Below are 57,490 nucleotides of genomic sequence, written 5' to 3' on the forward strand. Positions count from 1 at the left end.
CGTACGGGGGTTCATGGCCAAGGACGCGCCGCCGGAGCGGCTGGCCGACGCCATCCGCCGGGTCGCCGACGGCGAGCGGGTCATCGACTCGGAGCTGGCCATCGCGGCCATGCGCCCGCCGGAGCCGCCGCTCACCCCCCGCGAGCTGGACGTGATCGGCGCGGCGGCCGACGGCGCCTCCATCGGCGAGATCGCCGCGTCGCTGTTCCTGGCCGAGGGAACGGTCCGGAACTACCTGTGCCGGACGACGGCCAAGCTCGGCGCGCGCAGCCGCATCGACGCCATCCGCATCGCCCGCGAGTCCGGCTGGATCTGACCTCCCTCCGTTGTCACCGCCCGCCCGCTCAGGGACGGGTGTGGGCGGCCAGGAAGGCCAGGACGTCGGCGGCGAGCGCGATGGACCGGCTGACGGCGCGGGCACCGTGGCCGACGTCGCGCTCGTGACGCAGCAGGACGGGACGGGAACCGGCCCGCTGGGCTCCCTGAGCCCCCTGGCCCCGCTGGGCCCACTGCATGGCCGCGCACATCTTGCGGGCGTGCATCGGGTCCACCCGGGTGTCGGCGGCCGAGACGGTGAACAGCGTCGCCGGGTAGCCGGCGCCCGGCCGGACGTGGTGGTAGGGCGAGTACGCCATCAGCCAGGCCAGGTGGTCGGGGTCGGCGGGGTCGCCGTACTCGCCGGTCCAGGACGGGCCGAGGCCGCTGAGGTGGTAGCGGGCCATGTCCAGCAGCCCGGCCGAGCAGACGGCGGCGGCGAACAGGTCGGGGCGCTGGGTGAGGGCCGCGCCGACGAGCAGGCCGCCGTTCGACTCGCCCCAGATGCCGAGCTGCTGCGGGGTCGTCCAGCCGTCGGCGATCAGTTTCTCGGCCGCGGCGACGAAGTCGTCGAAGACGTTCTGCTTGCGTTCCAGCATGCCGTCGCGGTGCCAGGACTCGCCCTCCTCGCCGCCGCCGCGCAGGTTCGCGATGGCCAGCACGCCGCCCGACTCCACCCAGGCCAGCGAGTCGGCCGCGTAGCCGGGCATGAGGGGGATGCCGAAGCCGCCGTAGCCGTTGAGTATCGCCGGGCGGGGGCCGGAGCCGGAGGAGAGCGCGACCACGACCATGCGCACGGGGGTGCCGTCGGCCGAGGTGTACTCGACGTGGTGGCTCTGCACGTCGGGCAGCGCGACGCGGCCGGGCGGGGCGGCCCACAGGGTGGCGGCGCCGGTGCGGGCGTCGTAGCGCCAGATCTCGGCGGGGGTGACGGCGTCGGTGTAGGTGAACCAGGCCTCGTGGCCGCCCTCGGGGCGGGAGCTGAGCGAGGCGATCGAGCCGCTGCCGGGCAGGGGCACCTCGCCCAGCCGCTCCCCCGTCCTGGCGTCGTGCACGGCGATCTCGCCGACCGCGTGGCGGGTCCTGGAGACCAGCAGGCGGTCGCCGTCCAGCAGGGTGAACGCGCCGAGCACCGCCCGGGGGTCCTCGGGGACCAGCTCGCGCCACACCTCGGGCTCGGCCGGGTCGGCCACGCACAGCCGGCGCCGGGGGGCGTTGCGGTCGGTGAGCAGGTACAGGCGGCCGTCGGAGGCCACCGCGCCCGCCGTGCGGACGTGCGCCCCCTCCTGGACGACCCGCAGCTGCGGCCGGGCCGGGTCGCCGCCGGCCAGGTCCGCCAGCCAGAGCGAGTTGCCGGCCGTGCCGCCCGCGGAGATCGTCAGCCAGCGGCCGTCCGCGCTGAGCTGCACGCCGTAGGAGACCGGCCCGCCGGTCAGGACGGGGACGTCGTCGGGGACGCCGAGCCGGTGCAGGTGCACGCCCTCGTGGAAGCGCACGTAGTAGAAGCCCTCGCCGCCGGGCAGCCAGGCGACCGGGGAGTAGCGGCAGCCGCCGATGGGGCCGTCCACGAGCTTGCCGGTGTCGACGTCCTCGACGTACAGGTCGGCCTTCTCGTCGCCGCTGCGCGAGAGCTGGTAGGCGACCAGGCGGCCCTGCGGGTCGGGCTGCCAGTCGTCCAGGGTGGTCAGGCCGGTGGGGTCGCGGTCGGCCGGGTTCAGGAAGGGCCGGTCGTCGCAGTACAGGACCGGGTGCTCCTGGCAGCCGGTCTGCCGCAGGTGGAAGCGCCGGCCGCCGCGCCACACGGGCGGGGTGACCAGGCCCGTGACGCTCAGCTCGGTGAGCCGGGTCAGGAAGCGCTCGCGGTCGGGCAGGCGCGCGGCGGCCTCCCGCCACAGCCGGTCCTGCGCGGCCAGCCATTCCCCGGTCCGCGGGTCGAGGGGGTCCTCCAGCCAGCGGTACGGGTCGGGGATGTCGCGCCCGTGGAGGCGGTCGGTGACCGGTTGACGTTCGGCGGGCGGGTATTCGTCTGCAAATGTCATGACACGGGCTCCGGTTGCCAGTGGCCGGCCAGGTCGGCGTACAGGGGCGAGACCCGGATCAGCTCGTCGTGCGTGCCGATCGTGATCCGGGGTCCGTCCATGAGCAGGACGCGGCGGGCGCGCAGCGCGGAGGTGAGGCGGTGCGCGACCACGACGAGCGTGCCGCCTCTGGCCGCGAAGGCGTTCTCGGCCAGGGCTTCGGCGGCGGGATCGAGGTGACAGGTGGCCTCGTCCAGGATGATCAGCGGGGCCTGGGTCAGGTGGGCGCGGACGAGGGCGAGGAGCTGGCGCTGCCCGGCCGACAGCGCCGCCGGGTCCAGCGTGGCGTCGTACCCGCCCAGGCTCTCGACCAGCTCGGTGGCGCCCAGGGCGGCCACGGCCTCGTCCAGGCGGCCGGACCCGGGCGCGAGGTAGGCGAGGTTGTCGCGCAGCGTGCCGCGGAAGACGTACGCCTCCTGGGGGATGAGCACGCGGGCGGCGGGGTCGGCGCGGTCGGCGGGCACGCCGCCGATCAGCACCTCCCCCTCGCCGGGCCGCAGGATGCCGCTGAGCAGGGCGGCGAGCGTCGACTTGCCCGCGCCGCTCGGGCCGACGACGGCCAGGTGGTCGCCCTCGGGGACGGTGAGGTCGAGGCGGTCCAGGACCGGCGCCGAGTGCGGGCCGTAGGCGAAGGTGACCGACCGCAGCGTGACGCCGCCGCCGGACGGACGGACCTTGGGCGGGGACGGCGGCTGCGGCGGCGCGGCGGCGGCGATGCGGCGCAGCGTGGCCACGAGCCGCACGCCGCTCACCCCGAGCCCCTGGACGAGCCCGCCGAGCGCGGGGGCCAGCGACTGGGTGACGTAGGCCAGCGCGCCGACGATCACGCCGGGCCGGGCGCCGCCGTCGAGCAGCCAGGGCGTGCCGGCGAGCAGCAGGACGACGGGCAGCCAGCCGCCGACGGCCAGCGCGGCGGTGCGCACCGCGGTCACCCTGGCCAGGGCGCGCGCGGCGTCGCGCTGCTCGCCGACCTGGCGGGCCAGCCGCGCGTCCTCGCGGTCCTGCAGGCCGCACGCCTCGATGTCGCGCAGCCCGGCGGCCGTCGCGGTCATCGACCGGGCCAGCTCCTCGTCGGCCAGCAGGAACGCGCGCTGCCGCCGGGCCAGCGCGGGCAGCGAGGCCAGGAAGAACGCCAGCCCGGCCGCGAACGGCGGCAGCACCAGCACGAGCGTGCCCGGCGCCAGCGTCAGCAGCCCCAGCACCACGCTGACCAGCGTGAACGCGAACCCCCTGACCGTCGTGACCACGGCGGCGAAGGCGTCCCTGGCCAGCTCGACCTGGAGCCCGGCCCGCGCGGTGGCCGCGCTGTCGGGCCGCTCGTCGAGCGGGCGGCGCAGCGCTCCCTGCACCACCCGCGTCAGGAGGTCGTCGCGGAACGGCTCGGCCACGGCGGCCACGGCCAGCACCACCTGGCGGGCGCCGACGGCCGAGACCAGCCACGCCACGCCGAGCGCCGCCAGCCAGGCCAGCCCGGTCAGCGGCCGGGCGCGGGCGAAGCCGTCCTCGATGGCGCGGGCGACGGCGTGCCCGACCAGGAAGGCGGGCGCGGCCTCCAGCACCGACCAGAGCAGGATGGCGACCAGCCGCCGCGGGTCGCGGACGAGCGCCCGCCGGAACCCGGCCGCCGCGCCGGGGACCGCGGGGACGCCGGAGCCGGGGGTCATGGGCGGGCCTCCTGGAAGACGGCCCGGTAGGCGGGGTCGCGCCACAGCACCTCGTGCGGGCCGGCGGCGCGCACCCGGCCCTCCTCCAGCCAGACGACCTGGTCGGCGCGGGCGGCGGTGGCCAGGCGGTGGGCGGTGATCAGGCGGGTGCGGCCCCGGGGGTCGCCGGTGAGCGCCCGGCTGACCTCGCGTTCGGTGACGGTGTCCAGGCTGGAGGTGGCGTCGTCGAGCACCAGCAGCCGATCCCCGCGGGCGAACGCCCTGGCCAGGCCGAGCCGCTGCCGTTCGCCGCCGGACATGGGCGTCTCGGCCAGCGGCGTGTCGTAACCGGCGGGCAGCCGGCGGACGAACCCGTCGGCGCGCGCCGCCAGGGTGGCCTCACGTCCCTCCTGGGAGCCGGGGACGGCGCCGATCGCCTCGCCGACGGTGTCGCCGACCAGCACCGGCCGCTCGAAGGCGTAGCCGATGGCCGAGCGCAGGCCGTCGCGGGTCAGCTCCCGCAGCGGGACGCCGTCGAGCAGCACGTCCCCGCGCGCGGGGTCGGCCAGGCGGCCGGCGAGCGCGGCCAGCAGGGACTTGCCGGAGCCCGACCGTCCCACGACGGCGGTGACCGTGCCGCCGGGGATCGTCAGGTCGCCCACGGTGAGCCCGTCCGCGGCGACGTCGCGGAACTCGACCGTGCCGGGGCCGGGCGGCAGCGCGCGCGATCCGTGGCGGACCGGGGGCAGGGTGAGGACGTCGGCGACGCGGGCGGCGGCGGCCCGCGCCCTGGCCAGGCCGCCGACGTAACCGAGCGAGGTGCTGAGCGCGGCCCCGAGGGCGGCGTAGCGGGCGGCGGCGTACAGGTCGCCGACGGTGAGCCGCCCGGCGGCCAGCATGAACCCCCCGGCGGCCAGCACGGCGACCTCCAGCAGCGGGATCATCAGCCCCGACCGGACCCCGGCGGAGGCGTTCGCACGCCACAGGGCCATGCCGTGCTCGCGCAGCCGGGGCAGGGGCGCCAGCACGCGCCGGGCCTCCTGGCCGGCGGTCCCGGCGGCGGCGATGGTGCGGGCGCCGTCGAGGGCGTCCACGAGGCGGGCCGCGATCTCGCCCTGGACCTCCTGGTAGCCGCCGGAGATGACGGTCGTGGCGCGCAGGAAGGCGCGCAGGACGAACACGATGAGGACGATGCCGGCGGCGAGGGTGAGGGTCAGCAGCGGATCGATGAGGGTGAGCGCGACCAGGGCGCCGACGGTCGGCACCAGCAGGGCCAGGGCGCCGGTGACCGTCTCGGGGGCGCGTCCGGCCTCCTCGGCGTTCAGCCCGGCCCGGGTGACGAGGTCGCCCTCGGGGAAGCGGCGGGTGGCGGCCCGGCCGACGCCGAGCACGTGCCGCAGCACGCCGAGCCGCAGCCGGGCGGCCGCGTACGCGCTGCTCGCCCCTCTGGCCCAGCCGCCGAGGCTCTCGCAGAGCACCACCACGGCGACCACGCCCGCGCACAGCGCCAGGGCGGTGACGGCCGCCGGCGAGCGGGCGAGGAGCAGGTCGAGCGTGCGGCCGACGAGGAACGGGACGGCCAGCTCACCGGCCGCGCCGGCGACGGCGGTGAGCGCCAGCACGGCGGGCCACGGGCCGCAGCGCCGTACGGCGTCCGTCACCAGGCGGTCTCCCGGTCCCACCTGCCGGCCTCCTTCGGACTCGAGAGGTCCCCGCGCCACCACGAAACGGCGCGGGGACCCTGTCAGCTATCAGTGGCAGAGAGCGACACTGAGGTTGCTCGGGTGACCCGAGTGACACGTGAGAGCAGTGAGCGAGCTGCCGCCGCTGGCCACGTCGCTGGCCGCGGGAGCCTCCAGACCCTGCAGGTCGAGAAGAACCATGTTCTACACCTCCTTCCGCGGTTGATCATGCGCAGGCCGCTCTGGTGCGGCCTCCAGGAACGGCAGGCGTGCCGGCTGGTCTCCCAGCACCGCCCCGAGGGCGAACAGCACGCCGGCCGTACCGGTCGCGAAATCCATGGACAGGCGCAACAGCCCGTCGCCGGGGAAGGCCAGGCCGCCGCCGTACGGGATGGCGTGCCAGGTCAACCCCTTGATCAGCTCGCGGGCCACCGGATCTCCGGCGAGCGCCGCGATGATGCCCGCGCGGCCGGTGAACAGCCCCGGCTGGACGAAGAACCCGGAGCGGGCGACCAGCTTGAGCCGGTCCAGCTCGGCGGCGAGTTCGTCGTCGTCGCGGTGCGCGAGATAGCGTCGGAGCACCATGGCGATGCCCACGGAGCCCTCGTCCAGGTAGGGCAGCATCCGCCAGCCCTGGTTCACCTGGAGCGAGCCGTCCTCCGAGGCCCGGCAGCGCCGCAGGTCCTGCCTGAGCGCGATCTCGGCCAGGTCGAGCAGCGCCCGGTCGCCGGTGTGCTCGTAGGCGTGCAGGAAGAGCAGGGCGGAGCCGGACGAGCCGTACATGAGGCCGGCTCTGGGGTTGTCGCCGCCGCTGATCTCGGGCACGTCCTCGGGGCCGCCGAGGCGGTCGGCGCAGATGTCCACCGCGCGCATGGCGTGCCCGGTCAGGGCGGGCTCGGTCCGGCCGAGGCGCAGGAGGTTCAGGCCGATGCCGGACAATCCGGAGTGCAGGGCCGTCTCCATGCGTTCCCACTGCTCGCGCAGGGCGATGTCGACGACGTCGAGCGCGTCCTGGCGGTGCCCGAGCCGGTCGAGGACGTGGGCGATGCCGTGCAGGCCGTCGTACAGGCCGATGCCGGAGCCGGGGGCGGGGCGCAGGGCGCGCTCGCGCAGCCAGGTCTCGTACTCCGGGAAGGGCCCGAGGCCGGTGGCCGACAGGGCGAGCAGCACGCCGGCCGCGCCGGTCGCCACGTTGAGGCCGCCGCCGGGCTTGAACTGGGCGACGTCGCCGGGGAAGAGGCGGTCGTCGCGCTCGGGGGTCGCGGCGGCCTGGATGGCCCGGCACATCGCCTCCCGCAGCTCGGCCCAGGTGGCCGTCCCCGGCATCGGCACGGGGGTCTCCACGGCCTGGTCACCCGCGATGGTCGCGGCGGCGGCGTCCATGAAGGCACCGGGGACGGGGAAGGTCTCCTTGACGATCCGCGCGAGATGGACGATCTTCGGCCGGTGGATCGGCAGCATGATCGTGCACTGCGGGGCGAACAGGGCGAAGCGCAGGCAGGCCAGCGCGTACCGGTCGACCTCGACGCCGTGGCGGTCGCGCGGGGCGGCGAAGGCGGGATGGGCCAGCGCGGCCCTGGCCCGGTCCGCGGCCAGGGTGGCGACCTCGTAGTCGATGAGCACGACCCGGCCGTCCTGGGTGAGCAGGATGTTGTCGGGGTGCAGGTCGCCGAAGACGACACCGCGTCCGTGCAGCGACTCGACGGCCTCCTCGACGCTGTGCAGGGTCGTGGTGGCCCAGGCGGTGTAGTCGGCGAGATCCTGCTCGTCGCAGGTGGCGCGGGTCAGCGGGAAGCGGCGCACCAGCCGCCGCTGGAGCGGGGTGCCGTCCACGAACTCCTGGACGAGGAAGTGGTGGCCGCCGATGCTGAAGTAGTCGCGCAGCTCGGGGGCGGCGGGCAGGCCGGCCAGGCGGCGCAGCATGTCGCGCTCGTGTTCGAGCCTGGCGACCGCGTCCCGGCCGGCCACGTCGAGGCCGGCGTGCGGCCTGGCCTCCTTGAGCACCACCCGTTCGTCGGTGCGGGTGTCGCGGGCCAGGTAGACGCCGCCGCCGTTGGAGAAGTGCAGCACGCTCTCGATCCGGTACGGCAGCCCCTCCATGGTCACCGCGTTGCGCGCGGCCAGGTGGGGTTCGAGGAACTCGGGCAGCGTCGTCCAGGGCGGCACCGAGAAGGTCGCGCCGCGCACGTCGGGGATCAGCTTGCCGTCGCCGTCCTCGACGGCCAGCACCCGCTCCCCGGACGGGGACAGGCAGTGCCGCTCGGCGAACCCGCCGTACCGGACGAACATCGGCCCGTCGCCGTAGCGCAGGTCGCTCAGGATGTACGGCCCCTCGACGCCGCGCAGCAGCTCGTCGAGCTCCTTGAGCACGAGTTCGAGCTGCCCCTCGTCCCGGGGGTAGATGGTGACCAGCTTGCCGCTGGAGGCCCGGGAGGCGGCCTTGGAGTTGACCATGACCAGCACCGCCGGGCCGCGCAGGAACTTGAAGGCGACCCCGCGGGGCACGCAGTAGTCCCACACGGTGTCGACGACCTTCTCGGCGTCCTCGACGCGGGCCGACACGTGGATCTTCCAGCCCTGGGTCGGCAGGGGCGCCTCGCCGGTGGGCATGTAGTACGCCCAGGTGTCGCTGAGGTCGTGGGCCCAGCCGTCGGGGACGGGCCGGCGCAGCTGGGCGAAGTCGACGTCCGCCGCCGTGCTGTGGTCGGGAGTGTCGTAGAAACACTGGTCCACAAGGCAGTAGAGCTCGTACTTGTCCATTTGGCGCGGCCCTCCGAGGCGGTGTGGTTAGAGCCTGCCGCACCCGCGCCGGGCCGGACTAGTAACACGCAACATGCGCCATATATGGCTATGGAATGTGCTTTGATGCGTTTTTCACAAAAGGTAATTATCTGCGCGGGGCATAAACGCTGAACGAGAATTCCCCGCTGCGCGAGGTGGACGCCTCCAGCCAGCCGCCCAGCGCCGAGACGCGTTCGGCCAGGTTGAGCAGGCCCTGACCGGCGTCTCCCGGCCGGCGCGGCGGGCGTACGCCGTCGTTCCTGATGGACAGGCGGACCACATTGTCGCGTTCCATGAGCTGGATCCAGCACTGCCCGGCCTCGGCGTGCCGCAGCACGTTCGTCACCCCCTCGCGCAGCGCGTGCGTGAGCGCCTCCTCCACGTCGGGGTGCAGGTCACGGCAGGCCACCCTGATCTGGCAGCGCACCCGCGCCGACTCCAGCAGCGCCCGCGCCGAGCCCAGCTCGGCCGCCAGCGAGGAGCTGCGCAGGCGGCCGTGCGCGACGGCCCGGACGTCGGCCGACAGGTCGCGCAGCAGCTCGAGCGTCTCGCCCACCTCCTGCCGGGCCTTCTCGTCGCCCTCGGCCACCAGGCGCTGGATGAGCTGCGCCTTCAGCGTCAGGACGGTCAGCCGGTGCCCGACCAGGTCGTGCAGGTCGCGGGTGAAGCGGCGGCGCTCCAGCGTCACGGCCTGGCGCATGACGTCGGTACGGGCCCCCGACAGCCGGCGCACCCGGGCCAGCAGGCTCAGCAGCGCGAACTCCACGACGCCGATCAGCGGGGTGACCAGCGCCCACACCGGCTCCACCTGCCAGGAGCCCGGCGCGGCCAGCAGCACCGGCCCGCACGACAGCGCCAGCGCCACCAGCACCACCGACCTGATCCGGGACGCGACCACGAGCAGCGCGCCGGCCAGCAGCCCGCACACCGGCGTCCAGGCCGGCCCGAGCACCGCGAGCGGCACGTACGTGAGCCACGCCTGGACGGCCACCAGCCACCACGATCCGGCGCGGCGCGCGGGCTCCTCCAGCACGAACCTGACGTGCAGCGTGAGCAGGACGGCCAGCGCCACCGACCCCTCGACCACCAGCCCCGCACCGGCCAGCCCGGCCTGCACCGGGATCACCAGCCCGACGCCCCCGGCCACCAGGCCGAGCCCGCCGGCCCAGCCGGGCGAGGCCAGGACGCGCGCCTTGGAACGTAATCGAGGCGCCGGGCCACGGTGTGTGGCGTCCACCTCACCCCCGGTGTGCGGTTGACGTGACGGGACAGTACGCGTGGCGAGTGCGCTCACCGCTCCCTCGTTCCTCTAATCGACCTGACACCGCGACCTTATGTAAAGACCGAGGCCGCTTCCGGACACGCTGACTTCCCACCCCACAAGGGGTTAGGCAGTTCATATCAGTCATAGGGTGTCGGTATGGATTACATGCGACTTGGCACCACGGGTATGAAAGTTTCTCGCATCTGTTTGGGGATGATGAGCTACGGCGATCCGGCCCGTCAGGAATGGGCGTTGCCGGAGGAGCAGGCCGAGCCGATCATCCGGCGGGCCGCCGACGCGGGCGTGACGTTCTTCGACACCGCCGACATCTACAGCCGCGGCCAGAGCGAGGTCGTCACCGGCGCCGTGCTGCGCCGGATCTTCCCCCGCCGCGAGGACTACGTGCTGGCCACCAAGGTCTATTTCCCGATGGGCAGGGGCGCCAACGACGGCGGCCTGTCGCGCAAGCACATCCTCGCGGCCGTCGACGCCTCGCTCGCCCGGCTCGGCACCGATTACGTGGACCTGTACCAGATCCACCGGTGGGACGACGAGACGCCCATCGAGGAGACCATGGAGGCGCTGCACGAGGTGGTCAGGTCGGGCCGGGCCCGCTACATCGGCGCGTCCACGATGTGGGCCTGGCAGTTCGCCAAGGCCCAGCACGTCGCCGAGGCCAACGGCTGGACGCGGTTCGTCTCGATGCAGAACCACTACAACCTGCTCTACCGCGAGGAGGAGCGCGAGATGCTGCCCCTCTGCGCCGACCAGGGCGTGGGCGTGATCCCGTGGAGCCCGCTCGCGCGCGGCGTGCTGGCCAGGGCGGGCGCGGCCGGCCCGGCGGCCTCGGCGACCGCCAGGACCGGCTCCGACGCGCGCATCGACTTCCTGTACGACCCCGACAACGACCGGCGCATCCTCGACCGGGTCGCCCAGCTCGCCGCCGAGCGGGAGCTGCCGCCGGCCCAGATCGCCCTGGCCTGGCTGCTGCACCAGCCCGGCGTCACCGCGCCGATCGTCGGGGCCACCAAGGACGGGCACGTGGACGACGCCGTGGCGGCCGTCGGGGTGGAGCTGTCGGACAAGGAGCTGGCCTTCCTGGCCGAGCCGTACCGGCCGCGGGAGGTCAAGTTCTGAGCCCCGGGATCGCCGGCCGGAGATCCTGTCGGTCGGAGATCCTAAGGTAGGGGCATGCGGGCAAATGAGGAGGCGGCGGCGGCGCTGCAGGAATACGCGGAGCTGTTCGCGCTGAGCGGTGGCGACGCCTTCCGGGTGCGGAGCTACCAGAAGGCGGCCAAGGCGATCGCCGGGTTCCCCGAGGACATCTCGGAGGTCGACGTGCGCGGCGTCCCCGGCGTCGGGGAGGCCATCGCCAAGAAGATGGAGGAGTTCCTCCAGCGCGGCAGCTTCCGGCAGCTCGACGACCTGCGGGGCCGCGTGCCCGAGGGCGTGCGGCGGCTCACCCGGGTGCCCACGCTCGGCCCCAAGACGGCCATCATGCTGTTCGAGGACTACGGCATCGACTCCACGGTGGCGCTGGGCGAGGCCATCACCTCCGGCCGGCTCGACGGCGTCAAGGGCCTCGGCCCCAAGACCCTGGCCAACCTGCTCAAGGGCATCGAGCAGCTTGAGCAGTCGGGCCGCCGGGTGCACATCGGCGTCGCCATGGCGCTGGCCGAGCAGGTCATCGGCTCGCTCAAGGCCGAGCGGGTCGCGTACGCGGGGTCGCTGCGGCGGATGAAGGACACGATCGGCGACATCGACATCCTGGCGGTGGCGCCCGAGTCGATCATGGCCGACTTCCGCGCGCAGCCCTACGTCGCCGACGTGATCGCCGCGGGCGAGAAGAAGACCTCGATCCGCACCACCTCCGGCGTCCAGGTCGACCTGCGCCTGATCCCGGCCGGGTCGTGGGGCGCGGCGATGCAGTACTTCACCGGCTCCAAGGAGCACAACGTGGCCATCAGGGAGATGGCGGTGAAGAAGGGCTGGAAGCTGTCCGAGTACGGGCTGTTCGAGGGCGAGCGGGTGATCGCCGCCGAGTCCGAGGAGGACATCTACGAGGCGCTCGGCATGCAGTTCGTGCCGCCGCCCATGCGCGAGGACGGCGGCGAGGTCAAGGCGGCGCTGCGCGGCGAGCTGCCGGTGCCGGTGGAGCTGGCCGACCTCAAGGGCGACCTGCACACCCACACCGACCTCACCGACGGCATCGCCTCCCTGGAGGACATGGTGGCCGCCGGCGCCGCGCGCGGCTACTCCTACTACGCGGTCACCGACCACGCGCCCGACCTGGCCATGCAGCGCATGACCCTGGACAAGGCGCTGGAGCAGCGCGGGCGGGTGGCCGAGCTGCAGAAGAAGTATCCGCACATGCGCATCCTGCACGGGTCGGAGCTCAACATCGCGCCCGACGGGTCGGTCGACTGGCCGGGCGAGGTGCTGCGCGAGTTCGACGTGTGCGTGGCCTCGGTCCACTCGCACTTCGGCATGTCCCGGGAGGAGATGACCCGCCGGTTCATCGCCGCCTGCGAGAACCCGTACGTGGACATCATCGGCCATCCGACCACCCGGAAGATCGGCAAGCGCCCGCCGGTCGACGCCGACTGGGACGCCGTCTTCCGCGCGGCCGCCCGTACGGGCACCGCGATGGAGATCGACTCCTATCCCGACCGCTCCGACCTGCCGTCCGACCTGGTGCGGCTGGCCAAGCACCACGGGGTGAAGTTCTCCATCGACAGCGACTCGCACGCGATCCCCCACCTGGCCCACCAGCGGTTCGGGGTCGGGATAGCGCAGCGCGCCTGGCTGACGACCGACGACGTCATCAACACCTGGCCCCTCCCCCGCCTCCTCGCCTTCCTCGGCCGCTGACCGCCACCCGTCCCCGGCGGGGGGCCGGGCGCTGTCCGCGCTGGGGTGTGGGTCGCGTTAGGGGATGGGCGGCCCGCCTTGGGCACGCCCAGCGCGGACGGCAACCGTCCCGGCGCGGGGCCGCACGGGGTGGGTGTGGGCCCGCGATCCAGGGGCGAGCGTGCTCCAAGGTTGCGGCAAATGTACCGATTTATGGTGTTAAGTCCGGATGCTGAGAGCAGAATTCTGGTGGATGCCCGTTCCTGAAGAAGGGGCGCGACCATCTGCGGCGGATGCCCCCGTCGAGGCTCGGGTGCGGCCTGCGCTGGGTGCGGGCCGCGCCCGACCGGCGCCCCGACGCAGGGCGCGCCGATCCGCATGCCGACGTGGGCGCCACCCACCTCGACGCGGGCCGCGTCCGCCCGCGCAACGCCCGGCGAGCAGCACGCAAAGCCCCCTTTACGGACGGCGCACACAGTGGCTCTGACGGATGACGAAGCCACGGCCCCTGCGGGGCACGCACGCAGCCCCGTCCGGCACGCCGGACACATACACCCGCACACCTCCCCATGGGCAGCGCTCGCACGGCCCCTCCGGCATCCGGCGCACGCACGCCCTTCCAGCGACGTACGCACGACGTCACCCGAAAACGGCACACGCACAGCCCCACTTCCGGGACAGCGTCCGTCCCCCGGGCGGCGTCCGCGCGGCTTACCTCACGGGCGGCATGCGCCGGGACTCCTGGCATGCGGCGTACGCATAGCCCTCCGTCGGCGTGGCCATCGGCCCCTCCTGCGGACGACACACGGAAGACCTCTCTGCGTGTCAGGGGCTGCCCAATGGCGTGCACAGCACTCGGCCCGGCGAACAGGCGCCAGCGCCCGTCCTGTGAGGGCGGGCGTCAGCACCCGTCCGATGCCCGCCGACGCCAGGGCGGGTCCGATGACGGGAGCGCCAGGGGCCGCCCAATGGCCGCCGGCGCCAGGGCCCATTCGATGGCGGCGGGCACCAGGTCCCGCCCCGATGCCCACCGACGCCACGGCGGGTCCCGTGGCCGGGCAGGTCCGATGGCCGCTGACCAGGGCCCGTCCGGTGGCGGCGGGTGGCAGGGCGGGTTCGGTGGTGGTGGGGTGCGCGGGGATTCTGTTGCTTCGCTAGCTTGGACGGCGATGGAGGACAACCAGCCCCCACCCCCCGCAGCCCCGGACCCGGCCTCTGCGCCTCGGCCCGCCGACTCCGCCGGGCCACCGCGCGATCCGGCTGGCCCTACCGCCACCGCCGGTTGTTTCAGCAACGATCCCGCCACTAAGTTGCCTGCCGATCCCACTCCCACCGAGACGCCGGTCGGCCCTAACGCTGCCGGGGCGTCCGTCGATCCCACCACTGCCGGGTCGCCTGCCACTCTCACCGCCGCCGGGGCGCCGGTCGGCCCCACCGGCGCCACGTCGCCTGCCGATCCCACCACCGCCGGGTCGCCGGTCGGTCCCACCGAGGCCACGTCGCCGGTCGGTCCCACCGAGGCCGCGTCGCCGGTGGGTCCCGTCGGGGCGCCCGCTTCGCGCTCAACGACGGGGCGTCGGGCGCGGCGCGTGTGGAAGGTCGTCGTGGTCGCGCTGGCCGGGCTGGTGATCGCCGCCGTCGGCGGGGTGGCGCTGGCCTACCCTTCGCTGGCCGCCACCACCTGCCCCGGCTGCTACGGCCTGACCGAGCTGAGCCCGGGAGTGTACGTCGAGGACGGCCTGACCCCCGCCCAGCGTGAGCGCGTTCGCGAGGTGGCCGACCAGGCCGCCCGCCGGGTCACCGCTTTCTACGGCGGCCGCCTGAGCTCCCCCGGCCTGCTGGTCTGCCTCACCGAGGCGTGCTACCGGCGCATCGGCGGCGGCCAGGAGCGCGGCGTCGCGGTGCTCAACCGGTCGGTCATGCTCTCGCCGCGCGGCCTCGACCCGGTGATCGCCTCCCATGAGATGTCCCACGTCGAGCTGCACGCCAGGCTGGCCTCCTCCGCCGAGGTGCCGCAGTGGTTCGACGAGGGGCTCGCGGTGGTGGTCTCCGGCGACCCGCGCTACCTGGCCCCCGAGCCCGCGCCCAACCACCACCCGGCCCCGGCGTCCACGCCTGACCGCCACCCGACCCCCGAGCCCACACAACAGGACCGCCACCCGACCCCCGACTCCACGCAGGACCGCCCTCCGCCCCCCGGCTCAGTGCAGGACCGTTGTCTGGTGGCGCCGTCCGGGCCGTTGCCGGTGACGTTGGAGGAGTGGCTGCGCACGGCGAGCGCCGACCCCGCCACGTACGCCAAATCGGCCTGCCAGGTGAGCCGCTGGCTGGACGGGAACGGCGGCCGTGCCGGCCTGCTCGCCCTGGTGGCCAGGTTGAACGCCGGCGAGCCCTTCTCCGCACTCGTCCGGACGCGCTGACGAACCACCCCGAAAGGCACGGTTGCCGCACCCGTGCCGCTGGGTAGGTCTTCGTACGGCTGGAACGGTCCCAGGATCGGGACAGCATTCGGCAAGCACGCGCACGCGGAGACAGCGCGAGGAGATTAAATGGTTTCCAGGTAGGAAATACGTCTTGCGAGAGGTGGCTCCCATGAAGCAAGTCGCGGCGACGATCGTCAAACCGCTGCCCGACCACCTGTTCCGGGTCCACGACGGGAACGCGGAGATGCGGTGGGAGGCGATGTCCGGGGTCGGCTACCACACGCCGAACGACCGCTTCTTCGTCAGGAACCACACCTCCACCCCGCTGATCGACGCCGCCGGCTGGCAGCTCCACCTGCACGGCGCCGGGCTGCGCGGGCCGCGCGCCTTCACCTACGACGAGCTGCTGTCGATGCCCTCGCGCACCCACGACGTGGCCATCGAGTGCGCCGGCAACGGCCGCGCGTTCTACGGCACCCAGCAGGGCGACCCCGCGCCCGGCACCCAGTGGGGCCTGGGGGCCGTCGGCGTGGCGCGGTGGCGCGGCGTGCCGCTGCGCCACCTGCTCGCCGAGGCGGGCCTGCGTCCCGAGGCCGTGGACGTGCTGCCCACCGGCCTCGACGCGCCCTTCGAGGACCACGGCCACGTCCGCCGCCCGCTGCCCGTCGCCAAGGCGGTGCGCGACGTGCTCGTGGCGTACGAGATGAACGGCCGGCCGCTGCCGCCCGACCACGGGTTCCCGGCCCGGCTGGTGGTGCCGGGGTGGGTGGGGATCGCCTCCATCAAGTGGCTGGGGGACATCGAGGTGTCGACCGCCAAGCTGTTCACGCCGTGGAACACCGTCTTCTACCGGGACGTCGCGGCGCAGCCCGTGAAGAGCGCCTTCGAGCTGCCCTGGGACGCCCGGCTGCCGATCCGCGGCCCGCACGCCTGGCGCGGCCGTCCGGGGCCGCACGTGCTGCGCGGCCGGTCGTGGTCGGGGCGCGGGCGGATCGTCGCGGTCGAGGTCAGCTTCGACGGCGGGCAGTCCTGGCACCCGGCCGAGCACCACGGCCCGCACCTGGTCGGGGCGTGGTTGCCGTGGCATGTCCAGTGGGCGCCGAAGCACACCGGGCCCGCCGTGCTGATGGCCAGGGCCACCGACGAGACGGGCGCCACCCAGCCGCTGCGCACGCCCAAGCACCCCTTCGGCTACTCCTTCGACGCGGTCGTGCGGCATCCGGTGCAGGTGGTCAACGGATAGGTAAGTGTCACGAACACGGCTGAGCTGGCCGTTCATCAGAAGGTGGTTCGGAGGTGTGCATTTCATCTGAAAGACTCTCGCGGAAACGTTACGGAAATGACACCGTGCGAGGCTTTCGCACAAGACGAAGCAGTCATCGAAGCTTTCGTCGAAGAACGCAACGGAGAAGGGAGAGCAGATGCGCCAGCTGACCCCGTTGGACGCCCAGTTCCTCCATGTCGAGTCCGAGACCACCGCGGCGCACGTCGCCGGGCTGGCGGTCCTCGACCCGGCCGGCGGCGCGGTGGACCGGGACGCGCTGGCCGAGCTGCTGCTGGACCGCGTCCACCTCTCCCCCGCGCTCAGCCTGCGCCTGGTCGAGGTGCCGTTCGGGCTCGACCGTCCCTACTGGTGCGCCGACCCGGACTTCGACCTGGCCAACCACCTGTTCGAGACGACGCTGCCGGCGCCCGGCGACGACGCCGCGCTGGCCGGGGCGGTGGCCGCGATCCACGAGCGCCGGCTCGACCGGTCGCGTCCGCTGTGGGAGATGCACCTGATCAAGGGGCTGGCGGGCGGCCGGGTCGCGGTCTACACGAAGGTGCACCACGCGGCCATCGACGGCGTGTCGGGCGCGGAGACCCTGGCGACCCTGCTCGACCTGACGCCGGAGGGCGTCCGGGACCGCGGGCCGCGCCCGGCGCCGCCGCGGCAGGACCCGCCGGGCCTGATGGAGATGCTGGCCGGGGCCGCCGTGCGCTCGCTCACCCATCCGGTGCGCGCCGCCCGCTCGGTGGTCAGGGCCGCGGGCGACCTCGACGCGATCCCGCTGGCCGGCGCGCTGCCCGGCGCGCAGGCGATCGCCAGGGCCGCCCGGCTGGTGACCGGCGACCAGAAACAGCGCCCCGAGCTGCCGGGGCTGACCGCGCCGCGCACGCCGTTCAACGGGCCGATCAGCGCGCGGCGCGAGCTGTCGTTCGGGTCGGTGCCGCTGAAGGAGGTCAAGAAGGTCGCCAAGGCCAACGGCATCAGCGTCAACGACGTGGTGATGGCACTGTGCACCTCGGCGCTGCGGTCATGGCTGGACGAACGGGACGCGCTGCCCGCCGAGCCGCTGGTGGTGGCCGTGCCGGTGTCGGTGCGTACGGGCGGGGCCACGGACGTGGTCGGGAACCAGATCTCGGCCATGGTGGCGCCGATGCCGACGAACGTCCCCGACGCCGGGGAACGGCTGCGGGCGGTCGGCGAGACCATGAGCAGGGCCAAGCGGCGCTTCGCCCTGGCGCCGGCGAGCTGGCTCGGCGAGCTGTGCTCGCTGCTGCCCGCGCCGGTCACCAGCCTGGCCACCCCGGCGATCTTCCGGCTGGCCGGGACGGCGTTCCCGCCGATCAACCTGATCATCAGCAACGTGCCTGGCCCGCAGTTCCCGCTCTACATGTGCGGCGGCCGGGTGCTGGCCTACTATCCGCTGTCGGTGCTGACCGACCTGTCCGGCGGCGTGAACATCACCTGCTTCTCCTACGACGGCATGCTCGACTTCGGCATCGTGGCCTGCCCCGAGCGCGTGGACGACGTGTGGGGCCTGCTCGCCCACCTGCGCGACGCCCTCGACGAGTTGCTAGCCGAGGGCGTGGGCGATGAGTTCGGCGACGGCGTCGGGGTCGATCTGGTGACCGGTTAGCTGGCAGAGGTTCTCCTGGTAGAGCAGCACGGCGGCGAACGTCGCCGCGGCCACCTCCAGGCGGGCCGCGTCGCCGCGTGTGCCGGGCAGGGCCAGCTCCAGGGCGAACCTGGCCCTGCTGATCAGCTCGCCGTTGAGCCTGCCGAGCCGCTCCTTGACCGAGCCGTGCGTGTCGGCCTCGCGGAACAGGATGCGCCGCATCGCCGGTGAGGCCCGCAGCGGCAGCCCGCGCGCCAGCCGGGCCAGCGTGCCGGCCGGGTCGCCGGGCACGGCGTCGACCTCGCGGCCCTCCTCGACCAGGGTGCGCTCGTCGACGAGCGCGACGAGCACGTCGATCTTCCGCGGGAAGTAGTGGAAGATCAGGCCCTTGGGGACTCTCGCGAGCCGGGCGATCACCGCGGTCGGCGTGGCCTCGTAGCCGCTGCCCGCGAACAGTTCCTCGGCCGCGTCCAGGATGCGCGTGCGCGCGTCACCGATCGACACAGCTCGCACCCTAGCGTCACCTGCGACTTCATCGCCATCCCGCCGGGGCGAGAGCCTGCTGCCCTTCCGCCGGGATGTAGACTTGAGACGTAAATGTCTCATATTTGACGGAGTTGTCTCATGGTGGTGAGCCGGGAGCAGATCATGACCGCGGCGATCCAGCACCTCAACGAGCATCCGGCCGCCTCGATGGCCCAGCTCGCCGAGGCGGTGGGGATCAGCAGGGCCACGCTCCACCGGCAGTTCAGCAGCCGCGAGGAGCTGATGACGGCGCTCGGTCACCGCGCGCACGACCGGTGGCACGACCTCCAGGCGCGCGCGGACGTGGTGGCCGCCGCCGCCTCCGACGACCCCGGCGAGCTCCGCCGGGCCCTGGAGATCCTGCTGGAGGGGTGGATCGAGATGGCCGACGAGTACGGCTTCGGCCTCACCGACTACGCGATGGCCGTGCACCCGGAGCTGCTGCGCCGCGCGGACGAGCTGGAGGAGCGCGAGATCGCGCTCTTCGCCGCCGCCCAGCGGGCCGGCCTGCTGCGCGCCGACCTGCCCGCCCGCTGGATCAGCAACACGGTCTACGGCCTGCTCGTGGCCGTCCGGGAGAGCCTGCGCCGCGGCGACGTCGCCCGCCGGGACGTCGCCAGGCTGCTGCGGGAGACGTTCCTGACCGGCGCGGGCGCCGGGGGGTGGTCGTGATGACGGTCACCGGCATCTCGGCGCGCCGCCGGTGGGCGGGCCTGGCCGTGCTGTCGGCCAGCGTGCTGCTCGTGGTCATGGACATGACCGTGCTCAACGTCGCCCTGCCCGCGATCACCGAGGACCTGCGGCCGACCTCGGTCGAGCTGCTGTGGATGGTGGACGCCTACTCGCTGGTGCTGTCCGGGCTGCTGGTCACGGCCAGCGCGCTCGGCGACCGGTGGGGGCGCAAGCGCATGCTGCTGGCCGGGTTCGCGGTGTTCGGGGTGGCCTCGACGGCGGTGCTGCTGGCCGACTCGGCCGCCGAGGTGATCGCCGTACGGGCGCTGCTCGGCGTGGGCGGCGCGATGATCATGCCGTCCACGTTGTCGATGATCCGGAACCTGTTCACCGATCCGGGCGAGCGGGCCAGGGCGCTCGGCGTCTGGTCGGCGATGGCGGCGATGGGCGCGGCGCTCGGCCCGATCCTGGGCGGGTTCCTGCTGGAGCACTTCTCCTGGCAGTCGGCGTTCCTGGTGAACGTGCCCGTCATGGCGGCGGCCGTCGTCGCCGGGCTGCTCCTGCTGCCCGAGACGCGCAACCCCAGGCCGGGCCGGTGGGACGCGCTGGGGACCGTCCTGTCGATGGCGGGCATGGCCGCGCTGCTGTACGCGGTCAAGACGTTCGGCAAGGACGGCCTGACCTCGCCCGCCGCCCTGGCCGCCACCGTCGTCGCGGCGGTGGCGCTGGGCTGGTTCGTGGTGCGGTGCGCGCGCCGGCCCGATCCGCTGCTGGAGATCAGGCTGTTCCGCAGCGCGCCGTTCTCGGCGGGCGTGGTGACGGCGCTGACCACGTCGATCGCGATGGCCGCCGTGCTGCTGCTGCTCGCGCAGTGGATGCAGCTCGTCCAGGGGTACGCGCCGCTGGAGACGGGCGTGCGGCTGCTGCCGGCCGCGCTGGCCGCGCTGATCGCCTCGCCGCTCGCGCCGGTCCTGGCCGAACGCGTCGGCGCCCGGGTGGTGCTGACGGGCGGGCTCGCGGTGACGGGGCTGGGGTTCCTGCTGGTGTGCCTGGCGCCGCAGCCGCTGGGCTACTGGCCGGTCGCCGCCGCGCTGGCGCTGATCGGCGCGGGCAACGGCGCGCTGGCCATCGCCTCCGCGGTGATCATGGCCGGTTCGCCGCCGGAGAAGTCGGGCAGCGCGGCGGCCATCGAGGAGACCAGCTACGAGGTGGGCGCGGCGCTCGGCGTGGCCGTGCTGGGCAGCGTGGCGGCCGCGGTCTATCGCAACGCGCTGGACTACGCGGGCCCCGGCGCGGAGGCGGCGCGCGAGTCGCTGGGCGGCGCGCTCGACGTGGCCGCCGAGGCCGGGGCGCAGGCCGCGCGGCTGGTGGAGACGGCCAGGGCGGCCTTCACCGACTCGCTGGCGCTGACGTCGGGGGCGGGGGCGGCGCTGATGCTGGCCGGGGCGCTGGTGGTGTGGCTGCTCACCCCGCGCGACCTCGACCTGGCCTCCGTGGAGCACTGACCGCACGTCTCCCACCAGGCACGGACGTGACCGGGGCGCCGTCCGTGCCTGTTCGCGGGGGGCACGGATAATGGCCGCATGAGATCAATAGGCACGACGGACCTGTCCGTTTTCCCGATATCGCTCGGCACCAACGTCTTCGGCTGGACCGCGGACAAGGAGACCTCGTTCGCGGTGCTCGACGCCTATGTCGAGGGCGGCGGCAACTTCATCGACACGGCCGACGTCTACCCCCACTGGGTGACCGGCGAGTCCACGTCCGAGCTGATCATCGGCGAGTGGATGGCCGACCGCGGGAACCGGGACTCGGTGGTAGTGGCCACCAAGGTCGGCATGCTGGAGGGGCTCGAAGGGCTGGCCCCCGCCACGATCCGGACGGCCGTCGAGGACTCGCTGCGCCGCCTGCGCACCGACTACATCGACCTGTACTGGGCGCACGTGGACGACCGCGACACGCCCCTGGTGGAGTCGCTGGCCGCCTTCGACGCCCTGGTCAAGGAGGGCAAGGTGCGCCAGATCGGCGCGTCCAACTACGGGCCGGCCCGGCTGGCCGAGGCCCTGCGGATCTCCCGGGACGAGGGGCTGGCCGCCTACGTCGCGCTCCAGCAGCCCTACAACCTGGTCGACCGGGGCTACGAGGGCGAGCTGCGGGACGTGGTGGCCGCGGCCGGCCTGTCGAGCACGCCGTACTTCGGGCTGGCCCGCGGTTTCCTGACCGGCAAGTACCAGCCGGGCGTCACGGTCGACAGCCCGCGGGCCGGGAAGGCGGCCGAGTACCTGGACACCGAGCACGGGCGCAGGACGCTCGAAGGGCTGCTGAAGGTGGCGGCAGAGCGCGGCGCCGAGCCCGCCTCCGTGGCGCTGGCCTGGCTGGCCGCCCAGCCCACGGTCACCGCGCCGATCGCCAGCGCGCGCGACCCCCGCCAGCTCAAGCCGCTGCTGGCGGCGGCGGAGCTGGAGCTGAGCGAGGAGGAGCTGGCCCTCCTCGACGAGGCCTCCCGCCCCTGACGCCACGGACCAGCGTGGCGGGCGGCCCCGGGCCGGCAGGTCAGTGCATGCGGCCGGCCAGGGAGAGGCAGAGCTCCTTGAGCTCGGCGGCGGCCGGCAGGCATTCGTCCAGCACGTCCAGCGCCGCGGTCAGGTGCCGGGCGGCCAGCCGGTCGGCGGCGTCCCGGCCGCCCGCCTCCTCGATCAGGCAGGCGGTCAGGGTCAGGGCCGCGTCGTCGGTCTCGCCGGCGAGCGCGTCGGCCAGGCGGCCGGCGGCGGGCTCCCCCGAGGCCAGCGCGGCCAGGATCGGGACGGTCTTCTTGCGCGATCGCAGGTCACTGTGCACCGGCTTGCCGGTGACCTGCGGATCCCCCCAGATCCCCAGCACGTCGTCGGTGATCTGGAAGGCCACGCCGAGCTCCACCCCCATGGCCCACATGCGCTCGGACAGCTCGGGCCGGCCCCCCAGCGCGACCCCCGTCGCGGCGGCCGCCCCCAGCAGCGCGCCGGTCTTGCCCGCCGCCATCTCGGTGTACTCGGCCATGCTCACCTCGCCGGGCCCGCGCCAGGGACGGCTCTCGAACGCCATGTCGGCCGTCTGGCCGTGGACCAGCTCGACGAGGGCTCGCGACAGGTAGCCCATCGCCTCCGGACGGTCGGCGAGCCGGGCCACGGCCAGGGCCAGCAGCGCGTCCCCTGCCAGGAGGGCCGGCCCCACCCCGTACGCCTTCCACAGGGCGTCCCGGTGCCTGCGTCTTTCGTCCTGGTCGATGATGTCGTCGTGCACGAGGGAGAAGGCGTGCACCAGCTCGACCGCGACGGCCCCCGGCAGCGCGGACTCGGCGGTGCCGCCGGCGGCCTCGGCGCTGAGGAGGGCGATGGCCGGTCGCACGCTCTTGCCGCCCGCACCCTCGTACGGGCGCCCCGCGGCGTCCGACCAGCCCAGGGTGTAGGAGACCATGTCGGCTCCGCGCGGGTGGAGGCGGGAGACGGCGGCGCGCATGGCGGGCTCCACCAGGCGGCGGCAGCGCGCGATCACGTCGGTGTCCGGCAGGGACGGTCCGGTGCGGCTGAGGTTCACAAGAGGTTCCTGTCCGACTTCGATCTTGAATGTCTATGTACGGCCATGTGATACTCCAGCCTGAGTTTAACTTTCGTCATTAAATGTCCGTTATGTAAGACGGGCGCAGAGGAGACACGCCCGTGGCGGACAATGCCACTGCCCCCAGGACTGTCCCTTTCCTCGGCAGGCTCAGCAGACACCACCGTGTCCCGGTGCACGCGCTGGAAGAGGCCGGCGCCGAGGCCGACGGCCGGGTCGTGCGGCTCGACATGGGGCCCTTCCGTCCCTACCTCGTTACCCACCCCGACCACGTCGAGCACGTGCTCACGGTCCGCCAGCCCAACTACGTGCGCGCGGGCATGTTCTGGGACCCGCTCGCGCCCCTGCTCGGCGAGAGCATCCTGTCCGACGGCGAGACCTGGGCCGACAGCCGCCGGATCCTCCAGCCGCTGTTCACCGCCCGGCACGTCAACGCCATGGCGGAGAACATGGCCCGGATCATGGACGAGCTGATCGAGACGACCGTCGTCCCCGGGCGGCCGTTCGACGTGACCGAAGGCATGGGGGCCCTGGTGCACCCGGTGATCGTGCGGCTGTTCTTCGGGGCGAAGATCTCCATGGCGGACATCGACCGGCTGGCGCCGGCCTATGACGTCGCCGTCACCGCCAAGGCGCTGCGCCTGGTGCTGCCGTTCGTGCCGCACCGGGTGCCGCTGCCGGGCGACCGGGCGTTCAGGCGAGCGATCAGGACCATCGACGAGGTCGTCTACCCCTGCATCGCGCGGGCCCGCCACGAGGAGGGCGACGACGTGATCTCGCGCCTGGTCAGAGCGAGGGCGGACGACGGCGACCGGCGCATCAGGGACGACCTCGTCGCCATGCACGGCGCCTCCACCGAGACCACGTCCACCGCGATGTCCTGGGTCTGGCCGACGCTCCAGGCGCATCCGGAGATCGCTGCGAAGGTGTACGAAGAGGTGGACCGCGTGGTGGGCGACGAGCCGGTCGGCATCGCCCACCTGCCGCACCTGCGGTACCTGAAGATGTTCGTCAGCGAGCTGCTGCGGGTCTACCCGCCCGGCTGGCTCCTGCCCCGCAGGACCGTCGAGGCCGACGTGGTGGGCGGGGTCGGCGTCGAGGCCGGCTCCACTGTGATCCTCAGCCCCTACCTGACGCACCGGCTGCCGGAGTTCTGGGACCGCCCCGCCGCGTTCGACCCCGGACGCTTCGCCCCCGGCGGGGACGCGCGGCGGCACCGCTACGCCTACTGGCCCTTCGCCGCCGGGCCGCACGTGTGCCTGGGACAGCACCTGTTCGCGTTGAAGGCGCCGCTGCTCATCGCCGGCATCCTGCGCAGGTACCGCCCCCACGTGCACCTGGACCGGCCGATCGTGCCGCGCCTGGCCTCCACGCTGCGCCCGCCGCACGGATTGACCATGACATTGGAGAAGCGACGGTGAACCCCTTCGACATCGGCCGCACCTGCGCGCTGGCCGTGGCCGGCGGCCGGGAACTGGCCGCGCACGCCGCGCGCTTCGGCGACCTGTTCCCCGCCGGCGCCTTCGACGCCGGGCTGCACCTGTCCCTGGGCCTCGCCGGCGCCTTCGGCTCGCCCTCGGCGACCGCCGCCGAGCTGCGGGCCGTCAACCGGGCCTCGCTGCTGGTGTTCGCGGTGGACCGGCTGATCGACCACGAGGCCGGCACGCGCGAGGAGGTCGCGGCGCTGGTCGGCGACTGCCTGTCGGAGTTCCCCGCCGGGCCGGCCGGCGCGTTCGCCGCCGACCTGCGGGCGGAGCTGGGCACCACGCCGGAGCTCGCGTCGGCCTGGCGTGACCGGCTCGCGCGCATGCTCACGGCCATGGCCCGCGAATGGGAGTGGAGCCGCGCGGACGAGCCGCCCGCCGTCGAGGAGTACCTGGCCAACGCCGACAGCTGCGGCGCCTCCTTCGTGGCCGTCTCGCACTGGATCGCCACCGGCCAGGTGGGCGCGCCGGGTGACCTGGAGGTCCTGCGCCCGGCGGGCGAGGCGGTGCAGCGCTACCTGCGGCTGCTCAACGACCTGGCCACGCACCACCGGGAACGGGCGTACGGCGACCTCAACGCGTTCGCCCTCGGCCTGACCCACGACGAGGTGACCGAGCGGATGGCCGTGCTGGCCCGCGAGGCGCACGCGCTGATCGAACCGCTGCGCGGCGACCATCCGCGCCCGGCCGGCTACCTGGCATGGCAGATCGACTACAGCGCGGGCTTCTACGGCCTGTCCGACTTCTGGGCGACGACGTGAACCTCTCCGAACAGGCCTGTCTCCTGGTCAACGAGCTGATGGCCAAGCCGTGGGGCCAGGTGTCGCCGTCGGTCTACGAGACCGGCCGCCTGGTCACGCTCGCCCCCGGCCTGGCCGGGCACCGGGAGCGGGTGGCATACCTGCTGGCCGAGCAGCACGGCGACGGCGCCTGGGGCGCCCCGGACGGCTACGGGCTGGTGCCCACGCTGAGCGCCACGGAGGCCCTGCTCACGGCGATCGCGCGCGGCGACGGCGACGACGGCGTCCTGCTCCCGGCCGCCGAGGCCGGGCTGGAGGCGTTGCGTCCCATGCTGGCCGCGGCGTCGGAGCCGCCGGACACGCCGGCCATCGACCTGATCGTCCCCGCCCTCGTCGAGCTGGTGAACCGCCACCGCCCGGAGGGCTCCCCGCTGCCGCTGCCTCCCACCATGGACACCACCCGGCTCACCAAGGTCAGGCGGCTGCTGGCGTCCGGCGCCGAGCCGCCGCAGAAGGTCCAGCACGTGCTGGAGGTCGTCGGGGTGACGGGGGCGATACGGCCGGCGCCGATCGGCACCGTCGGCGCCTCGCCCGCGGCCACCGCCGCCTGGCTGTCGGCCCGGCCCGATGCCGAGGCCGCGGGCCCGGCCCGCCACCACCTGCGGGCCGTCGCCGGACGGTACGGCGGCCCGGTGCCGGTGGGGCTGCCGATCACCGTCTTCGAGCGGGCCTGGGTGCTGAGCTGGCTGCTCAGGGCGGGCGTCCCCGTGGACGTGCCGCCGGAGATGACGGCCGACCTGTGGGCCACGATCGGGCCCGCGGGCACCCCCGCCGGGGCCGGTCTGCCCGCCGACGCCGACACCACCAGCGTGGCGCTCTACGCCCTGGCCCTGCTCGGGGTCCCGTACGAGCCCGCGTCGCTGGCGGCGTTCGACACCGGCGCGCACTTCTGCACCTGGCAGGGGGAGGACGGCACGTCCGTCAGCGTCAACGCCCACGTGCTGGACGCGCTGGGCCAGTACGCGCGGGTCAGGCCGGCGGCCGGGGAGGCGTACCGGCCACGAATCGAGCGGGTGGCGAGGTGGCTGGCCGAGCGGCAGCGGCCCGACGGGAGCTGGAGCGACAGGTGGCACGCCTCCCCGTACTACGCCACGTTGAGCTGCATGCTGGCGCTCGGCGAGTTCGGCGGCGCCCGGTACGCCGGGGCCGTGCGCAAGGGCCGGGAGTGGATTCTGTCCACGCAGCGGGCCGACGGATCCTGGGGCCGGTGGGCGGGCCGGCCGGAGGAGACGGCGTACGGGATGCAGGCCCTCCTGCTGGCCGGCCCCGAGCCGGACGAACGGTGCCGAGGGGCGGCGCGGCGCGGTTATGAGTACCTGAATCGGACAGCCAATTTAACCGACTATCCACCGTTGTGGCATGACAAGGAGCTTTACTCGCCGACAGCCATCGTGCGAGCAGCGGTCATCGCCGCTCAGCATGTCACGATATGTAGCACCGAAGGAAATTCCAGGTACGAAAATAGGACATAATACCCTTTACGGTGCTCTAGCGTGTTGAGGCAGTATTCTCGCGTTGCTAAGGTGATCCGAGTGCCGGATTACTGGAGTGCCCCATTCTCCGCCTTGACATGGCCTGCTGACCCCGCGGTCTTTTCTTCCGGAGGGCTTCATGCGCTTCCGTAATGCCAGTGTCCGGGCCAAAGTCACGGCGCTTATCGTGTCGCTCACACTGTTGTGGGTGTTCGCGGCCTGGGTCACGGTGCGCGAAGGCGTCAACCTGCTCGGGGCCGCGACGGTCGACAGCAGGATCGTCGAGCCGAGCGAGCCGCTGCTGGTGGAGCTCCAGCGCGAGCGCCGGCTGACCGTCGCCCACCTCGGCACCGGATCCCGCGTCGTGGACAAGGGCATGCGCGACCAGCGAGCCAGGACCGACTCCCTGCGCGCCGAGTTCACCTCCATGGCCCAGGGCGACGTCGTCGACCTCGCCGCCGAGGACTCGCTCGTCGAGCGCATCGCCGCGGTCAACGCCGAGCTGGACAAGCTCGTGGCCGCGCGCAAGGCGATCGACGCCGGCGAGACGGAGCCGTCCCGGGCGACGCAGCAGTACAACGACACGATCGACGCGATGTACCGCATGTACGACTCCGTGGCCGCCTTCGACGACAAGGACATCGCCGCGGACGGCCGCGCGCTGTCGGACCTGCACCGCTCCCGGGAGTACCTGGCCCGCGAGGACTCGCTGCTGTCCGGGGTGTTCGCCAGGCGCGGGTTCACCGCCGACGACCACGCCGAGTTCCTCAGGATGTCGGCCGTCTTCCACTACACGCTGACCGACGCGCTGAACCGGCTGCCCGACGAGGACCGGGCCACCTTCGACGCCTGGCTGAAGAGCGAGCCCGCCGTCCGGCTGCAGACCATGGAGGCGCAGCTCGTCCGGTACGAACCGGGGACGGGCCCGCTTCCGGTGAGCGGCGAGAGCTGGCGCGTGGCGGCCGACGCGACGCTCTCCGGCATGCACGCGCAGGTGGTCGCGGGCGGTGACCGGCTGTTCGACCGGATCGTCCCCGTCGCCATCGGCGTCGTCATCCGGCTCCTCCTGGCCGGCGGCCTCGGCCTGATCGCCGTCGTCGCCTCGATCATCCTGTCCATCACCACCACCAGGCAGCTGCTCGCCCAGCTGCAGAAGCTGCGCGACGCCGCGCACGAGCTGTCCGACGAGCGCCTGCCCGGCATCGTCGAGCGCATCGGCCACGGCGAGGAGGTGGACGTCGCCAAGGAGGCGCCCGCGCTGGAGTTCGGCGACGACGAGATCGGCCAGGTGGGCCAGGCGTTCAACACCATGCAGCGCACCGCCGTCAGCGTCGCGGCCGAGCAGGCCGAGCTGCGCCGCAGCATCCGCGACATCCTGCTCAGCCTCGCCCGCCGCACCCAGGGCCTGGTGCACCGGCAGCTCACCGTCCTCGACGTGATGGAGCGCCGGGAGACCGACCCCGAGGAGCTGAAGGAGCTCTTCCGCCTGGACCACCTGGCCATCCGGATGCGGCGCAACGCCGAGAACCTGATCGTCCTGTCCGGTTCGTCGCCCGCCCGTACGTGGCGGCGGGCCGTCCCCATGGTGGACGTGGTGCGCGGCGCGCTGGCCGAGGTCGAGGACTACACCAGGGTCACGCTCATGCCGATGGGCGAGGTCGTGCTCGTCGGCCGGGCCGTCGGTGACGTCATCCACCTGCTGGCCGAGCTGATCGAGAACGCCGTGTCGTTCTCGCCGCCGTACACGAACGTCCAGGTCAGCGGCCAGCTCGTGGCCAACGGGTACGTCATCGAGATCGAGGACCGCGGGCTCGGCATGAAGCCCGAGGACCTCGACGCGGCCAACGAGCGCATCGCCGACCCGCCCGAGTTCCGCATCTCCGGCACCGCCCGGCTGGGGCTCTACGTGGTCAGCCAGCTCGCCCGGCGGCACGACATCCAGGTCGTGCTGAAGCCCTCCCCGTACGGGGGGACCACGGTCGTGGTGCTGCTGCCGCAGGAGCTCGTCGAGCTCGACCCGGCGCCGCGGCACCCGGAGGGCGACACCCGGCCGAGCCTGCCGCGCCGGACGAGCACCGGGACCACGCTGGCGACGGTCGCGCGGCCCGCCGAGAACGTCCGCACCCTGACCCCGCCGCGTCCCGCCCCCATGTCCACCCCCGCCCCCGCCCAGCTCCACGCGGTGGCCACGCCCTTCCCGGCACCAGCACCCTCGCCTTCACCTGAACCAGAACCGCCCGCCGAACCGGAGCAGCAGCCTGTGGCCGAGTTCACGCCGTCCGGCCTGCCGTTCCGAGTCCCCCAGGCCAACCTGGCGCCAGCGCTGCGGGACGACACGCCGACGCAGCCCGACTTCGAGGAGGACGATGACGAGCGCTCGCCCGAGGAGATCCGCGCCATGATGGGATCCCTGCAGTCAGGCACCCGTCTTGGCCGCACCGAGGCGGCCAGGCTGATGGAAGAGCAGCCGGGAGGCGAGGCATGACCGCCGCGGCCCGGCTCCCGACGGGAGGCCCGACATGACGCCCACCGCGGGCACCGACCTCAACTGGCTGCTCGACGACCTGATCGGCCGGATCAAGGAAGCCGAGCACGCCATCGTGCTGTCCTCCGACGGCCTGCTCATGGCCTCCTCCGCCGGTCTGCAGCGCACCGACGGGGAGCACCTGTCGGCCGTCGCCTCCGGCCTGCAGAGCCTGGCCAAGGGCGTCGCTGACCACATCGCCGCCGGCGCGGTGCGGCAGACGGTAGTGGAGTGGAAGTCGCAGTTCCTGATCGTCACGACCGCGGGCGAGCGCGCCTGCCTGGCCGTGCTGTGCGCCCAGAACGCCGACATCGGGCTGGTCGCGTACGAGATGGCGATGCTGGTGGCGAGGGTGGGCCAGTACCTCACCTCCGGCGCGCGCAACGCCGAGGCCGCCGCCAGGAGCGACCGGTGAGCACCACGGAGGAGTCCACGGACGAACACTGGATCGATCCGGAGATCATCCGGCCCTACGTCGTCACGCGCGGGCGGACCCAGCCCGCGCACGGCAAGTTCGACCTCATCTCCATGGCGCTGGCGGTGGGTCCGCCGCCGGGGCCCGACGCCGGGCTGGACCCAGAACACCTGCGCATTCTCCAGCTCTGCCGCGAACCAAAATCCGTCGCCGAGATAGCCGCGCACCTCAACCTGCCGGCCGGCACGATCCGCGTGCTGCTCGGCGACCTGTTCGACCGCGAACTCGTCTCTGCCCAGGAACCGCAATCCGAGGTGGACATGCATGACATGAAGATGTACAGGGCGGTGCTCGATGGTCTTCGCTCGCTCTGAGCGCCCGCGCCTCCCGACGGCGATCAAGATCCTGATCGCCGGCGGGTTCGGGGCGGGCAAGACGACGATGGTCGGAGCCGTGTCCGAGACCCGGCCGTTGCGCACCGAGGAGGTGCTGACCGACCGCAGCGTGGGCGTCGACGACCTGACCTCCGTGGAGGCCAAGCGCACCACCACGGTGGCCATGGACTTCGGGCGCATCACCCTGGGCACCGACTACGTCCTGTACCTGTTCGGCACCCCCGGGCAGGAACGCTTCTGGTTCGTGTGGGACGAGCTGGCCGAGGGCTCCCTGGGGGCCGTCATCCTGGCCGACACCCGCCGCCTGGCCGACTGCTTCCCCTCGGTCGACTACTTCGAGCGGCGCGGGACGCCGTTCGTGGTGGCGGTGAACTGCTTCGAGGGGTCGCCGACGTTCGAGCTGGACGAGGTGCGGCTGGCGCTGCAGCTCAACCCGTCGATCCCGATCGTGATGTGCGACGCGCGGAAGCGGGACTCCAGCCGGGAGGTGCTGATCACCCTGGTCAAGCACTCGGCCCGGCTGCGCGCGGAGCCGGTCGGCAGCTGACCCGCCCGGCGTCCGGGCCGCGCTCGCACTGAGCCGGCCCGGACGCCGGACCCCCTCATCTGCCGCCGGAGGTGGCGATGCCCCTGACGAAGTGCTTCTGGCCGAGGAAGAACAGCACGATCATCGGGATCGTGGTGAGCACGCCGGCGGCCATGACGATCTCCCAGTGCCACTCGCCGCCGAACCCGTACTGGTCGAGCAGGGCCTTCAGGCCGCGCGGGACGGTGAACGTGCCGGAGTCGCGCAGGTAGATCAGCGGCCGCATCAGGTCCGTCCAGGCCGTCTGGAACTCGAACAGCAGCGTCACCACGACGGCGGGCCGGCACAGCGGCAGCGCGATCCTGGAGAAGATCTTCCAGTTGTCCGCCCCGTCGATCCTGGCCGCCTCGAACGGCTCGCGCGGCAGCGTGAGGAAGAACTGCCGCAGCAGGAAGATGTAGAAGGCGCTGCCGAACAGGTTCTGGGCCCACAGGGGCGTGAGGCTGCCCACCATGCCCAGGGAGTTCCAGATCAGGAACACCGGGATCATGGTGACCGCTCCGGGCAGCATCATCGTGGCCAGCACGAGCCCGAACAGCGGCCCCCTGCCGGGGAAGCGGAAGTAGGCGAACCCCCAGGCCACCATGGCGCTGCTGAGCGTGACCGCGACCGCCGCGAGCACGGTGACCAGGAGCGTGTTGGCCATCCAGAGCGCGAGCGGCGCCTCCTGCCAGACCTTGATGTAGTTGTCGAAGGTGAACGTCTCGGGCAGCAGCCGGTTGTCGAACACCTCGCCGCGCGGCTTGAACGAGGCGCTCAGCAGCCACACGAACGGGTAGATGAACAGGCCGGCGAACGCGGTCAGCGCCGTGAACGCGGCGACGCGCCGCAGGCGTCTCACGGCTGTCCCCCTTCGTAGTGGACGTACCGTCTGGTCACCAGGATCTGCACGGCGGTGATCAGCATGATCACGATGAACAGCAGCCAGGCCAGCGCCGAGGCGTACCCCATGTGCAGGAACTCGAAGGCCTGCTGGAACAGGTAGATCACGTAGAACAGGGCGGCGTCGTTGCTGTAGGTCGTGTTGCCCGAGCCGAAGAAGGCCGTGTACGCCTCGGTGAAGGACTGCAGGGCGTTGATGGTGTTCACGACGAACAGGAAGAACAGCGTCGGGCTGATCAGCGGCACGGTGATGCGCAGCGTGCGGCGCCACCAGCCGGCGCCGTCCACCCGTGCGGAGTCGTGCAGCTCCTGCGGGACGCCGCGCAGGGCGGCGAGCAGGATGATCACCGACGAGCCGACGGTCCACAGGTGCATCAGCACCAGGCCCGGCTTGACCCAGTCGGGATCGGTGGTCCAGGCCGGGCCGTCGATCCCGAACAGGCCGAGCACGCCGTTGATCAGCCCGTTCTGGCCGTTGAACAGCATCAGCAGCAGGATGCCGACCGCCACCGGCGGCGTCATCTTGGGCAGGAAGTAGGCGGTCCGGAAGAGGCCGGTGGCCCGCGCCGCCGTGTTGAGCAGCAGGGCGAGCCCGAGCGAGACGACGATGTGGGCGGGCACGGACAGCGCGGTGTAGACGAAGGTGTTCCACAGCGCGAGGCCGACCTTCGGGTCGGCGAAGAGCTGCCGGTAGTTGTCGAGGCCGACGAAGTCCGGGTCGTTGATGACGTCGTAGTCGGTCAGCGACAGGTAGGCGCTGTTGACGATCGGCCAGGCGGTGAAGATCAGGAAACCGGCCAGCCAGGGGCTGATGAACAGCAGCGCCGCCCGGGTCTCGACGAAGCGCGCGGTGCGGAAGCGGGTGCGGGCCATGTCAGCCGGTGCGCTTCGTCCACCCAGCCCACGCCTTGTCGAGCGCGGCCTGGGCGTCCCGCTGGGCCCTGTCGAGCGCCTGCCGGGGCTGGTCCTGGCCGTTGAGTACCCGGTTCACCGCGCCCTGCCAGGCGTCCTTGAACTCCTTGTCGGCCGGGTTCGCCGGAAGGCTGAAGGTGTGCTCGTTGGCCTCGTAGAACGCCTTGACGCCCGAGTCCCACGGTTCGCCGCCCGAGGTGACCATCTTCCGGATCTCCTTGTCGGCCCGCACGTTGCCGGTCAGCACGCCGGTGAACGGCTTGCCCTCGCCCTTGCGCTTGTCCAGCCGGGCCTGGGCGGCGGCCGTCCAGGTGTCCACGAGGGTCATCGTCTTGGCGAAGCGGCAGGCGGCCGCGGCGTTCCCGGCCCCCTTGGGGATGGCCCAGGCGGAGCCGGACGAGTAGGCCAGCGGCTCGCCGCGCGGGGTGCGGAAGGCGTCGAAGGCCAGCGGCGCCTCGGGCGAGACGTCGTTGAGCACGTTGACGTACCACTGCTCCATGGGCATCGCCCCGAGCTCGTGCTCGGCGAACTGGTTGCCCTTGCCGAAGAAGTCGGCCGCGTCGCGCACCGCCTTGACCTTGGCGAAGCCGCCCTGGGCGGCGTAGATCCCGACGGCGAACTCCAGCGCCTCGACCACCTGCGGGCTGTTGAGCCGCGCGGTGCGGCCGTCGGGTGACAGCAGGTCGGCGCCGTTGGCCTTGGCCCACAGGGGCAGGAACTCGGGCAGCTTGCTGTCGAAGCCGATCACCCGGAGTTTGCCGCCCGGCGCCTTGACCAGCTTCTTCGCCGCCTCGGTGATCTTCGCCCAGTCGGAGCCGTTGACGTCGGCGACGGTCAGCCCGGCCTGCCTGAGCAGGCCGGCGTCGGCCATGACGATCTGGACCTGGTTGAACTCGGGGACGGCCCAGACCTCGCCGCCGAACGTCACCTGCGCCAGGGCGTTCTCGTCGTACATCGAGGTGTCGATCCCCTCGCCCTTGACGCAGGCGGTGAGCGGGACGATCGCGCCGCGGGAGGCGAAGGTGCCGATCTGGTCGCGGTTGGCGTAGACGAGGTCGGGCGGGTCGCCGGCCGCCACCGAGGACAGGAACTGCTGGATGTCGAGGTCGCCCTCGACGAGCTTGACGTCCGCCCCGCCGAGCGCGGCCTTGGCCTTGGCCAGGCGGGTGGCGCCGATCTCGTCGTCGCCGCCGAACCCCATGACCGTCAGGGTGCCCGTGAACGTGGCGGCCGGGTCGTACCGGCTCGCCTGCTGGGCGGCCGGCGGCCCCCCGCCGGTCGCCTTGGCGCACCCGGCGAGGGCCAGAGCCAGGGAGAGGGTGAGCGCCGGCCAGCGGACGATGGGGGATCTCATGGGGTTTCGCCCTCCACACTCTCAAGGCGGCGCGGGGCAGTGTGTTCGTCTGTCGGAGAACGTACCGGTGTCGCCGAAATCGTGCCGACCGCTCGCGTCACTGGGTTCTCTCCGCCGGTCAGAGGTGACGGCAGAGCCCGGGACCGCTTCCCCCGCCGGGCACGCGTAAACGGGGCCCGGCCTGTGGCAGGCCGGGCCCCGTCCGTCCGGGAGAGCGGGGGTCAGTGCTCGGTGGCCTTCTCGGCGCCGACGCCGGTCAGCGAGCGCACCTCGATCTCGGCGTACTTGGCGGCGTTGTACTCCTTGCTGAGGATCGTGCCCAGCCAGCCGAACAGGAAGCCGAGCGGGATCGAGACGATGCCCGGGTTGCTCAGCGGGAACCAGTGGAAGTCCACGCCGTGGATCAGCGCGGTCACCGCGCCGCCCGCGGGCGGCGGCGGGGCCGAGACCACCGGCGAGAAGATCACCAGGATCAGCGCCGAGCCGAGGCCGCCGTAGATGGCCGCGACCGCGCCCGCCGTGTTGAACCTCTTCCAGAACAGGCTGTAGAGGATCGCCGGCAGGTTGCCCGAGGCCGCGATGGCGAAGGCCAGGGCGACCAGGAACGCCACGTTCTGGCCCTGGGCGAGGATGCCGAGGCCGATCGCGATGGCGCCGATGACCAGCGCCGAGACGCGGGCCACCACGACCTCCTGCCGTTCGCTGGCGCCGCCGCGCTTGAAGACGTGCGCGTACAGGTCGTGGGCGAAGCTGGAGGAGGAGGCCAGGGTCAGGCCCGCGACGACGGCCAGGATCGTGGCGAAGGCCACGGCGCCGATGAGCGCGAGCAGGATCGTGCCGCCGACCTCGCCGAAGATCTGCGCGCCGATGCGCTCGGCGAGCAGCGGGGCGGCGGTGTTGGCCGCCTTGTCGGCCTTGAGGATGTCGGTCTTGCCGACGATGGCCGCCGCGCCGAAGCCGAGCACCAGGGTCAGCAGGTAGAACACGCCGATGATGCCGATGCCCCACAGGACCGACTTGCGGGCGTCCTTGGCGGTGGGGACGGTGTAGAAGCGGATGAGGATGTGCGGCAGGCCCGCCGTGCCGAGCACCAGCGCCAGGCCGAGGCTGATCAGGTCGATCTTGCCCGCGAGGCCCTGGGCGTCGGTGCCGTACTTCAGGCCCGGGATGAGGAAGTTGCCGGGGTTGGCCTTCGGGCCGCTGGTGGCGGCGGCCTGGCCGAGCAGGGACGAGAGGTTGAAGCCGAACTTGCCCAGCACCAGCAGCGTCACCAGCGCCGCGCCGGTCATCAGCAGCACGGCCTTGACGATCTGGACCCAGGTGGTGCCCTTCATGCCGCCGAACACCACGTAGACGATCATCAGAGCGCCGACGCCGATGATCGTCCAGACCTTGCCGGCCTCGCTGGTGATGCCGAGCAGCAGGCCGACCAGCGCGCCCGCGCCGACCATCTGGGCGAGCAGGTAGAAGATGCTGACCACGATCGTGGACACGCCCGCCGCCGTGCGCACCGGGCGCGGGCTCATCCGGAACGCCAGCACGTCGGCCATGGTGAACTTGCCGGAGTTCCGCATCAGCTCGGCCACCAGCAGCAACGCCACCAGCCAGGCGACCAGGAACCCGATGGAGTACAGGAACCCGTCGTAGCCGGAGACGGCGATGATGCCGGCGATGCCGAGGAAGGAGGCGGCCGACATGTAGTCGCCGCCGATCGCCAGGCCGTTCTGGACGCCGCTGAAGGACCGGCCGCCCGCGTAGTAGTCGGCGGCCGTCTTGGTCTGGCGGCTGGCCCAGAACGTGATGGCCAGGGTGCCGGCGACGAAGGTGAGGAAGAGGATCATCCCCAGCGTCGTGGAACTCACTGCGTCTTCTCCTCGACCTCGTGACGGAGCTTGTCGGCGATCGGGTCGAGCTTCTTCTCGGCGTGCCGCGCGTACGCCCACGCGATGAGGAACGTCGAGACGAACTGCAGCAACCCGAAGATCAGCCCGACGTTGATGTCGCCGAACAACTTGATGCCCATGAAGCCGCGGGCCCAGCCGGACAGCACCACGTACAGCAGGTACCACACCAGGAAGGCCACCGTCATGGGGAAGGTCCAGCGGCGGAAACGCCGCTTCAACTCCTGGAACTCACTGCTCTCCTGCACCTGTTCATAGACGGACGCGTCATGTTCTCTGGTCGTCACGAGACCTCCACTGTGATGCGGATCACGCTCAACGTAAGAGCGCAACCTACCCGTCGTGGAGAGGCGTGGGGGTGCTGTTCGGCGAGCCGCTCGCGTACCGCGATCAGTTGGGGATGGCCTGCGGTGAAAGGTCTGTTCAGCGCGATGAGCGGTCGGGTATTCGGTTCACCCCGATATCGGACGCGGCGGGCCCGGCAGGGCGCTCAGCGCCTGATCCAGGTCCTCGACGAGGGTCGCGGCGGGCTCCAGGCCGACCGACAGGCGGGCCAGGCCGACGGGGATGCCCATGGTGGCCCGTACGCTCTCCTCGACGGTCAGGGCGGGGGCGTTGACCAGGCTCTCGAAGCCACCCCAGGACACCCCGATCCTGAAATGTCGCAATTTATCGAGGAAAAGTGCGGCCTGTTGGCGATCGTCCGTGGCGAGTTCGATGCTGAACAGGCTGGAGAAGCCGGACATCTGCCGCAACGCGATCGCATGCCCCGGATGCGAGGGCAACCCCGGATGGTTCACCGCCCGTACGGCGGGATGCCCCTCCAGGAACGCCGCCACCGCGAGCCCCCGCTCCTGGTGGGCGGCCATGCGCACGGGCAGCGTGCGCAGCCCCTTGATCACCTTGGCCGCGTCGTGCGGCGACATGGCCGCGCCGTAAAGCTGGTACTCCGTCAGCGCCAGCGGCCGGATCAGCCGGGCCGGCCCGACCACCACGCCGCCGACCAGGTCGCTGTGCCCGCCGACGTACTTCGACAGCGAGTGCACGACCAGGTCCACGCCCAGCGTCAGCGGTTTCTGGAACAGCGGCGTGGACCAGGTGTTGTCCATGACCGTGACGAGCCCGCGCCCGCGCGCCCAGGCCGCGACCTCGGCGATGTCCACGATCGCGTACGCCATGTAGGAGGGCGACTCGAAGTAGAGTAGGCGGGTACTCGCCCTGATAGCGCTGTCACATCCCGCGAGGTCGTCGACGTGCGTATGCGTGACGCCGTACTTCTCCAGGTAGCGCAGGAACTGCGTGGTCGGCCCGTACACCGCGCCGAGCACCAGCACGTGGTCACCGGCGGAGACGAGCGAGGAGATCGTCGCCGAGATGGCGCCCATCCCCGAGCCGAAGCACTTGGCCCGCTCACCGCGCTCCAGCGCGGCCAGCTTGCGCTGCGCCACGTCGACGGTCGGGTTGGTGCCGCGGCCGTAGACGTACCGCTCGTCCTCGTCCCGGATCGCGGCGCCCAGCTCGGCCGCCGTCCCGAAGGTGAACAACGAGTTCTCGAACACCGGCGGGTTCACCGCGCCCAGCGTCCACGGCTCGTCCTCGCCCAACCGGCCGCAGATCCACTCATCCTCCATGGGGGCAGACTATGACAACGCGTAAGCCCACCATGGCGGACGTCGCCCGGCACGCGGGCGTCAGCCTGAAGACGGTGTCCCGCGTGGTCAACCAGGAGCCGCACGTCCGGGCCTCGCTGCAGCAGCGGGTGCACGACTCGATCAGCGCGCTCGGCTTCCGCCGCAACGAGGCCGCCGCCCGGCTGGCCCGCGGCGCGAGCATGCTCACGCTCGGCCTGGTGATGGAGAACATCTCCAACGAGTTCTACGCCCGTCTCGCCGCCGCGGTGGAGGCGGCGGCGGCCGAGCACGAGGCGCTGGTGGTGTTCGGTTCGTACGAGGAGCGTCCGGACAAGGAGCGCATGCTGATCGAGTCGATGCACGCGCGGGGCGTGGACGCGCTGATCGTCGTGCCCTCGCCGGCCGACCACTCCTGGCTGGCCGAGCACGGCGGACCGCGCACGGTCTTCGTCGACCGCGTGCCGCGCGGGCTCGACCGGGCCGACGTGGTCATGCTTGACGACGAGCGCGGCGGCCGGACGGCGACCGCGCACCTGCTCGCCCACGGGCACCGCCGCATCGCGCTGATCTCCGACGACGACGGGCTGAGCTCGGTGCACGACCGGGCCCGCGGCTACCGGGCGGCGCTGCGCGAGGCGGGGGCGGCGGCCGACGAGGCGCTGGTGGTGCGAGGGGTGTTCGATCCGGGGCGGGTGGCGTACGAGGTGGGGCGGCTGCTCGGCCTGCCCGACCCGCCGACGGCGTTCTTCGCGACGAACAACCGGGCGGCGATCGGCGTGCTCCAGGCGTTGCGGGGGCGTCCCGAGCGGCCGGCGTACGTGGGGTTCGACGACTTCGCGCTGGCCGGCCTGTTCAGCCCGGGGGTGACGGTGGTGCGGTACGACATCGGCAGGCTGGCGCGCGGCGCGGTGGAGCTGCTGCTGGATCCCGTCCGCGAGCCGCGGCGGATCACGGTTCCCGTGGAGCTGGTCGTCCGGGGGTCCGGGGAGTTGCCGCCCGCCTGACCTTCCGGTCAAGCCTCCTCCAAGTCCCCATATGTCGGGGTCTGATGGGATACGTGAGGGGTAATCGCAGGTCATGGCCGAGAGCAGCCCGTACCGCGATGACCGTACGCCCGAGGAGCAGGCGCTCGGCTCCGATGCCTCGGCGTCCGCCCGTCCGAACGCTGAGGTCTGCCTGGAGATCTCCGAGATGCGGGTGGAGGAGGCCGGACCGGAGGGCCGGACCCCGGGCGCCCGTGGCGGTGGCGCGCAGGCGCGGGCGACGCTGCGGGTGCGGCTGGACGACGTGGCGCACCTCATCGACCACCTCCTGACCGCCGCCCCCCACCTCCTGGACCACCTGCCCTCGACCACCGCCACTCCCCCACCCCGCACCCCCCGCCACGCCTTCCCCACCACCCCGAACTCCATGAACACCCCCACCTCGGGGACGCCCGCTCCCGGGACGCCCGCTTCGGCGGCGCGGGGAGGCGGGGGCGGGGGTGGCCGACCGGAGGAGGACGGCGGGATGCGGCGGGGGTGGCCGAGGGGCGGCGCCCCCTCCTGGCGACCGGAGCGCAAGCACGCGGGCGACCTGGGAGCCGCCACCGGACGCACCATCCACCACGCGGCCCCACGCGAGGAGGCCCCGCACACGGTCCCGGGACACGAGGTGCTCGACGTCGAGACCCACGCCGGCACGGCCGCCAGACCCATGACCGAACAGGCCACCCGGCACAGCGACGCCCCCCACCCCACGCCCCCCACCAGACCGTACTTCGCCCCCGACGAAGGAACCCTCCCCGACGAACCACCCACCGCGAGCACCACGCCGGACGAACCACTCACCCCGGACGAGCCACGCACCGCGAGCGCCACTCCGCACGAGCCTCCCACCGCGAGCGCCGCTCCGCACGAGCCCTCCCGGCAGGCTCGGGACGTCATGCCGTCGCCCGCGGACAGTCGTTCCCGCGGGGGCCGACCCGACGACCGGGATCCGGGGCCTGGTCGTTCCAAGACCCCGCACGCCGGCGTCGGCCCTCGCCCTGGTCTGGACCCTCCGCCGCAGGAGCCGTCCCACTCCGGCCTCGCCCACCGGATACCGTCCCAACCCGGGCCTCGGTCACAGGCGTCGGCCCAGCCTGTCCAGACGCCGCAAGGGTCAGCGCAGCGGCAGCCGTCCGGCCGTCCCGCGATCCATCCCGGCAGCACGCCACAGGAGTGGACGCGTCCGCACGTCCCCCCTCAGGGGACCGCCCAGCCACGCCCAGGGCGGACCGCAGCCCCAGCCGACGCCGAGCCCGAGGGGGCGGCCCGGCCGGACGTCCCGCGGGAACGGGCGAGTCAGCCGTGGCCCGGCCGCGGCATGTCCCCACGCGCAACCGGCCCGTACCGCCCCGGCCTGGACCCATCGCCCCAGAGCGAACCCCCCGGCGACCAGCACGGCATCCCGCGCCCCACGCGAAGCGACCGCACGTCCCGAGCCGCGAGCGACCGCAGAAGCCCAGCCTCATCCAGGGCAGCAGGAGCCCGGGGAGCCGAGAGCGGTGCCGGTGTCACAACCAGTGCCCGCCCCCTGGGAGGCACAGGCACCGAAGGCGGCCCCGGGAGAGGAAGGGGTGCCGGAGCCAGGGCGGGGGCCGGGGATGTGGCGCGGAACGAGGGGGCCAGTGGGGACGGGGTGGCGTCGGAGCGGTTGGGGGGCGTCGCGGCGGGCTGGTCGTGAGCTGGGAGGTCTCCGGCGCCTGAGGACGACGGGAGGGCGGGCAGACGTCCGTCGGCATGCTGGCGCGCGTCGGCCGGGCGCGGGACCGGCGGGCGAGCGCGCGTCGGCCGGATGCGGGACCGCTGGGCAGGTGCGGGTCGGCAGAGTGCGGGCCGGGGGCGGGGGTCAGGGGGAGCGGGGGTGCCAGTCGCCGCGGTCCAGGTCGAGGTTCTCCGGGGTGTGGAGGCGGACCATCGTGCGGGCCACCCCGGGCGGTACGCGGTGCGGCGTCAGGAACGACACCGACACCATCACCGTGAACGCGATCGGCACCGTCCAGGCCGCCGGCTGGGCCAGCAGCGCCCCCGTGAGCCCCTCGTACGGCCCCCCGGTGATCGTGGCGAGCACGGCCGAGCACGCGAGCCCGCCCCCCACGAACAGCCCCGCCAGCGCCCCGGTGGTGGTGAGCCGCCGCCACCAGATGCCCAGCACCAGCAGCGGGCAGAAGGACGAGGCGGCCACCGCGAACGCCAGCCCCACCACGTCCGCGACGGGCAGCGCCCGCGCCCACAGCGCCAGCGCCAGTGGCACGGCGACGGCCATGAGCGTGGCGATCCGGAACGAGCGCACCCCGCCCTTCAGCAGGTCCTGCGCGATCACCCCGGCGACGGACACGGTCAGCCCCGAGGAGGTGGACAGGAAGGCCGCGAACGCCCCGGCCGTCACGAGGGCGGTGAGCAGGTCGCCGAGCGTGCCGCCGATCATGCGGCTGGGCAGGGTGAGCACGACCGCGTCGGTGCGCACGAGGTCGGGGGCGTAGAGGCGGCCGAGCCAGCCGTACAGGGCGGGCAGCAGATAGAACGCGCCGAGCAGGGTCAGCACGACCAGCGTCGTACGGCGGGCGGCCCGGCCGTCGGGGTTGGTGTAGAAGCGCACGAGCACGTGCGGCAGGCCCATCGTGCCGAGGAACGTGGCCAGGATCAGCGAGTACGTCGAGTACAGCCCGTACTCCTTGGCCCCGGCCAGCGGCATCTGCCAGGTGGTGGCGTCCTGGACGCTGAGGGCGGGCGCGCCGTCGCCCTTCCAGGCCAGCAGCAGGAACACCAGCGGCACGGCCAGCGCGGTCAGCTTGAGCCAGTACTGGAACGCCTGCACGAACGTGATCGACCGCATGCCGCCGGACAGCACGTTCACCGCCACCACGCCCGCGACCAGCAGCCCGCCCGCCCACACCGGCGCGCCGGTGATCGTGCGCAGCACCAGCCCGGCGCTCTGGAACTGCGGCATCAGGTACAGCCAGCCGATCAGGACGACGAGCACGCTGGCGGTCCTGCGCACGGTCATCGACTCCAGCCTGGCCTCGGCGAAGTCGGGCAGCGTGTACGCCCCCGAGCGCCGCAGCGGCGCCGACACCAGCACCAGCAGCACCAGGTAGCCGCCGGTCCATCCGACGGGCAGCCACAACATGTCCACGCCGTAGGACAGGATGAGCCCGGCGACGCCGAGGAAGGAGGCCGCCGACAGGTACTCGCCGCCGATGGCGGAGGCGTTCCACAGGGGGCTGACGGTCCGGGAGGCGACGTAGAAGTCGGAGGTGGTGCGGGAGAACCTGATGCCGTACGCGCCGATGAGCACGGCCGCCGCCATCACGACGACCACGGCGGCCAGGCTCACGAGGGGCCCTTCGCGCCGGTCACCGGCGTTCCACCAGCTCGGCGAAGTGGCGTTCGTTGCGCTCGGCCTGGCGGACGTACAGCCAGGCGCCGATGACGAAGGCGGGGTAGATGAGCCCGGCCAGCACCGCCCACGGCAGGGAGACGCCGAGGACGTCCACCTCGCGCAGTTCGGGGATGAGCAGGAACAGCAGCGGCAGGCCGCCGACCACGCAGGCCAGCACGGTGCAGACGAACAGGGCGAGCCGGAACTGGGTGCGCAGGAGCGAGCGCATGTAGACCTCGCCGAGGCGGGTCTGCTCGTCGATCTCCCTGGTGGCCGGGTAGCGAGGGCGGCGGGCGGCGGCGGCGCGCGGGCTGGTGACGCTGATCCGGCGCGGCGTCTCGGAGCGTCGGAAGGCGTCCATGCGGCGGGCGGCGTCGGTGCGGCGGGCCGCGGGATCGGTGCGCGGCGCCCCCGCCGGACGCCCCTGCCGGGTCTCCTGGCGGAGTTCCTGCCGGGAGTCGGGCCGGGGACCCTGGCGCGGATCGGGCTGGGGACCCTGGCGGGGATCAGGCCGCGGATCCTGGCTGGGGTCGGGCCGGGGGTCGGGCCGGGGGTCGGAGGTCATTCCGTCCTGCCCTTCCTGGCGCGGCGGACCAGCAGGTCGCGCAGCTCCCGGGTGTGCCGCCGGCTCACCGGGAGCTCGGTGTCCCCGACCCGCACGCTGCACCGGCCCGAGTCGATGTGCAGCTCCTCGATGTGCTTGACGGCGACCAGATGGCTGCGGTGCACCCGGACGAACCCGGCCGGCGCCCAGCGCTCCTCCAGCGTGGCCAGCGGGATGCGGACGAGGTGGCTGCCGTTCGCGGTGTGCAGCCGGGCGTAGTCCCCCTGGGCCTCCACGTAGAGGACGTCGGCGCTGGAGACGAACCGGGTCACGCCGCCCAGCTCGACGGGGATGGTGTCGCCCTCGCCGGTCTCGGCGGGCACGTCGGCCGAGACCGCCACGCGCCTGATGGCCTCGGCGAGCCGTTCGGGACGTACCGGTTTGAGCAGGTAGTCCTCGGCCTTGATCTCGAAGGCGTCCACCGCGTGCTCCTCGTACGCGGTGACGAACACGACCCGCGGCGGGTTGGCGAACTGCGACAGCAGCCGTCCGAGCACGACGCCGTCCAGGCCGCGCATGCGGATGTCGAGGAAGACGGCGTCGATCGGACGGCCTTCGGCGATGCCGCGGTCCAGCAGGCGCAGCGCGGCCGCCCCGTCGCGCGCCGTCACCACCTCGCCGATGCGGGCGTCGGCGCGGAGCAGGTAGGACAGGTCCTCCAGCGCGGGTAGCTCGTCGTCCACCGCCAGGACGCGCAGCCCGGTCACACGTCACTCCTCACACCTCGAATGCATTAGACAGTGATGAAACCGGCACCAAACGTCAAGGCCGTCACGGCGGGGTCACAGGTGGGGGTCACAGGTGGGGGCAGGCATGGGGCGGACCGGAGGAGGTCAGCGGGCCGAGACGCCGGGGTGGTACTTCGGCAGGCGCACGTTGACCTTGGTGCCCGCGCCCGGACCGGTCTCGACGACCAGGCCGTACTCGTCGCCGTAGACCTGGCGGAGCCGTTCGTCGACGTTGGCCAGGCCGACGCCGCCGGTGGGGGCGATCTCGCCGGCCAGGATGCGGCGCAGCCGGTCGGGGTCCATGCCGAGGCCGTCGTCCTCGACGCTGATGCGGCACTCGGCGCCGGCGTCCTCGGCGATGATCGTGATGCGGCCGACGCCGTTGCGGCTCTCCAGGCCGTGCCGGACGGCGTTCTCGACCAGCGGCTGCAGGCACAGGAAGGGCACGGCCACCGGCAGCACCTCGGGGGCGATGCGCAGGGTGACCTGCAACTGGTCGCCGAACCTGGCGTGTTCGAGGGTGAGGTAGCGCTCGATCGAGTGCAGCTCCTCGGCCAGGGTGGTGAACTCACCGTGCCGCCGGAAGGAGTAGCGGGTGAAGTCGGCGAACTCCAGCAGCAGCTCGCGGGCGCGTTCGGGGTCCGTACGGACGAAGGAGGCGATCGTGGTGAGCGAGTTGTAGATGAAGTGCGGCGAGATCTGCGCACGCAGGGCCCGGACCTCGGCCTCCATGAGCAGCGTGCGCGAGCGGTCGAGCTCGGCCAGCTCCAGCTGCGAGTTCACCCAGCCGGCCACCTCCTGCGCCGCCCTGACCAGGCCGGCCGAGGCGTTCTGCCCGTAGGCGGCCAGCGCGCCGACCAGGCGGTCGTCGGTGGTGAGCGGGACGACGACGGCGTGCCGGATCGGGCATTCGAGCAGCTCGCAGTCGATGGTGAGCACCTGGGTGCGGCCGTCCTGCAAGGTGGCGGCGGCGTGCTCGAACGCCTGGGCGGCGTGGTGGTCGCCGGCGCCGTCGTAGACGAGCAGGCGCTCGCGGTCGGTGATCGCGAGCGCGGCCGAGCCGAGCAGCGCGCGCAGGTGGCGGGAGGCGCGCTCGGCGCCCTCGGGGGTCAGCCCGGCCCGCAGCGGCGGCCCGGCCATGGAGGCGGTGTGCAGGGTCTCGAACGTGGCCCGCTCGGCCGGGCTGGTGCCCAGCTCGCGGCGGCCCCGCATGACGCGCCAGAGCACGATCGCGGGCACGCCCACCAGCACGGCCACGACGGCGACGCCGACCAGGTACTCCACGCGCCCCGAGCCTAGCGCCCGCCGCCGCCCGCGGCACCGGCCCGGCGGGCGGCCTTCACCCGGTGGCCGCCAGCGCCTTGGCGACGGCCGCGGCGTAGGTCTCGGCCTCCTGCGCGGACTCGTAGGTGGTGCGCGGCCAGAAGAAGCCGCGCAGCCCGTCCTTGCGGTTGCGCGGCACGACGTGCACGTGCAGGTGGGGGACGCTCTGGCTGACCCGGTTGTTCATCGCCACGAACGTGCCGGCCGCCTCCAGCCCCTCCTCCACGGCCCTGGCCATGGCCTGCACCCGGGAGAAGAAGGGCCCGACGTCGGCGAGGTCGGCCAGCGTCTCGACGTGCAGCCGGGGCACGACCAGCACGTGCCCCTTGAAGACCGGACGGGTGTCGAGGAAGGAGACGGCCACCTCGTCGGCGCTCACCACGTGGGCGGGACGCGCGCCGGCGATGATCTCGCAGAACAGGTCGGTGCTCACCGCCCGACCTTATCGGCGAAGGCCGTCCAGCTCGTCATGTTGGGCGCGCTCCACTCGGCGGGGGCGTGCAGGAAGCGCTCGCCGACGCGCTCGCGCAGCCGTCCGGGGACGTCGGCGACCTTGGCGCCCCGGCAGTGGTAGACCAGCCCGCCCGGCCGCTGCCCCATGGCCATCCAGGGCAGCCAGGGCGAGACCCGGCACCAGGAGAAGACCGCCGGCACGTCGGGCATGCCGGACTCGACGTCGGCGGCCGAGGCGAAGAACTGGAACAGCTCCAGCGCCCGATACGTGTCCCGAGCCGAGTTCTCCGGATATTTCGCGACAGGGAGCGGCGAAGGGTAGGAAAGGCGGATGTCGGCGTTGTAGACGACCTGCTCCCCCAACCGCGTCACCGGCACCGGATAGGCCCCGAGCCGCTGGTTGACCGGGTCGTTGAAGACGTGCTGCACCTCGACGGACCGCCCGGTGAGCGGGTTGTCCCACACGTCGATCGGTTCCCTGGTCCGCGGGTCGAGGTAGAGCGCCGCCTCCCGGGTCAGCAGCTCCCAGCCGCCGTCGGCCGGGCGCGCCCGCGCCACGTTCAGCCCCTCGAAGCCGAACAGGTGATGGGGGCCGTCGTCGTCCTGCCAGCCGTAGACGTCGCCGGTCCAGTAGGAGATCGTCTCGGCGCCGTCGGCCGAGGCACGCACCCGGATGAAGTCCATGATCCGGAGCTTACCCCTTGCTTCGAGACAGCATGTTGCTATCTTTAGGGACATGGTGTCGCTAAATGAGCGGACCCGGCAGAGCTGGCTCCCGCTGATCGTGCTCGGCGTCGGAATGTCGATGATCATCATCGACGCGACGATCGTGAACGTCGCCGTCCCCGCGATCATGGGCGATCTGGGGCTGTCGGCCACGGACGTCGAATGGGTCAACTCCATCTACTCCCTGGCCTTCGCCTCCCTGCTCATCCCCCTCGGCCGGACCGGCGACGTGCACGGCAGGCGCCGGATGTTCGCCGTGGGCCTGGTGGTGTTCCTGGCCGCGAGCATGCTGGCCGCCTCCGCGCCGAGCGGCGCGCTGCTCATCGCCGCCCGGGTCGTCCAGGGAGTCGGGGCGTCCATGGTGGTGCCGATGACGCTGGCGATCATCAACTCCCTCTACACGGGCTCGCGCCGGACGATCGCCTTCGCCGTCTGGGGCTCGATCATCGGCGGCATGGCCGCGCTCGGCCCGCTGCTCGGCGGCTGGGTGGTGACCGACTTCGGCTGGCGCTGGGCGTTCTGGGTGAACCTGCCGATCGGCCTGCTCGTGCTGCTCGGCACGGCCCGGGTGCCCGAGTCGAAGGACGCGGCGGCGGGCGGCCCGGACGTCCCCGGCGTGCTGCTGTCGGTCGTCGGCCCGGCCGCGCTGGTGTTCGGCCTGATCGAGGGCCAGCGCTACGGCTGGTTCACGCCGACCGGCGAGGCCACCCTGTTCGGATGGACCTGGCCGCTCGGCGGCGTCTCGCCGATCCCGTTCGCCTTCGCGCTCGCCGCGCTCGCGCTGGCCGCGCTGCTGCTGGTCGAGCGCTCGCGGGCACGGTCGGGCCGTCCGGTCGTGCTGGACCTGTCGCTGTTCGCCATCCCCTCCTTCAGGTACGGCGGCGCCGCCGCGATGATCATCAGTCTCGGCGAGTTCGGCCTGATCCTGGTGCTGCCGCTGTTCCTCCAGGCGGCCATGGGGTTCACCGCGTTCGCCACCGGCCTGATCATCGCCTCGCTGGCCGGGGGCACGTTCCTGGCCGGCGGCCTCGTCCCGCGGCTCGACCTGGCGCCCAGGGTCATCGTGCGGCTGGGGCTCGTCCTGGAGGCCGTGGGCGCGATCGCGATCGGCCTGGCCGTCTCCCCCTCCCTCGGCCCGTGGACGCTGGTGCCGTGGCTCGTCCTGTACGGCGTCGGCGTCGGCTTCGCCTCGGCCCAGCTCCCGAACGTGATGCTCGCCGACGTGCCCGCCCGCCGCTCCGGCGTGGCCTCCGGGCTCCAGAGCACGATCCGCCAGCTCGGCGCCGCCGTCGGCATCGCGGTGCTGGGCGCCGTCCTGGTCACCGGCCTGGACGCGGCGATGGCCGACCGCCTGCCCGGCAAGCCCGCGCTGGGGCAGGCCGTACGGGAGAGCGCCGGAGCGGCCATCGCGGCGATCAGGGAGCCCGCCGACCACGCCGCCGCGGTCGCGGCGGGCGCCGACGCCACCCGCCGGGTCACGATCGTGACCGGCATCGTGCTGTTCGGCGGCGTCGGGGCGACGTTCCTGCTGCCCGATACTGGGAGGAGACGACGCGAGGAGGAGTGAGTCCGGTGCCGAGGATCAGCGCGGCCACGGTGGCCGACCATCGGGCCAGCCAGCACGCGGCCCTGCTGGCGGCGGCCATGGAGATCCTGGCGGCCGAGGGCCCGGCCGGGCTCACCCCCGCGGCCGTGGGCGCCCGGGTCGGGCTGGCCCGCTCCAGCGTCTACCGCTACTTCTCCTCCACCGCCGACATCCTGGCCCAGCTCGTGGAGGACGCGATCCCCCGCTGGGCCGCCCGGCTCGTCACGGCCACCCGCGACGGCGGCCTGGAGGAGCGGGTGCGCGCCTTCGGCGCCGTGTCGCTGGCGTTCGTGACCAGCCCCGACCACGCGCTGCTGCGCGCGGTGGCCGCGGTCGACCTGCCCGCCGAGTGCCGCCACCGGCTCGACCAGCTCCACGAGACGATGATCGAGCCGCTGCGCGGGCTGCTCGCCGAGGCCGGGGAGCCGCATCCCGACCTGGTGGCCCACCTGGGGTGGAGCATCCTGGGCGAGGGCCGGCGCCGCCTGGCCGCGTGCGCCGACTCCGGCGCCGGCGCCGAGACCGAGGTCATCACCGCGACCACCCTCGACGTGTTGTGCCGGGCCGTGCTCAGCGCACGGTGATCTCGAAGACCGCCTCGCCCGACTGCCGCCTGCTCTCCTCGTCGGGCGGCGTCGAGCCCTGGCCGCACCGCCGGCAGTCGCGCAGCGTGATCCGGGCGCTGCCCGGGCTCTTGGTGTTGAAGACGAAGTAGGCGGTGCCGCCGCTGCCGGGGCCCTGGCCCGCGCTCCTGCGCTCCTCGCTGATGTAGGAGGCCACCCTCGCGTCGGGCACCGCCGCCAGCCGCCAGTCGTCGCCCACCGACGGGTTGTCCGGCACGGCCAGCGAGAACCGCTGCCCGGGGCGCAGCTCGGCGCGCACGGTCGTGCCCTCGGCACCCTTGACGACGGTGCCGAAGTCGCTGACCGCCGAGCCGCCGCCGCACCCCGCGACCAGGCCCGAGGCCATCAGGACGAGTGCGGCGACGACGGCCCTTCCACGCTTCACTCGGGAAGGCTATCCTCCTTCGGCGGGTCCCTGGGCTCCACGTACGGCTCCCGCCCGACGGGCTCGCCCTCGGCGATCTGGCGTTCCCTGATCAGCTCGGCGTCCAGCTCGGCGCCCAGCAGCAGGGCCATGTTCGACAACCACAGCCAGATCAGGAACACCACGACGCCCGCCAGCGTGCCGTAGGTCTTGCCGTAGGACCCGAAGTGGGACACGTACAGGGCGAAGCCGCCGGAGACCACGACCCAGAGCACCACCGCGAGCAGCCCGCCGGGGGTGATCCAGCGCACGCCGGGCTGGCGGACGTTCGGCGCGGCCCAGTAGAGCACCATGATCAGCCCGGCCGCGACGAGCGCGAGGACCGGCCATTTCAGGATGTCCCAGGCGGTCACCAGCGCGCTGCCCAGGCCGAGCGCCCTGCCGACGCTCCTGGCCAGGTCGCCGGTCAGCGCGACGGAGACCGCGCCGAGCGCCAGCAGCACCGTGGCCAGCACGGTGAGCCCGATCCGGAGCGGGGTCACCTTCCAGAACGGACGCCCCTCGTCGATGTCGTAGATGGTGTTGCCGGCCCGGATGAACGCGCCGATGTAGCCCGAGGCCGACCAGAGCGCGACCAGCAGGCCGACGATCGCGACCAGCCCGGCCGAGGCCGCGTTCTCCTGGACCGACCGCACGCCCGTGACGATCAGGGAGCGCACCTCGTCGGGCGCCAGCACCACGAGGTTGCCGACCAGGGTGGCGGTGTCACGCCTGCCGAGCAGGCCGAACACCGACACCAGCACGATCAGCGCGGGGAAGATGGACAGGACGGCGTAGTAGGTGAGCGCCGCCGCGAGATCCTGGACGCCGTCGTTGCGGAACTCGACGACGGTGCGTTTGAGCACGCTCCACCAGGCCCTGCGCGGCAGTTCCGCAGGTCTTTCGGGGGAACGCACGCCTACTTCGCCCTGGTGCGCTTCCTGAGCCGCCGCACGACGAGGGCCGCCACCGCCGCCGCCGCGGCCAGCAGCAGCACGGGACGCTTGCGCGCTCCGGTGGCCGCGTCCTTGACCTGGTGGGGCGTGGCCTCGCGGACCTTGCCCGCGACCTCGCCGGCCATGCCCTTGGCCGTGCCGGTCACCTCGGCGGCCTTGCCCTTGGCCACGCCGGTCATCTCGGCGACCTTGCCCTTGGCCGTGCCGGCCGCCTCGCTGGCCCGGGCCTTCAGGTCGGCCTTGTGGGCCAGGGCGCTGACCGTGTCGCCCAGTTCGTTCCTGGTCTCCTTGATGCTTTTTCGCACGTCGTCCTCTTCCTCTTCCTCGTCGTCCTCGCCACGGCCTCCGGCCAGCGACTCCTCCTCGACCGCGCGGCTCTCGACCGCCTCGGTCCGGTCGTCGGGCACGGGGGTCTCGGGGATGAAGGTCTCGTGTTCCTGCCGGGCCAGCTCGGCCCGTTTCGCGTTCTCCGCAGCCCCCGGTCTCGTCGGCGGCACGTTGATCGACTCGCGTTCGGTCGGCGTGCCGACGGTCGCCCTGCGGGCGCCCACGTCACCGGCGTGCTGCTCGCTGTATCCGGGGTCCGTCTCGCTCATCGGCGTGCCCTCTCCTTGACCATGTCGATATCGGCCTTGACGCTCGCGATGGTCTCCTCGGGGACCGGCGGCGTGGCCTGTTTCACCTGGTTCTTTCCGGTCAGGCCGAGCAGGGCGGCGGCGATGAGCAGGACCGCCCCCACGATCGCGGCGGCCGCCCACGCGGGCATGACCAGAGCGAGGAGCAGGACGACGGCGGTCACCAGCGCGGCGCCGCCGAAGAACGCGGCCATCCCGGCCGCGCCGAACAGCCCCGCGCCGAACCCGGCGCGCCTGCCCTTCTCCGCGAGCTCCAGCCTGGCCAGGCGCAGCTCGTCCTTGACGAGCCTGGAGACCTGGTCGGACAGATCACTGACCAGCTTGTGGGTATCGTTCACGACGTCGCCTCCTCCGCTGAGGAAGGCGACTACCCAGCTGACCGCCTGTTATTACCTCCTGGCGGCCTTCAGCAGGAACCGGAGGACGGACGCCACCGGCGACTCGGGCTCCTCGCACCAGTTGTCAGGCTGCTTCGGCCTGCTCCACGGAGAGGGGAGCTCGCACGAGGGAGCCTGCGGCTCAGGCCGCTCACACCACGATCCGGGAGTGTTCATCCTTCGATGGTACGACTTCCGGCCCGGCCCGCAGAAGACTCGCGGACCGGCCGCTCCGGCCCGGCGGTAACCTGCCGGGGTGCTGGTACACGGGGTGTGGGCGGGTGACGGGCTCGCCTTCTGGGCAGAGGTTCCCGGCCGGGCCGCCGCCGTGCCCCGCGGGGCGGGCGCGCGGGCCCATCCGTTCGCCGCGTCCCTCGCCGAGCTGGCCGGCGCGCCGGGGCTCGGGGTGGGCGGGCCGCCGTCCAGGGTGCTGGAGCTGCTGCTGCCGGGGTCGGCCAAGGGGCCGCTGCCCTCGCCGGAGACGGGGCTGCTGACCGAGGTGGTCAGGCCGCGGCTGCTGCCGTGGCGGGTGCCCGCGGTCGTGCTGCCGCCCGCCGAGTCCCTTCGAGCGCTGGACGGCCTTCCGGGCGACGCCACCGCCACCGTCCGCCACTGGGCCGCCGTCGCCGCGCTCGCCCGCGACCTGGTGGGCCGTGGCCGGGTCGTCCCCCAGCTCGTCCTTGCGCCCGGCTCCGGCCCCGTGCCCGGCCCCGCCCCCGCACCCGGCCCCGTGGCCGGTGACGACGGCGCCGCGCTGGCCCTGTGGCGGCCCGTGCTGACCGGGGCCGACGCCGCCTGGTTCCGCGACCTGGCGCTGGCCATGCCGCCCGCCTGCCGCACCTGGGCCGCCGAGCGCCCGGCCGCCGGGGTGCAGCTCCAGGCGCTGGAGGCGTTCACCGACGTGCTCGTCCGGCAGGCCGTCACCACTCCCCTGGCCGCCCCCTCTGCCGCCGCCCCGGCGACGCCGCGCGAACGGTGGCTGGCCGCGCTGACCGGCGACCCGGCCTGCCCCGACGACCCCGGGCTGCGCGAGGAGCTGGAGCGCTGGCGGGCGGCCGTCATGGCGGCCGAGGGCGCCACCCGCGTCTGCTTCCGCCTGCTCGAACCGGCCGCCGGCGACGACTGGCGGGTCGAGCTGGCGTTGCAGGCCGCCGACGACCCCAGCCTGTACGTCCCGGCCGCCCGCGTCTGGAGCGGCGAGAAGGGCCTGCCCGGCCGGCCGGAGCGCGAGCTGCTGGCCGGGCTCGGCCGGGCCGTGCGGCTCTACCCGGAGCTGGACCGGGCGCTGCGCGTGCCGGAGCCGAGCGAGCTGGCCCTCGACACGGCCGGCGCGTTCGGCTTCCTGCGCCAGGCCGCGCCGCTGCTCCAGGCGGCCGGGTTCGGGGTGCTGCTGCCGCGCTGGGCGGGCCGTACGCGGCTCGGGCTCAAGCTCACCACCAGGACCAAGCCGCAGACGGCGGCCGTCAGCCAGGGCTTCGGGCTGCGCGAGCTGGTCGACTTCCGCGTCGACCTGGCGGTGGGCGAGGAGACGATCAGCGAGGCGGAGCTGGCCGAGCTGGCCAGGCTCAAGGTGCCGCTGGTCCGGGTCCGCGGCCAGTGGGTGGAGCTGGACGACCGGCAGCTCAAGGCCGCGCTGCGGGCCGTCGAGGGGGTGCGCGCGGGCGAGGCGGCGGCGGCCGACCTGCTGCGCCACGTGATCCAGGGCGACGACGAGCTGCCGCTGCTGGCGGTCGACGCCGACGGCGTGCTCGGCGACCTGCTGTCGGGCCAGGCCGAGCGGCGGCTCACCCCGCTCGCCACCCCGCCGGGCCTCGACGCCGTGCTGCGGCCCTACCAGGAGCGCGGGCTGGCGTGGCTGAGCTTCCTGTCGGAGCTGGGCCTCGGCGGGGTGCTGGCCGACGACATGGGCCTGGGCAAGACGGTCACCACGCTGGCGCTGCTCGTGCACGAGCGGGCCGCCGCGCCCACGCTGCTGGTCTGCCCGATGTCGCTGGTGGGCAACTGGCAGCGGGAGGCGGCCAGGTTCGCCCCGGGCCTGCGCGTGTACGTCCACCACGGCCCCGGCCGGGACGCCGCCCGCATCGCGGAGGCCGACCTGGTGATCACCACGTACGGCACCGCCCACCGCGACCTGGAGGCCCTGCGGGCGCACGAGTGGCGCCGGGTGGTGTGCGACGAGGCCCAGGCGATCAAGAACAGCGGCACGCTCCAGGCCCGCGCCGTCCGGTCGATCCCCACCGGCACCCGGCTGGCCCTGACCGGCACGCCGGTCGAGAACCACCTCGCCGAGCTCTGGTCGATCATGGAGTTCGCCAACCCCGGCCTGCTCGGGCCGCGGGCCCGCTTCCGCACCCGGTTCCAGGAGCCCATCGAGGCCCGCCAGGACGAGCAGGCCGCCGCGGCGCTGAAACGGGCGACGGGCCCGTTCATCCTGCGCCGCCTCAAGACCGACCGGTCCGTCATCTCCGACCTGCCGGAGAAGATCGAGATCAAGGAGTGGTGCCCGCTCACCCCCGAGCAGGCCACCCTCTACCAGGCCGTCGTCGACGACATGCTGGCCCGCATCGACGACAGCGAGGGCGTCGAGCGGCGCGGCCTGGTGCTGTCGGCCATGGCCAGGCTCAAGCAGGTCTGCAACCACCCGGCCCACCTGCTCAAGGACGGCTCCCGCCTGGCCGGCCGCTCGGGCAAGCTGGCCCGGCTGGAGCAGCTGGCCGAGGAGGTCCTGGCCGAGGGCGAGAAGGCGCTGCTGTTCACGCAGTACGCCGAGTTCGGGACGATGCTCCAGCCCTACCTCGCCCAGCGGCTCGGCCGCCCGGTCCTGTGGCTGCACGGCGGCCTGCCCAAGAAGACCCGCGACCGGCTGGTCGAGCGTTTCCAGCACGACCGGGAGCCGATGCTGTTCCTGCTGTCGCTCAAGGCGGCCGGCGTCGGTCTCAACCTGACGGCGGCCAGCCACGTCGTCCACGTCGACCGCTGGTGGAACCCGGCCGTGGAGGACCAGGCCACCGACCGGGCCTTCCGCATCGGCCAGCGCAAAAACGTCCAGGTGCGCAAGCTGATCTGCGCGGGCACCCTCGAAGAGCGCGTCGACCAGATGATCGAGCGCAAGAAGGCGCTGGCCGAGCGGGTGGTCGGCGCCGGCGAGGAGTGGCTGACCGACCTGTCCACCGACGAGCTGCGCGAGGTGTTCCGCCTCACGGGAGGGTCCTGACCATGCCCGAGCGACCCAAGCGACCCGAGCGGCCCGAGCGGCCCGGCTGGTACGACGGCGGCGGCCCCGTCGAGGTCGAGGGCGGCCTGCGGGCCCGGTCGCGGCGCGGCAGCATCGGCTCGGCGTGGTGGTCCAGGCGCTTCGTCGACATCCTGGAACGCGTCTGCGACAAGGGCCGCCTGTCCCGCGGCCGCGCCTACGCCCGCAAGGGCCAGGTGCTCTCGATCGACCTGTCGGCGGGGCTGGTCAGGGCGTCCGTGCAGGGGTCGCGGCCGAAGCCGTACGACGTCGTGGTCAGGATCGACGCCTACGGCGAGGACGTGTGGGCGCGGCTGGAGGAGGCCGTCGCGGCGCAGGCCGTCCACCGGGCCAGGCTGCTGGCCGGGGAGATGCCGGTCGAGATCGAGGAGCTGTTCGCCGCCCACGGCGTCGACCTGTTCCCGCGCGACCTGGACATGGAGTGCTCGTGCCCCGACTGGGGGTTCCCGTGCAAGCACCTGTCGGCCGTGCTCTACCTGCTGGCCGAGTCGTTCGACGACGACCCGTTCCTGGTGCTGGCCTGGCGCGGCCGCACCCGCGAGCAGCTGCTCGGCTCGCTGGCCGACGACCCGCCCGCGCCCGATCCGCTGGAGGTGGCCGACGTGCCGTTCGCCGACCGGCTGGCCGACTTCTACGCCCCCGGCGCCACCGCGCACCGCCCCGCCGCGGCCGCCCCCGACCTGCTGCCGCGGGTCTTCCCGCCGCCCGCCGGCCTGGCCGACGCGCTCGCCCCCGCCTACCGGGCGCTGGGCGAGGGCTGAGGTCAGTTGTCCTCGAAGGAGTCGGGGACCATCACGCGCACGCCGTTGGGCACCACGCGCAGCGTGATCGGGGTGCGCAGGCGCACCTCGCCGTCGACGTCGGCGGCCATCGGCGGGTCGGTCTCCAGCAGCATCTCCCGGCCGACCACGAACGGGCCGCCGGCCAGGCTGCGCCAGCGGCCGGTGGTCGCGCGCAGCAACGTCTCGCCGAGCAGGCGCAGCTTCTTGCCCGAGCCGAGCTGGTAGGCCACCAGCATGCCGTTGTCGATGCTGATGTCCTTGGCCACCTGCCAGCCGCCGTGGAAGCGGCCGTTGGCGATGTTGAGCTGGTGGGTGAGCAGCTCGTGGCGCCGGCCCTCGACGGTGATGTAGGCCCGGAAGGGCCGGTGGCCCGGCAGGACGGTCAGCGCGGTCATCGGGTAGGCCGGACGGCCCACGATGCGCTTGAGCCACGGCTTGACCCGGCCGGCCACCTCGACCGAGACGCCGAAGCTGGCCAGGTTGGCGAAGGGCCGGTCGCCGGCCATGCCGAGGTCGATGTCGGCGACCTTGCCGGTGGCGAACACCCGGATGGCGCCGGCCAGGTCGAGCGGCAGGCCGAGGCTCCTGGCGAAGTTGTTGGTGGTGCCGAGCGGCAACACGCCGAGCGCCACGTCGCGGTGGGCGACGTGGCGCACGGCCGAGGAGAGGGTGCCGTCGCCGCCGCCCACGATCAGCAGGTCGGGGTCGGTGGCGAGGGCGGTGTCGAGCAGGTCGCGCAGCCGCTTGGGGTTGTAGACCGACAGCTCGGCCAGCGGCTCGAACCCCAGGTTGTGCAGTTGCTCGATGACCTCGAAGTAGTGGCGGCGGCCGCGGCGCGAGCGAGTGTTCACCACCACCGCCACCCGGCGATCCCGCCGGATCGCCTCAGTGTGCTCGATCTTGGTGCGCAGTTCGCTCATGGTCATCAATCGTAGGCGCTGTGTCCGCCGCTCAGTGCTGGATCGAGGGCCGCCGGGTCCCCGGCGGCCCTCCTCACGTTACTTCTTCGGCGGGACGACCTGGACGATGGCGCCCAGGTTGCCCGGCAGCGGGCTGATCAGCTTGAACTGCACGCCCAGCGCCTTGCCCTCGTCGCCGGGGTTGCCCGAGCCGGCCACGTGGCCGTCGCCGAGGTCGGTCCCGTACAGCTCGGTGGCGGGGGTGCCGTCCAGGTGCACCACGCGGGTGCTGTACGGCTGGTCGCCCTTGCTCGGCACCACCGTGGAGGCGTCGAAGTCACGGTAGTAGAGCGAGCCGTTCTGCAGCTCGAAGCCAGGGACCCAGGTCTTGGCGTCGGTGAAGGTCGGCACGCCCTTGAGCGCGGGGACGTTGGTGCAGTACTCGCTGAACGGCTCGTCCGGCGCCTCCAGGCACTCCTTCAGCGGGTAGGTCTTGTTGAAGGAGAACGCCGCGTTGGAGGACTGCGTACGGCCTTCCATGTTCTTGTGCCTGGTCGGGTCCTTCTCGGCGGCGGTGCCGGTGCGGCGCAGCGGGTCGTAGTGCGAGTCCACGACCAGCAGGCTGCCCTTGGAGCCGATGCTCGGCGGCAGGGTCAGGTTGTTGACCACCGAGTTGTTGGTGAAGGTCGAGTCGCGGTACCAGACCAGCAGGCCGGGCGCGTTGTACTTGACCTTCTCGACCTTCCACGCCCCGTCGCGGGAGTAGTTGGTGTCGTAGGCGTACTGCAGGCCCTTGTCGAAGCCGTCGAAGTTGCGCCACTCGGCGAGGTAGAAGCGGGAGATCTCGCGCGAGCCGTTGTTGACGGTCCAGCCCTGGCCGCTGGTGTTGGTGAACGTGCCGCCGGTGGCCTTCCAGCCGTTCTCGCCGTTCTCGACGTCGTCGCTCCAGACGGCGGTGCCGCCGTTGGTGAGCGAGAAGTCGTCGGCGTGCCAGCCGCGCGGCTCGAAGGCGGCGTCGGTGTTGTAGGTGAGGCGCAGCTTGATCGACTGCCCGGCGTACGGCGTCAGGTTGACGTAGTCGTGCCGCCACTGGCCGCCGGTGTCACCGGTGAGCCCGTACTTCTTGTTGCCGAACGTCTTGAGGTTCTTGTTCGGGTCGGGGTAGCCGTCGGGGGTGCTGACCTCGGTGCCGGCCTCGTCGTAGACCTTGAGCTGGGTCCAGGTCTGGCCGCCGTCGGTGGAGACCTCCACGAAGCCGAAGTCCCAGTCCTGCTCGATCTCGTAGTTGTTCCACATCCAGAACCGCACGTCGGAGCCCGCGGGCACCGGGACGTCGCGGGTCAGGGTCTGGTTGGCCCAGTCCTGGTCCAGGTTGGACCACCAGGCCTTCGTGCCGCTGTGCGGGTCGATCATCTTCAGCGGCGTGGAGGCCAGGTTCACCCGGACGCCGTCCTCGGTGAACTTGGGCGTGCGCGAGGACTGCCCGACGGTGACGAGCTTGGCGGCGTCACCCGGGTTGAACGTCTTCGGGTTGGCCCAGCCGAGCACCCACTTGTCCCACAGGCCCATGTGCGTGGGCATGGACTGGAAGATGGGGCCGGAGTGGGAGCCGCTGGACATCAGGTCCCAGAAGTCCACCGCGGAGCTGGCCTGGCCGCTGGTGTCGTACAGGTCGGGCAGGCCCAGGTCGTGGCCGTACTCGTGGGCGAAGACGCCGACGCCGGAGTCCTCGGGCTGCACGATGTAGTTGGAGATCTTCTTGTCGCTGCCGGGGATCTTGTAGCCGCCCGCGACCGCGCTGGAGTGCGCCCAGATGGCGTAGGTGCCCTCGGCGCCGCCGTCGGAGGACTTGTCCTTGCCGGCGTGCACCATCACCAGGTGGTCGATGACGCCGTCGGGCTCGTTGAAGTTGCCGTCGCCGTCGGAGTCGGCCACGTCCTCCAGGTCGTAGTCCGCCCACGGGAAGTTCGGCTGGGCCGCGGCCAGGGCGTTGACCGTGTCGATGGCGAGCTGGCCCGCGCCGGTCGGGTTGCTGGGGTGACCCGACATGTCCTGCGGCTGGCCGCCACAGGCCGCGGCGCCGTAGTACGCCTCGGAGTGGGGGGCCTTGATCCAGCCGACGGCCGAGCCGGTGACGGAGTAGGCGCCCTTGGACAGCTCCTCGTACATCTTCTTCATCGTGAAGCCGGAGATGTCGATGCCGGGCTTGCCGTCGCGCGGGTCCTTGAGGTCCTTGCGCACGCGCTCGGTGATGCCCGTGTCGCTGTAGAGCATCTTGTTGAAGTGCTCGGTGCTGAAGTCCTTGAGCCAGAAGGAGTTGTTGTCCTTCTGCGGCAGCGTCGCCGGGTCGGGGATGTTGTTGTGCAGCGGGCCGTTCTTGAGCGTGCCCGGCGGCTCGACCACGCAGTCGTCCGGCGGGCTGTCGGTCGTGCGCAGCCGGTTGAAGCCGGAGAAGTCGTCGTTCGCCTGCTCGTTGAACTCGACCAGGACGGTGAGGAGCTTGGCGGTCTTGACCTGCTTGGAGTTCTTGAAGATCCATTCAGCCGGGTTGCGGCCGGTCCTGATCGCCTGGTTCTCGCGGGCGGCAAGGACGCGGGCCGCGGCGGGGTTGCCGCTGACGAACTTCCTGTCGAACTTCTCCGCCGGGGAGAGCGAGCGGGCCTTGCCCTTGTTC

At 72.9% G+C, this 57,490-nt stretch carries 47 protein-coding genes (2 of these 47 running past the window's edge); 21 read left to right on the forward strand and 26 right to left on the reverse strand.

Going from position 1 to position 57,490, the window contains the following annotated elements:
- Positions 1-316, forward strand: partial view of a response regulator gene (locus ACIBQ8_RS09810; protein WP_397175002.1) — the 3' portion only. 293 nt of this gene lie to the left of the window's left edge; only the last 316 of its 609 coding nucleotides appear in the window; the start codon falls outside the window, past its left edge; its stop codon occupies positions 314-316.
- Positions 317-344: 28 nt separating this feature from the next.
- On the opposite strand, the gene ACIBQ8_RS09815 is transcribed toward ACIBQ8_RS09810, so the two are convergent.
- The 6 genes from ACIBQ8_RS09815 to ACIBQ8_RS09840 form a co-directional block, all read right to left on the reverse strand.
- Complete coding sequence (locus ACIBQ8_RS09815) at positions 345-2,354, reverse strand: prolyl oligopeptidase family protein (RefSeq protein ID WP_397191713.1); 2,010 nt, start codon at positions 2,352-2,354, stop codon at positions 345-347.
- Complete coding sequence (locus ACIBQ8_RS09820; protein ID WP_397191714.1) at positions 2,351-4,057, reverse strand: ABC transporter ATP-binding protein; 1,707 nt, start codon at positions 4,055-4,057, stop codon at positions 2,351-2,353. The genes ACIBQ8_RS09815 and ACIBQ8_RS09820 overlap by 4 nt, the downstream gene beginning before the upstream one ends.
- A complete protein-coding gene (locus tag ACIBQ8_RS09825; RefSeq protein ID WP_397191715.1) occupies positions 4,054-5,718 on the reverse strand; it encodes an ABC transporter ATP-binding protein in 1,665 nt (554 codons plus the stop codon). Before ACIBQ8_RS09825 ends, ACIBQ8_RS09820 begins: the two co-directional genes overlap by 4 nt.
- 69 nt (positions 5,719-5,787) lie before the next feature.
- Positions 5,788-5,919, reverse strand: a complete 132-nt coding sequence (locus ACIBQ8_RS09830; protein WP_352327332.1) for a SapB/AmfS family lanthipeptide — start codon at positions 5,917-5,919, stop codon at positions 5,788-5,790.
- 3 nt (positions 5,920-5,922) lie between these two features.
- A complete protein-coding gene (lanKC, locus tag ACIBQ8_RS09835) occupies positions 5,923-8,478 on the reverse strand; it encodes a class III lanthionine synthetase LanKC (protein ID WP_397191716.1) in 2,556 nt (851 codons plus the stop codon).
- A gap of 127 nt (positions 8,479-8,605) precedes the next feature.
- Positions 8,606-9,736, reverse strand: coding sequence for a sensor histidine kinase (locus tag ACIBQ8_RS09840; protein ID WP_397174993.1), 1,131 nt, complete (start codon positions 9,734-9,736; stop codon positions 8,606-8,608).
- A gap of 183 nt (positions 9,737-9,919) precedes the next feature.
- Here ACIBQ8_RS09840 and ACIBQ8_RS09845 point away from each other — a divergent pair, with 183 nt between their 5' ends.
- The 5 genes from ACIBQ8_RS09845 to ACIBQ8_RS09865 all read left to right on the forward strand — a co-directional run bounded on the left by ACIBQ8_RS09845 (position 9,920) and on the right by ACIBQ8_RS09865 (position 17,939).
- Entirely contained in the window at positions 9,920-10,900 is a 981-nt protein-coding gene (locus tag ACIBQ8_RS09845; protein WP_387650221.1) for an aldo/keto reductase, read from the forward strand.
- A 54-nt stretch (positions 10,901-10,954) separates the two neighbouring features.
- Positions 10,955-12,634 (forward strand): DNA polymerase/3'-5' exonuclease PolX, encoded by a 1,680-nt coding sequence (gene polX, locus ACIBQ8_RS09850; RefSeq protein WP_397191717.1) that lies wholly within the window; start codon positions 10,955-10,957, stop codon positions 12,632-12,634.
- 1,568 nt (positions 12,635-14,202) lie between these two features.
- A complete protein-coding gene (locus tag ACIBQ8_RS09855) occupies positions 14,203-15,033 on the forward strand; it encodes a hypothetical protein (RefSeq protein ID WP_397191718.1) in 831 nt (276 codons plus the stop codon).
- A 172-nt stretch (positions 15,034-15,205) separates the two neighbouring features.
- Complete coding sequence (locus ACIBQ8_RS09860; RefSeq protein ID WP_397191719.1) at positions 15,206-16,279, forward strand: sulfite oxidase; 1,074 nt, start codon at positions 15,206-15,208, stop codon at positions 16,277-16,279.
- 178 nt (positions 16,280-16,457) lie between these two features.
- Complete coding sequence (locus ACIBQ8_RS09865; protein WP_397174986.1) at positions 16,458-17,939, forward strand: wax ester/triacylglycerol synthase family O-acyltransferase; 1,482 nt, start codon at positions 16,458-16,460, stop codon at positions 17,937-17,939.
- Here ACIBQ8_RS09865 and ACIBQ8_RS09870 read toward each other — a convergent pair.
- Entirely contained in the window at positions 17,877-18,422 is a 546-nt protein-coding gene (locus ACIBQ8_RS09870) for a TetR/AcrR family transcriptional regulator (RefSeq protein WP_397163891.1), read from the reverse strand. The genes ACIBQ8_RS09865 and ACIBQ8_RS09870 overlap by 63 nt on opposite strands.
- A gap of 120 nt (positions 18,423-18,542) precedes the next feature.
- On the opposite strand from ACIBQ8_RS09870, the gene ACIBQ8_RS09875 reads away from it, so the two are divergent.
- The 3 genes from ACIBQ8_RS09875 (at position 18,543) to ACIBQ8_RS09885 (ending at position 21,628) form a co-directional block, all read left to right on the forward strand.
- Complete coding sequence (locus tag ACIBQ8_RS09875; RefSeq protein WP_397174984.1) at positions 18,543-19,115, forward strand: TetR/AcrR family transcriptional regulator; 573 nt, start codon at positions 18,543-18,545, stop codon at positions 19,113-19,115.
- Complete coding sequence (locus ACIBQ8_RS09880) at positions 19,115-20,620, forward strand: MFS transporter (protein WP_397174982.1); 1,506 nt, start codon at positions 19,115-19,117, stop codon at positions 20,618-20,620. Before ACIBQ8_RS09875 ends, ACIBQ8_RS09880 begins: the two co-directional genes overlap by 1 nt.
- Positions 20,621-20,698: 78 nt before the next feature.
- Positions 20,699-21,628 (forward strand): aldo/keto reductase, encoded by a 930-nt coding sequence (locus ACIBQ8_RS09885; RefSeq protein WP_397174980.1) that lies wholly within the window; start codon positions 20,699-20,701, stop codon positions 21,626-21,628.
- A gap of 40 nt (positions 21,629-21,668) precedes the next feature.
- Here ACIBQ8_RS09885 and ACIBQ8_RS09890 read toward each other — a convergent pair whose 3' ends face one another.
- Complete coding sequence (locus ACIBQ8_RS09890; RefSeq protein ID WP_397191720.1) at positions 21,669-22,688, reverse strand: polyprenyl synthetase family protein; 1,020 nt, start codon at positions 22,686-22,688, stop codon at positions 21,669-21,671.
- Positions 22,689-22,810: 122 nt separating this feature from the next.
- On the opposite strand from ACIBQ8_RS09890, the gene ACIBQ8_RS09895 reads away from it, so the two are divergent.
- The 7 genes from ACIBQ8_RS09895 to ACIBQ8_RS09925 all read left to right on the forward strand — a co-directional run bounded on the left by ACIBQ8_RS09895 (position 22,811) and on the right by ACIBQ8_RS09925 (position 30,346).
- Positions 22,811-24,130: a cytochrome P450 gene (locus ACIBQ8_RS09895; RefSeq protein WP_397174977.1), complete on the forward strand. Its 1,320-nt coding sequence runs from the start codon at positions 22,811-22,813 to the stop codon at positions 24,128-24,130.
- Positions 24,127-24,954: a hypothetical protein gene (locus ACIBQ8_RS09900; RefSeq protein ID WP_397174976.1), complete on the forward strand. Its 828-nt coding sequence runs from the start codon at positions 24,127-24,129 to the stop codon at positions 24,952-24,954. The genes ACIBQ8_RS09895 and ACIBQ8_RS09900 overlap by 4 nt, the downstream gene beginning before the upstream one ends.
- Entirely contained in the window at positions 24,951-26,465 is a 1,515-nt protein-coding gene (locus tag ACIBQ8_RS09905) for a prenyltransferase/squalene oxidase repeat-containing protein (RefSeq protein ID WP_397191721.1), read from the forward strand. Before ACIBQ8_RS09900 ends, ACIBQ8_RS09905 begins: the two co-directional genes overlap by 4 nt.
- A 187-nt stretch (positions 26,466-26,652) precedes the next feature.
- A complete protein-coding gene (locus ACIBQ8_RS09910) occupies positions 26,653-28,950 on the forward strand; it encodes a nitrate- and nitrite sensing domain-containing protein (protein ID WP_397191722.1) in 2,298 nt (765 codons plus the stop codon).
- Between the two features lie 34 nt (positions 28,951-28,984).
- Positions 28,985-29,404, forward strand: a complete 420-nt coding sequence (locus ACIBQ8_RS09915; RefSeq protein ID WP_397191723.1) for a roadblock/LC7 domain-containing protein — start codon at positions 28,985-28,987, stop codon at positions 29,402-29,404.
- Positions 29,401-29,778, forward strand: a complete 378-nt coding sequence (locus ACIBQ8_RS09920; RefSeq protein ID WP_352356948.1) for a DUF742 domain-containing protein — start codon at positions 29,401-29,403, stop codon at positions 29,776-29,778. The genes ACIBQ8_RS09915 and ACIBQ8_RS09920 overlap by 4 nt, the downstream gene beginning before the upstream one ends.
- A complete protein-coding gene (locus ACIBQ8_RS09925; RefSeq protein ID WP_352324453.1) occupies positions 29,759-30,346 on the forward strand; it encodes an ATP/GTP-binding protein in 588 nt (195 codons plus the stop codon). Before ACIBQ8_RS09920 ends, ACIBQ8_RS09925 begins: the two co-directional genes overlap by 20 nt.
- A gap of 55 nt (positions 30,347-30,401) precedes the next feature.
- On the opposite strand, the gene ACIBQ8_RS09930 is transcribed toward ACIBQ8_RS09925, so the two are convergent.
- The 6 genes from ACIBQ8_RS09930 to ACIBQ8_RS09955 all read right to left on the reverse strand — a co-directional run bounded on the left by ACIBQ8_RS09930 (position 30,402) and on the right by ACIBQ8_RS09955 (position 37,065).
- Entirely contained in the window at positions 30,402-31,226 is an 825-nt protein-coding gene (locus ACIBQ8_RS09930; RefSeq protein ID WP_397174973.1) for a carbohydrate ABC transporter permease, read from the reverse strand.
- Positions 31,223-32,140 (reverse strand): carbohydrate ABC transporter permease, encoded by a 918-nt coding sequence (locus tag ACIBQ8_RS09935; RefSeq protein WP_397191724.1) that lies wholly within the window; start codon positions 32,138-32,140, stop codon positions 31,223-31,225. Before ACIBQ8_RS09935 ends, ACIBQ8_RS09930 begins: the two co-directional genes overlap by 4 nt.
- Position 32,141: 1 nt before the next feature.
- Positions 32,142-33,533 (reverse strand): ABC transporter substrate-binding protein, encoded by a 1,392-nt coding sequence (locus ACIBQ8_RS09940; protein ID WP_397191725.1) that lies wholly within the window; start codon positions 33,531-33,533, stop codon positions 32,142-32,144.
- Between the two features lie 221 nt (positions 33,534-33,754).
- On the reverse strand, positions 33,755-35,374 hold the full coding sequence (locus ACIBQ8_RS09945; protein ID WP_397175450.1) for a cation acetate symporter: 1,620 nt from the start codon (positions 35,372-35,374) through the stop codon (positions 33,755-33,757).
- Between the two features lie 17 nt (positions 35,375-35,391).
- Positions 35,392-35,721: a DUF485 domain-containing protein gene (locus tag ACIBQ8_RS09950; RefSeq protein ID WP_352324458.1), complete on the reverse strand. Its 330-nt coding sequence runs from the start codon at positions 35,719-35,721 to the stop codon at positions 35,392-35,394.
- A 165-nt stretch (positions 35,722-35,886) separates the two neighbouring features.
- Positions 35,887-37,065 (reverse strand): trans-sulfuration enzyme family protein, encoded by a 1,179-nt coding sequence (locus ACIBQ8_RS09955; RefSeq protein WP_397191726.1) that lies wholly within the window; start codon positions 37,063-37,065, stop codon positions 35,887-35,889.
- A gap of 11 nt (positions 37,066-37,076) precedes the next feature.
- Here ACIBQ8_RS09955 and ACIBQ8_RS09960 point away from each other — a divergent pair, with 11 nt between their 5' ends.
- Positions 37,077-38,069, forward strand: a complete 993-nt coding sequence (locus ACIBQ8_RS09960; protein WP_397191727.1) for a LacI family DNA-binding transcriptional regulator — start codon at positions 37,077-37,079, stop codon at positions 38,067-38,069.
- Positions 38,070-39,936: 1,867 nt separating this feature from the next.
- On the opposite strand, the gene ACIBQ8_RS09965 is transcribed toward ACIBQ8_RS09960, so the two are convergent.
- The 6 genes from ACIBQ8_RS09965 to ACIBQ8_RS09990 all read right to left on the reverse strand — a co-directional run bounded on the left by ACIBQ8_RS09965 (position 39,937) and on the right by ACIBQ8_RS09990 (position 45,261).
- On the reverse strand, positions 39,937-41,397 hold the full coding sequence (locus ACIBQ8_RS09965; protein WP_387665299.1) for a cation acetate symporter: 1,461 nt from the start codon (positions 41,395-41,397) through the stop codon (positions 39,937-39,939).
- A gap of 46 nt (positions 41,398-41,443) precedes the next feature.
- The gene (locus ACIBQ8_RS09970; RefSeq protein WP_397191728.1) at positions 41,444-42,034 is read right to left on the reverse strand and encodes a hypothetical protein; all 591 of its coding nucleotides are present in this window, start codon (positions 42,032-42,034) and stop codon (positions 41,444-41,446) included.
- Positions 42,031-42,780, reverse strand: coding sequence for a LytR/AlgR family response regulator transcription factor (locus ACIBQ8_RS09975; RefSeq protein WP_397174961.1), 750 nt, complete (start codon positions 42,778-42,780; stop codon positions 42,031-42,033). Before ACIBQ8_RS09975 ends, ACIBQ8_RS09970 begins: the two co-directional genes overlap by 4 nt.
- Positions 42,781-42,906: 126 nt before the next feature.
- Positions 42,907-44,085, reverse strand: coding sequence for a sensor histidine kinase (locus ACIBQ8_RS09980; protein ID WP_397174959.1), 1,179 nt, complete (start codon positions 44,083-44,085; stop codon positions 42,907-42,909).
- 55 nt (positions 44,086-44,140) lie between these two features.
- The gene (locus tag ACIBQ8_RS09985; protein WP_397174957.1) at positions 44,141-44,557 is read right to left on the reverse strand and encodes an HIT family protein; all 417 of its coding nucleotides are present in this window, start codon (positions 44,555-44,557) and stop codon (positions 44,141-44,143) included.
- Positions 44,554-45,261: a DUF1838 family protein gene (locus ACIBQ8_RS09990; protein WP_397191729.1), complete on the reverse strand. Its 708-nt coding sequence runs from the start codon at positions 45,259-45,261 to the stop codon at positions 44,554-44,556. The genes ACIBQ8_RS09985 and ACIBQ8_RS09990 overlap by 4 nt, the downstream gene beginning before the upstream one ends.
- A 52-nt stretch (positions 45,262-45,313) precedes the next feature.
- On the opposite strand from ACIBQ8_RS09990, the gene ACIBQ8_RS09995 reads away from it, so the two are divergent.
- The gene (locus ACIBQ8_RS09995; RefSeq protein ID WP_397191730.1) at positions 45,314-46,870 is read left to right on the forward strand and encodes an MFS transporter; all 1,557 of its coding nucleotides are present in this window, start codon (positions 45,314-45,316) and stop codon (positions 46,868-46,870) included.
- Positions 46,871-46,875: 5 nt separating this feature from the next.
- Positions 46,876-47,472, forward strand: a complete 597-nt coding sequence (locus ACIBQ8_RS10000; RefSeq protein WP_397174953.1) for a TetR/AcrR family transcriptional regulator — start codon at positions 46,876-46,878, stop codon at positions 47,470-47,472.
- On the opposite strand, the gene ACIBQ8_RS10005 is transcribed toward ACIBQ8_RS10000, so the two are convergent.
- Genes ACIBQ8_RS10005 through ACIBQ8_RS10020 form a run of 4 tightly spaced genes read right to left on the reverse strand, consistent with a single transcriptional unit; the run spans position 47,459 to position 49,843 of the window.
- Complete coding sequence (locus ACIBQ8_RS10005) at positions 47,459-47,896, reverse strand: protease inhibitor I42 family protein (RefSeq protein WP_397174951.1); 438 nt, start codon at positions 47,894-47,896, stop codon at positions 47,459-47,461. The two genes, ACIBQ8_RS10000 and ACIBQ8_RS10005, sit on opposite strands and share 14 nt — an antisense overlap.
- On the reverse strand, positions 47,893-48,831 hold the full coding sequence (locus tag ACIBQ8_RS10010) for a YihY/virulence factor BrkB family protein (protein ID WP_397174949.1): 939 nt from the start codon (positions 48,829-48,831) through the stop codon (positions 47,893-47,895). Before ACIBQ8_RS10010 ends, ACIBQ8_RS10005 begins: the two co-directional genes overlap by 4 nt.
- 2 nt (positions 48,832-48,833) lie before the next feature.
- Entirely contained in the window at positions 48,834-49,466 is a 633-nt protein-coding gene (locus ACIBQ8_RS10015) for a DUF3618 domain-containing protein (RefSeq protein ID WP_397174947.1), read from the reverse strand.
- The gene (locus ACIBQ8_RS10020) at positions 49,463-49,843 is read right to left on the reverse strand and encodes a phage holin family protein (RefSeq protein WP_352328829.1); all 381 of its coding nucleotides are present in this window, start codon (positions 49,841-49,843) and stop codon (positions 49,463-49,465) included. Before ACIBQ8_RS10020 ends, ACIBQ8_RS10015 begins: the two co-directional genes overlap by 4 nt.
- A 295-nt stretch (positions 49,844-50,138) precedes the next feature.
- Here ACIBQ8_RS10020 and ACIBQ8_RS10025 point away from each other — a divergent pair, with 295 nt between their 5' ends.
- Both ACIBQ8_RS10025 and ACIBQ8_RS10030 read left to right on the forward strand, forming a co-directional pair.
- The gene (locus ACIBQ8_RS10025; protein WP_397191731.1) at positions 50,139-53,096 is read left to right on the forward strand and encodes an SNF2-related protein; all 2,958 of its coding nucleotides are present in this window, start codon (positions 50,139-50,141) and stop codon (positions 53,094-53,096) included.
- Between the two features lie 2 nt (positions 53,097-53,098).
- A complete protein-coding gene (locus tag ACIBQ8_RS10030; protein ID WP_397191732.1) occupies positions 53,099-53,896 on the forward strand; it encodes an SWIM zinc finger family protein in 798 nt (265 codons plus the stop codon).
- Positions 53,897-53,898: 2 nt separating this feature from the next.
- Here the strand turns inward: ACIBQ8_RS10030 and ACIBQ8_RS10035 are convergent, their stop codons facing one another.
- Both ACIBQ8_RS10035 and ACIBQ8_RS10040 read right to left on the reverse strand, forming a co-directional pair.
- Positions 53,899-54,837: a diacylglycerol/lipid kinase family protein gene (locus ACIBQ8_RS10035; RefSeq protein WP_397174940.1), complete on the reverse strand. Its 939-nt coding sequence runs from the start codon at positions 54,835-54,837 to the stop codon at positions 53,899-53,901.
- Between the two features lie 78 nt (positions 54,838-54,915).
- A protein-coding gene (locus tag ACIBQ8_RS10040) for an immune inhibitor A domain-containing protein (RefSeq protein WP_397174938.1) crosses the window boundary here: on the reverse strand, positions 54,916-57,490 show its 3' portion. The gene runs 176 nt beyond the window's last position; 2,575 of the gene's 2,751 nt are visible here — the last part of the coding sequence; its start codon lies beyond the right edge, outside the window; it ends in the stop codon at positions 54,916-54,918.

The organism is Nonomuraea sp. NPDC049646, from assembly GCF_044465525.1.
Classification (GTDB): domain Bacteria; phylum Actinomycetota; class Actinomycetes; order Streptosporangiales; family Streptosporangiaceae; genus Nonomuraea.

What these genes read in the sequence shown, in the direction of transcription:
- ACIBQ8_RS09965 (WP_387665299.1), bottom strand. Translation starts at nt 41,397, where the DNA reads ATGGCGGCGGCCGTGCTCATCGGCGCGTACGGCATCAGGTTCTCCCGC.
- ACIBQ8_RS09865 (WP_397174986.1), top strand. Translation starts at nt 16,458, where the DNA reads ATGCGCCAGCTGACCCCGTTGGACGCCCAGTTCCTCCATGTCGAGTCC.
- ACIBQ8_RS09995 (WP_397191730.1), top strand. Translation starts at nt 45,314, where the DNA reads ATGGTGTCGCTAAATGAGCGGACCCGGCAGAGCTGGCTCCCGCTGATC.
- ACIBQ8_RS09845 (WP_387650221.1), top strand. Translation starts at nt 9,920, where the DNA reads ATGGATTACATGCGACTTGGCACCACGGGTATGAAAGTTTCTCGCATC.
- ACIBQ8_RS09820 (WP_397191714.1), bottom strand. Translation starts at nt 4,057, where the DNA reads ATGACCCCCGGCTCCGGCGTCCCCGCGGTCCCCGGCGCGGCGGCCGGG.
- ACIBQ8_RS09945 (WP_397175450.1), bottom strand. Translation starts at nt 35,374, where the DNA reads ATGATCCTCTTCCTCACCTTCGTCGCCGGCACCCTGGCCATCACGTTC.
- ACIBQ8_RS09970 (WP_397191728.1), bottom strand. Translation starts at nt 42,034, where the DNA reads ATGACCTCCGACCCCCGGCCCGACCCCCGGCCCGACCCCAGCCAGGAT.
- ACIBQ8_RS09875 (WP_397174984.1), top strand. Translation starts at nt 18,543, where the DNA reads ATGGTGGTGAGCCGGGAGCAGATCATGACCGCGGCGATCCAGCACCTC.
- ACIBQ8_RS10015 (WP_397174947.1), bottom strand. Translation starts at nt 49,466, where the DNA reads ATGAGCGAGACGGACCCCGGATACAGCGAGCAGCACGCCGGTGACGTG.
- ACIBQ8_RS09940 (WP_397191725.1), bottom strand. Translation starts at nt 33,533, where the DNA reads ATGAGATCCCCCATCGTCCGCTGGCCGGCGCTCACCCTCTCCCTGGCT.
- polX (WP_397191717.1), top strand. Translation starts at nt 10,955, where the DNA reads ATGCGGGCAAATGAGGAGGCGGCGGCGGCGCTGCAGGAATACGCGGAG.
- ACIBQ8_RS10030 (WP_397191732.1), top strand. Translation starts at nt 53,099, where the DNA reads ATGCCCGAGCGACCCAAGCGACCCGAGCGGCCCGAGCGGCCCGGCTGG.
- lanKC (WP_397191716.1), bottom strand. Translation starts at nt 8,478, where the DNA reads ATGGACAAGTACGAGCTCTACTGCCTTGTGGACCAGTGTTTCTACGAC.
- ACIBQ8_RS10035 (WP_397174940.1), bottom strand. Translation starts at nt 54,837, where the DNA reads ATGAGCGAACTGCGCACCAAGATCGAGCACACTGAGGCGATCCGGCGG.
- ACIBQ8_RS09925 (WP_352324453.1), top strand. Translation starts at nt 29,759, where the DNA reads ATGGTCTTCGCTCGCTCTGAGCGCCCGCGCCTCCCGACGGCGATCAAG.
- ACIBQ8_RS09880 (WP_397174982.1), top strand. Translation starts at nt 19,115, where the DNA reads ATGACGGTCACCGGCATCTCGGCGCGCCGCCGGTGGGCGGGCCTGGCC.
- ACIBQ8_RS09885 (WP_397174980.1), top strand. Translation starts at nt 20,699, where the DNA reads ATGAGATCAATAGGCACGACGGACCTGTCCGTTTTCCCGATATCGCTC.
- ACIBQ8_RS09860 (WP_397191719.1), top strand. Translation starts at nt 15,206, where the DNA reads ATGAAGCAAGTCGCGGCGACGATCGTCAAACCGCTGCCCGACCACCTG.
- ACIBQ8_RS09830 (WP_352327332.1), bottom strand. Translation starts at nt 5,919, where the DNA reads ATGGTTCTTCTCGACCTGCAGGGTCTGGAGGCTCCCGCGGCCAGCGAC.
- ACIBQ8_RS09815 (WP_397191713.1), bottom strand. Translation starts at nt 2,354, where the DNA reads ATGACATTTGCAGACGAATACCCGCCCGCCGAACGTCAACCGGTCACC.
- ACIBQ8_RS09960 (WP_397191727.1), top strand. Translation starts at nt 37,077, where the DNA reads ATGACAACGCGTAAGCCCACCATGGCGGACGTCGCCCGGCACGCGGGC.
- ACIBQ8_RS09955 (WP_397191726.1), bottom strand. Translation starts at nt 37,065, where the DNA reads ATGGAGGATGAGTGGATCTGCGGCCGGTTGGGCGAGGACGAGCCGTGG.
- ACIBQ8_RS09935 (WP_397191724.1), bottom strand. Translation starts at nt 32,140, where the DNA reads ATGGCCCGCACCCGCTTCCGCACCGCGCGCTTCGTCGAGACCCGGGCG.
- ACIBQ8_RS09915 (WP_397191723.1), top strand. Translation starts at nt 28,985, where the DNA reads ATGACGCCCACCGCGGGCACCGACCTCAACTGGCTGCTCGACGACCTG.
- ACIBQ8_RS09990 (WP_397191729.1), bottom strand. Translation starts at nt 45,261, where the DNA reads ATGGACTTCATCCGGGTGCGTGCCTCGGCCGACGGCGCCGAGACGATC.